General features: G+C 66.4%; 53 protein-coding genes, 1 tRNA gene and 1 riboswitch (1 of these 55 only partly in view). Of the genes, 23 read left to right on the forward strand and 31 right to left on the reverse strand.

Annotated features, from left to right (window positions below; all coding sequences use genetic code 11):
• Positions 1 to 144: 144 nt before the first annotated feature.
• The 8 genes from ychF to EC839_RS10190 form a co-directional block, all read right to left on the reverse strand.
• A complete protein-coding gene (ychF, locus tag EC839_RS10155) occupies positions 145 to 1,245 on the reverse strand; it encodes a redox-regulated ATPase YchF (RefSeq protein WP_007161550.1) in 1,101 nt (366 codons plus the stop codon).
• Positions 1,246 to 1,287: 42 nt separating this feature from the next.
• Positions 1,288 to 1,872, reverse strand: a complete 585-nt coding sequence (pth, locus tag EC839_RS10160) for an aminoacyl-tRNA hydrolase (RefSeq protein WP_007161551.1) — start codon at positions 1,870 to 1,872, stop codon at positions 1,288 to 1,290.
• A gap of 34 nt (positions 1,873 to 1,906) precedes the next feature.
• The gene (locus EC839_RS10165) at positions 1,907 to 2,530 is read right to left on the reverse strand and encodes a 50S ribosomal protein L25/general stress protein Ctc (protein ID WP_007161552.1); all 624 of its coding nucleotides are present in this window, start codon (positions 2,528 to 2,530) and stop codon (positions 1,907 to 1,909) included.
• Positions 2,531 to 2,652: 122 nt separating this feature from the next.
• Complete coding sequence (locus EC839_RS10170; protein WP_007161553.1) at positions 2,653 to 3,594, reverse strand: ribose-phosphate pyrophosphokinase; 942 nt, start codon at positions 3,592 to 3,594, stop codon at positions 2,653 to 2,655.
• 41 nt (positions 3,595 to 3,635) lie between these two features.
• Positions 3,636 to 3,710, reverse strand: a tRNA-Gln gene (locus EC839_RS10175).
• A gap of 25 nt (positions 3,711 to 3,735) precedes the next feature.
• Positions 3,736 to 4,596 carry a 4-(cytidine 5'-diphospho)-2-C-methyl-D-erythritol kinase gene (gene ispE, locus EC839_RS10180; RefSeq protein ID WP_007161554.1) on the reverse strand — a complete coding sequence of 287 codons (861 nt, stop codon included), beginning with the start codon at positions 4,594 to 4,596 and terminating at the stop codon, positions 3,736 to 3,738.
• Positions 4,593 to 5,213: a lipoprotein insertase outer membrane protein LolB gene (lolB, locus tag EC839_RS10185; protein ID WP_007161555.1), complete on the reverse strand. Its 621-nt coding sequence runs from the start codon at positions 5,211 to 5,213 to the stop codon at positions 4,593 to 4,595. Before lolB ends, ispE begins: the two co-directional genes overlap by 4 nt.
• A complete protein-coding gene (locus tag EC839_RS10190; RefSeq protein ID WP_007161556.1) occupies positions 5,210 to 6,934 on the reverse strand; it encodes a tetratricopeptide repeat protein in 1,725 nt (574 codons plus the stop codon). Before EC839_RS10190 ends, lolB begins: the two co-directional genes overlap by 4 nt.
• 245 nt (positions 6,935 to 7,179) lie before the next feature.
• Between EC839_RS10190 and hemA the strand changes: the two genes are divergently transcribed.
• The 6 genes from hemA to EC839_RS10220 all read left to right on the forward strand — a co-directional run bounded on the left by hemA (position 7,180) and on the right by EC839_RS10220 (position 12,571).
• Entirely contained in the window at positions 7,180 to 8,448 is a 1,269-nt protein-coding gene (gene hemA / locus EC839_RS10195; RefSeq protein WP_007161557.1) for a glutamyl-tRNA reductase, read from the forward strand.
• A complete protein-coding gene (gene prfA / locus EC839_RS10200; protein WP_007161558.1) occupies positions 8,445 to 9,527 on the forward strand; it encodes a peptide chain release factor 1 in 1,083 nt (360 codons plus the stop codon). Before hemA ends, prfA begins: the two co-directional genes overlap by 4 nt.
• Before the next feature lie 3 nt (positions 9,528 to 9,530).
• A complete protein-coding gene (gene prmC / locus EC839_RS10205; RefSeq protein WP_007161559.1) occupies positions 9,531 to 10,361 on the forward strand; it encodes a peptide chain release factor N(5)-glutamine methyltransferase in 831 nt (276 codons plus the stop codon).
• Entirely contained in the window at positions 10,355 to 11,110 is a 756-nt protein-coding gene (locus EC839_RS10210) for a molybdopterin-synthase adenylyltransferase MoeB (RefSeq protein ID WP_007161560.1), read from the forward strand. Before prmC ends, EC839_RS10210 begins: the two co-directional genes overlap by 7 nt.
• Positions 11,103 to 11,894, forward strand: a complete 792-nt coding sequence (gene murI / locus EC839_RS10215; protein ID WP_007161561.1) for a glutamate racemase — start codon at positions 11,103 to 11,105, stop codon at positions 11,892 to 11,894. Before EC839_RS10210 ends, murI begins: the two co-directional genes overlap by 8 nt.
• A 152-nt stretch (positions 11,895 to 12,046) precedes the next feature.
• Positions 12,047 to 12,571, forward strand: coding sequence for an acyloxyacyl hydrolase (locus tag EC839_RS10220; protein ID WP_007161562.1), 525 nt, complete (start codon positions 12,047 to 12,049; stop codon positions 12,569 to 12,571).
• A 28-nt stretch (positions 12,572 to 12,599) separates the two neighbouring features.
• Here the strand turns inward: EC839_RS10220 and EC839_RS10225 are convergent, their stop codons facing one another.
• From EC839_RS10225 to EC839_RS10240, 4 genes are all read right to left on the reverse strand, one after another.
• Entirely contained in the window at positions 12,600 to 14,021 is a 1,422-nt protein-coding gene (locus tag EC839_RS10225) for a deoxyribodipyrimidine photo-lyase (protein ID WP_007161563.1), read from the reverse strand.
• Complete coding sequence (locus EC839_RS10230; RefSeq protein WP_007161564.1) at positions 14,018 to 14,941, reverse strand: MerR family transcriptional regulator; 924 nt, start codon at positions 14,939 to 14,941, stop codon at positions 14,018 to 14,020. The genes EC839_RS10225 and EC839_RS10230 overlap by 4 nt, the downstream gene beginning before the upstream one ends.
• A gap of 10 nt (positions 14,942 to 14,951) precedes the next feature.
• Entirely contained in the window at positions 14,952 to 15,923 is a 972-nt protein-coding gene (locus EC839_RS10235) for a DUF523 and DUF1722 domain-containing protein (RefSeq protein ID WP_007161565.1), read from the reverse strand.
• Between the two features lie 125 nt (positions 15,924 to 16,048).
• On the reverse strand, positions 16,049 to 17,146 hold the full coding sequence (locus tag EC839_RS10240) for an NAD(P)/FAD-dependent oxidoreductase (protein ID WP_132832533.1): 1,098 nt from the start codon (positions 17,144 to 17,146) through the stop codon (positions 16,049 to 16,051).
• A gap of 65 nt (positions 17,147 to 17,211) precedes the next feature.
• Between EC839_RS10240 and EC839_RS10245 the strand changes: the two genes are divergently transcribed.
• Both EC839_RS10245 and EC839_RS10250 read left to right on the forward strand, forming a co-directional pair.
• Entirely contained in the window at positions 17,212 to 18,120 is a 909-nt protein-coding gene (locus EC839_RS10245) for a TIGR01777 family oxidoreductase (protein ID WP_007161567.1), read from the forward strand.
• Positions 18,117 to 19,172: a ferrochelatase gene (locus EC839_RS10250; protein WP_007161568.1), complete on the forward strand. Its 1,056-nt coding sequence runs from the start codon at positions 18,117 to 18,119 to the stop codon at positions 19,170 to 19,172. Before EC839_RS10245 ends, EC839_RS10250 begins: the two co-directional genes overlap by 4 nt.
• A 22-nt stretch (positions 19,173 to 19,194) precedes the next feature.
• On the opposite strand, the gene EC839_RS10255 is transcribed toward EC839_RS10250, so the two are convergent.
• Both EC839_RS10255 and upp read right to left on the reverse strand, forming a co-directional pair.
• Entirely contained in the window at positions 19,195 to 20,460 is a 1,266-nt protein-coding gene (locus tag EC839_RS10255) for a uracil-xanthine permease family protein (protein ID WP_007161569.1), read from the reverse strand.
• Between the two features lie 2 nt (positions 20,461 to 20,462).
• On the reverse strand, positions 20,463 to 21,101 hold the full coding sequence (gene upp, locus EC839_RS10260; RefSeq protein WP_007161570.1) for a uracil phosphoribosyltransferase: 639 nt from the start codon (positions 21,099 to 21,101) through the stop codon (positions 20,463 to 20,465).
• A 255-nt stretch (positions 21,102 to 21,356) separates the two neighbouring features.
• On the opposite strand from upp, the gene EC839_RS10265 reads away from it, so the two are divergent.
• The 3 genes from EC839_RS10265 (at position 21,357) to EC839_RS10275 (ending at position 22,783) form a co-directional block, all read left to right on the forward strand.
• Positions 21,357 to 21,911, forward strand: coding sequence for a hypoxanthine-guanine phosphoribosyltransferase (locus EC839_RS10265; protein WP_007161571.1), 555 nt, complete (start codon positions 21,357 to 21,359; stop codon positions 21,909 to 21,911).
• On the forward strand, positions 21,908 to 22,378 hold the full coding sequence (locus tag EC839_RS10270; protein WP_132832534.1) for a WbuC family cupin fold metalloprotein: 471 nt from the start codon (positions 21,908 to 21,910) through the stop codon (positions 22,376 to 22,378). Before EC839_RS10265 ends, EC839_RS10270 begins: the two co-directional genes overlap by 4 nt.
• Before the next feature lie 117 nt (positions 22,379 to 22,495).
• Positions 22,496 to 22,783, forward strand: a complete 288-nt coding sequence (locus EC839_RS10275) for a PA4642 family protein (protein WP_007161573.1) — start codon at positions 22,496 to 22,498, stop codon at positions 22,781 to 22,783.
• An 83-nt stretch (positions 22,784 to 22,866) separates the two neighbouring features.
• On the opposite strand, the gene EC839_RS10280 is transcribed toward EC839_RS10275, so the two are convergent.
• From EC839_RS10280 to ahcY, 3 genes are all read right to left on the reverse strand, one after another.
• Positions 22,867 to 24,759 (reverse strand): DEAD/DEAH box helicase, encoded by a 1,893-nt coding sequence (locus EC839_RS10280; protein ID WP_007161574.1) that lies wholly within the window; start codon positions 24,757 to 24,759, stop codon positions 22,867 to 22,869.
• A gap of 184 nt (positions 24,760 to 24,943) precedes the next feature.
• Positions 24,944 to 25,780: a methylenetetrahydrofolate reductase [NAD(P)H] gene (gene metF / locus EC839_RS10285; RefSeq protein WP_007161575.1), complete on the reverse strand. Its 837-nt coding sequence runs from the start codon at positions 25,778 to 25,780 to the stop codon at positions 24,944 to 24,946.
• A gap of 47 nt (positions 25,781 to 25,827) precedes the next feature.
• Positions 25,828 to 27,234 (reverse strand): adenosylhomocysteinase, encoded by a 1,407-nt coding sequence (ahcY, locus tag EC839_RS10290; RefSeq protein WP_007161576.1) that lies wholly within the window; start codon positions 27,232 to 27,234, stop codon positions 25,828 to 25,830.
• A gap of 22 nt (positions 27,235 to 27,256) precedes the next feature.
• Positions 27,257 to 27,399: riboswitch (S-adenosyl-L-homocysteine riboswitch) on the reverse strand.
• Positions 27,400 to 27,550: 151 nt separating this feature from the next.
• Between ahcY and EC839_RS10295 the strand changes: the two genes are divergently transcribed.
• The gene (locus EC839_RS10295) at positions 27,551 to 27,946 is read left to right on the forward strand and encodes an acyl-CoA thioesterase (RefSeq protein WP_007161577.1); all 396 of its coding nucleotides are present in this window, start codon (positions 27,551 to 27,553) and stop codon (positions 27,944 to 27,946) included.
• On the opposite strand, the gene EC839_RS10300 is transcribed toward EC839_RS10295, so the two are convergent.
• The 12 genes from EC839_RS10300 to EC839_RS10355 all read right to left on the reverse strand — a co-directional run bounded on the left by EC839_RS10300 (position 27,930) and on the right by EC839_RS10355 (position 43,688).
• A complete protein-coding gene (locus EC839_RS10300; protein ID WP_132832535.1) occupies positions 27,930 to 30,704 on the reverse strand; it encodes a hybrid sensor histidine kinase/response regulator in 2,775 nt (924 codons plus the stop codon). The genes EC839_RS10295 and EC839_RS10300 overlap by 17 nt on opposite strands.
• A 94-nt stretch (positions 30,705 to 30,798) precedes the next feature.
• Positions 30,799 to 32,082 carry a phosphoribosylamine--glycine ligase gene (gene purD, locus EC839_RS10305; RefSeq protein ID WP_007161579.1) on the reverse strand — a complete coding sequence of 428 codons (1,284 nt, stop codon included), beginning with the start codon at positions 32,080 to 32,082 and terminating at the stop codon, positions 30,799 to 30,801.
• An 88-nt stretch (positions 32,083 to 32,170) separates the two neighbouring features.
• Complete coding sequence (gene purH, locus EC839_RS10310) at positions 32,171 to 33,763, reverse strand: bifunctional phosphoribosylaminoimidazolecarboxamide formyltransferase/IMP cyclohydrolase (RefSeq protein WP_007161580.1); 1,593 nt, start codon at positions 33,761 to 33,763, stop codon at positions 32,171 to 32,173.
• 66 nt (positions 33,764 to 33,829) lie between these two features.
• Positions 33,830 to 34,147 (reverse strand): DNA-binding transcriptional regulator Fis, encoded by a 318-nt coding sequence (fis, locus tag EC839_RS10315; RefSeq protein WP_026083845.1) that lies wholly within the window; start codon positions 34,145 to 34,147, stop codon positions 33,830 to 33,832.
• Positions 34,144 to 35,136, reverse strand: a complete 993-nt coding sequence (gene dusB / locus EC839_RS10320) for a tRNA dihydrouridine synthase DusB (protein ID WP_027602886.1) — start codon at positions 35,134 to 35,136, stop codon at positions 34,144 to 34,146. The genes fis and dusB overlap by 4 nt, the downstream gene beginning before the upstream one ends.
• A gap of 155 nt (positions 35,137 to 35,291) precedes the next feature.
• Complete coding sequence (locus EC839_RS10325) at positions 35,292 to 36,737, reverse strand: DUF3426 domain-containing protein (RefSeq protein ID WP_007161583.1); 1,446 nt, start codon at positions 36,735 to 36,737, stop codon at positions 35,292 to 35,294.
• Between the two features lie 108 nt (positions 36,738 to 36,845).
• A complete protein-coding gene (gene prmA / locus EC839_RS10330) occupies positions 36,846 to 37,721 on the reverse strand; it encodes a 50S ribosomal protein L11 methyltransferase (protein ID WP_007161584.1) in 876 nt (291 codons plus the stop codon).
• A 94-nt stretch (positions 37,722 to 37,815) separates the two neighbouring features.
• Positions 37,816 to 39,162 carry an acetyl-CoA carboxylase biotin carboxylase subunit gene (gene accC, locus EC839_RS10335; RefSeq protein ID WP_007161585.1) on the reverse strand — a complete coding sequence of 449 codons (1,347 nt, stop codon included), beginning with the start codon at positions 39,160 to 39,162 and terminating at the stop codon, positions 37,816 to 37,818.
• 16 nt (positions 39,163 to 39,178) lie between these two features.
• Positions 39,179 to 39,646 (reverse strand): acetyl-CoA carboxylase biotin carboxyl carrier protein, encoded by a 468-nt coding sequence (gene accB / locus EC839_RS10340; RefSeq protein ID WP_007161586.1) that lies wholly within the window; start codon positions 39,644 to 39,646, stop codon positions 39,179 to 39,181.
• A 53-nt stretch (positions 39,647 to 39,699) separates the two neighbouring features.
• Complete coding sequence (gene aroQ / locus EC839_RS10345; RefSeq protein WP_007161587.1) at positions 39,700 to 40,146, reverse strand: type II 3-dehydroquinate dehydratase; 447 nt, start codon at positions 40,144 to 40,146, stop codon at positions 39,700 to 39,702.
• 116 nt (positions 40,147 to 40,262) lie between these two features.
• Positions 40,263 to 42,017 (reverse strand): protein-disulfide reductase DsbD, encoded by a 1,755-nt coding sequence (gene dsbD, locus EC839_RS10350; protein WP_007161588.1) that lies wholly within the window; start codon positions 42,015 to 42,017, stop codon positions 40,263 to 40,265.
• 51 nt (positions 42,018 to 42,068) lie between these two features.
• Positions 42,069 to 43,688 (reverse strand): PleD family two-component system response regulator, encoded by a 1,620-nt coding sequence (locus EC839_RS10355; RefSeq protein WP_007161589.1) that lies wholly within the window; start codon positions 43,686 to 43,688, stop codon positions 42,069 to 42,071.
• A gap of 268 nt (positions 43,689 to 43,956) precedes the next feature.
• Between EC839_RS10355 and EC839_RS10360 the strand changes: the two genes are divergently transcribed.
• From EC839_RS10360 to EC839_RS10390, 7 genes are all read left to right on the forward strand, one after another.
• On the forward strand, positions 43,957 to 44,973 hold the full coding sequence (locus tag EC839_RS10360) for a DUF2333 family protein (RefSeq protein WP_007161590.1): 1,017 nt from the start codon (positions 43,957 to 43,959) through the stop codon (positions 44,971 to 44,973).
• Positions 44,973 to 45,524 carry an NUDIX hydrolase gene (locus EC839_RS10365; RefSeq protein WP_007161591.1) on the forward strand — a complete coding sequence of 184 codons (552 nt, stop codon included), beginning with the start codon at positions 44,973 to 44,975 and terminating at the stop codon, positions 45,522 to 45,524. Before EC839_RS10360 ends, EC839_RS10365 begins: the two co-directional genes overlap by 1 nt.
• A gap of 143 nt (positions 45,525 to 45,667) precedes the next feature.
• Positions 45,668 to 46,012: a translation initiation factor Sui1 gene (locus EC839_RS10370; RefSeq protein ID WP_007161592.1), complete on the forward strand. Its 345-nt coding sequence runs from the start codon at positions 45,668 to 45,670 to the stop codon at positions 46,010 to 46,012.
• Between the two features lie 86 nt (positions 46,013 to 46,098).
• Positions 46,099 to 48,012, forward strand: a complete 1,914-nt coding sequence (gene speA / locus EC839_RS10375; RefSeq protein WP_007161593.1) for an arginine decarboxylase — start codon at positions 46,099 to 46,101, stop codon at positions 48,010 to 48,012.
• 64 nt (positions 48,013 to 48,076) lie between these two features.
• On the forward strand, positions 48,077 to 48,331 hold the full coding sequence (locus EC839_RS10380) for a hypothetical protein (protein WP_132832536.1): 255 nt from the start codon (positions 48,077 to 48,079) through the stop codon (positions 48,329 to 48,331).
• Entirely contained in the window at positions 48,328 to 48,891 is a 564-nt protein-coding gene (locus EC839_RS10385; RefSeq protein ID WP_007161595.1) for a lipocalin family protein, read from the forward strand. Before EC839_RS10380 ends, EC839_RS10385 begins: the two co-directional genes overlap by 4 nt.
• 16 nt (positions 48,892 to 48,907) lie before the next feature.
• Complete coding sequence (locus EC839_RS10390) at positions 48,908 to 49,402, forward strand: YbhB/YbcL family Raf kinase inhibitor-like protein (protein ID WP_007161596.1); 495 nt, start codon at positions 48,908 to 48,910, stop codon at positions 49,400 to 49,402.
• A 17-nt stretch (positions 49,403 to 49,419) separates the two neighbouring features.
• Here the strand turns inward: EC839_RS10390 and EC839_RS10395 are convergent, their stop codons facing one another.
• Entirely contained in the window at positions 49,420 to 50,223 is an 804-nt protein-coding gene (locus tag EC839_RS10395) for a hypothetical protein (RefSeq protein ID WP_007161597.1), read from the reverse strand.
• A gap of 132 nt (positions 50,224 to 50,355) precedes the next feature.
• On the opposite strand from EC839_RS10395, the gene pip reads away from it, so the two are divergent.
• The 4 genes from pip to mdoH all read left to right on the forward strand — a co-directional run bounded on the left by pip (position 50,356) and on the right by mdoH (position 56,079).
• Positions 50,356 to 51,321 carry a prolyl aminopeptidase gene (pip, locus tag EC839_RS10400; RefSeq protein WP_007161598.1) on the forward strand — a complete coding sequence of 322 codons (966 nt, stop codon included), beginning with the start codon at positions 50,356 to 50,358 and terminating at the stop codon, positions 51,319 to 51,321.
• Positions 51,318 to 51,755: a D-aminoacyl-tRNA deacylase gene (gene dtd, locus EC839_RS10405; protein ID WP_007161599.1), complete on the forward strand. Its 438-nt coding sequence runs from the start codon at positions 51,318 to 51,320 to the stop codon at positions 51,753 to 51,755. Before pip ends, dtd begins: the two co-directional genes overlap by 4 nt.
• Positions 51,756 to 51,968: 213 nt before the next feature.
• Entirely contained in the window at positions 51,969 to 53,489 is a 1,521-nt protein-coding gene (locus EC839_RS10410; RefSeq protein WP_219860166.1) for a glucan biosynthesis protein G, read from the forward strand.
• Positions 53,482 to 56,079, forward strand: coding sequence for a glucans biosynthesis glucosyltransferase MdoH (gene mdoH / locus EC839_RS10415; RefSeq protein ID WP_007161601.1), 2,598 nt, complete (start codon positions 53,482 to 53,484; stop codon positions 56,077 to 56,079). Before EC839_RS10410 ends, mdoH begins: the two co-directional genes overlap by 8 nt.
• Positions 56,080 to 56,150: 71 nt before the next feature.
• Here mdoH and EC839_RS10420 read toward each other — a convergent pair whose 3' ends face one another.
• Positions 56,151 to 56,219: the end of a 16S rRNA (uracil(1498)-N(3))-methyltransferase gene (locus EC839_RS10420; protein ID WP_007161602.1), read on the reverse strand. Its footprint extends 642 nt past the window's final position; only the last 69 of its 711 coding nucleotides appear in the window; its start codon lies off the right edge, out of view; its stop codon occupies positions 56,151 to 56,153.

The following is a 56,219-nucleotide window of genomic DNA, read 5'->3' on the forward strand; positions in this document are numbered from 1 at the left end:
CCTCGCGGGCGGTCGAGCGAGGGTCATTGTGCCAAATCGACGCCCCGCGAGCCGTGCCTTTGCGCGGCGACAGCCAATCGCCGCGCAAAAGAAAACCCCCTCGCCACCTTGCGGTGGGGAGGGGGCTCTGGCCTTCGCCGTCGCTTAGACGTTGAAGCGGAAGTGCATGACATCACCGTCCTTGACGATGTAGTCCTTGCCTTCCAGGCGCCACTTGCCGGCTTCCTTGGCGCCGTTCTCGCCCTTGAAGGCGATGAAGTCGTCATAGGCCACCACTTCGGCGCGGATGAAGCCCTTCTCGAAGTCGGTGTGGATGGCGGCGGCCGACTGGGGCGCGGTGGCGCCGACGCGGACGGTCCAGGCGCGGACTTCCTTCACCCCGGCGGTGAAGTAGGTCTGCAGGTTGAGCAGTTCGTAGCCGGCGCGGATCACCCGGTTCAGGCCCGGCTCTTCCATGCCCATGGACTCGAGGAACATCTGCTTTTCCTCGTCGTCGTCCAGTTCGGCGATCTCCGCCTCGATCTTGTTGCACACCGGCACCACCACGGCGCCTTCTTCTTCGGCGATGGCACGGACCACGTCCAGGTGCGGGTTGTTCTCGAAGCCGTCTTCGGCGACGTTGGCGATGTACATCACCGGCTTGCTGGTCAGCAGGTGGAAGCTGCGCACCAGGCGCTTCTGCTCTTCGTCCAGGCCCTTCATCAGACTACGGGCGGGCTTGCCGGCCTCGAAGTGGGGGATCAGCTGTTCCAGCAGGGCCTTTTGCGCCAGGGCTTCCTTGTCACCGCCCTTGGCGTTGCGGGTCACGCGCTGCAGCTGCTTCTCGCAGCTGTCGAGGTCGGCGAAGATCAGCTCCAGGTCGATCACCTCGATGTCCCGCTTGGGGTCCACCGAGTTGGCCACGTGGATGACGTTCTCGTCTTCGAAGCAGCGCACCACGTGGGCGATGGCATCGGTCTCGCGGATGTTGGCGAGAAACTTGTTGCCCAGGCCTTCACCCTTGGAGGCACCGGCCACCAGGCCGGCGATGTCGACGAACTCCATGGTGGTGGGGATCACCCGCTCGGGTTTGACGATCTCCGCCAGGGCGTTCAGTCGCGCATCGGGCATGGGCACGATGCCGCTGTTGGGCTCGATGGTGCAGAAGGGGAAGTTTTCCGCCGCGATACCGGATTGGGTCAGGGCATTGAACAGGGTGGACTTGCCGACGTTGGGCAGGCCGACGATGCCGCAATTGAATCCCATGGTGTGTGTCCTCGCGGAAGAAAAGGAAGAGGGTAGGGTAGGTCAGGCCTTGCGGCTGTGCAGGCGTTGCATGGCGCGGGTCAGGTCGCCGTCCAGCAGCGTTGGTACCACCTCCAGGGCGGCCTCGATGCTGGTGTCGAGCAGGTCCTGCTCGCTGCGCGGTGCGCGGCCTAGCACGAAGTTGGAAACCAGGCTGGCATGCCCCGGATGGCCGATGCCCAGGCGCAGGCGCTGGAAGCCGTTCTGATTGCCGAGCTGGGCGATGATGTCGCGCAGCCCGTTGTGCCCACCGTGGCCGCCGCCGGTCTTGAGGCGTGCGGTGCCGGGTGGCAGGTCGAGTTCGTCATGGGCCACCAGGATGGCCGCCGGCGGGATGCGGAAAAAGCCGGCGAGCGCCGCCACGGCCTGGCCGCTGCGGTTCATGTAGGTGGTGGGGATGAGCAGACGAACATCGTTGCCCGCGTGGCGAAAGCGCCCCACGAGGCCGTGATACTTGCGGTCGACAGCCAGGCTCGCGCCCTGGGCGGCTGCCAGCCGCTCAACGAAAAGGGCCCCTGCATTGTGCCGGGTCTGGTCGTATTCGGGGCCTGGATTACCCAGGCCGACGATCAGTTGGACGGCAGTCATGTCAGGAGCCCTTCTCTTTCAGGCGTGCGAGAACTTACTCGGCAGCGCCTTCTTCGGCAGCGCCGTCAGCAGCTTCTTCACGGATGCGCGGCATGTGGATGCTGGCAACCGGCAGATCGCTGCCGTGGGCCAGGGACACCAGCTCGACGCCAGCCGGGACGTTCAGGTCGCTCAGGTGAACGATCTGGTCAAGCTCGACCTTGGCCATGTCGACTTCGATGAATTCCGGCAGGTCTTTCGGCAGGCAGGAAACTTCGACTTCGTTGATGGTGTGCAGGATCTCGCCACCCTGTTGCTTCACGCCCACGGAGGTTTCCTGGTTCATGAAGTGCAGGGGCACGTGAGCGGTCAGCTTCTGACCGGCGACGACGCGCAGGAAGTCGGCGTGCATGACGTAGCCCTTGGAGGGGTGACGCTGCAGGGCCTTGACCAGGACGCTTTCGTTGCTGCCATCAACCTTCAGGGTGATGACGCTGGCGTAGGCGGCTTCGCTTTCCAGCATCTTGGTCAGGTCTTTGGCGACCAGGGTGATGGAAGTCGGGGCCTTGTCGCCACCGTAGATCACGGCGGGAACGTTACCGGCATTACGACGCAGGCGGCGGCTCGCACCTTTCCCCAGGTCGGAACGCACTTCGGCATTCAGAGTGAAATCAACCATTGTGAATCTCCAGGATAAGGAATCGGCAGACCGAGACTTGCGACCAGTTCTACGGCCCTACCGACTAAAAAGCCCCGGTAGACCGTCACGGCCTTCCGGGGCGCTTCCAGAGCGGCTGTTCCTTAACGGAACATCGCGCTGATGGATTCTTCGTTGCTGATCCGGCGTACCGCCTCGGCCACCACCGGCGCGATGTCCAGTTGGCGGATACGGCTGCAGGCCTGAGCCGCGGCAGACAGCGGAATGGTGTTGGTCACCACCAGCTCGTCCAGCACGGAGTTGTCGATGTTCTCGATGGCCCGACCCGACAGCACCGGGTGGGTGCAATAGGCCAGGACCTTGGCGGCGCCGTGTTCCTTCAGGGCCTTGGCCGCGTGGCACAGGGTGCCGGCGGTATCGACCATGTCGTCGACCAGCACGCAGGTGCGGTCCTGGATGTCACCGATGATGTGCATCACTTCCGACTGGTTGGCCTTGGGACGACGCTTGTCGATGATCGCCAGGTCCACACCCAGGCTCTTGGCCACGGCACGCGCACGCACCACGCCGCCGATGTCCGGGGAGACGATCATCAGATTTTCGAAACGCTGGTCTTCGATGTCATCCACCAGGGCGGGGGAGCCGTAGATGTTGTCCACGGGAATATCGAAGAAACCCTGGATCTGGTCGGCGTGCAGATCGACGGTGAGCACCCGATTGATGCCCACCACGGTCAGCATGTCGGCCACGACCTTGGCGGTGATGGCGACGCGCGCGGAACGCGGACGGCGATCCTGGCGCGCATAGCCAAAATAGGGGATGACTGCGGTGATACGAGTGGCCGAGGAGCGGCGGAAGGCATCGGCCATCACCACCAGTTCCATCAGGTTGTCGTTGGTCGGCTCGCAGGTGGGCTGGATGATGAAGACATCCTTGCCCCGAACGTTCTCGTTGATTTCGACGCTGATCTCGCCATCGGAGAATTTTCCGACAGAGACGTCACCGAGAGGGATGTGCAGCTGGCGCACGATGCGCCGTGCCAGATCGGGGTTGGCGTTCCCCGTGAAGACCATCATCTTGGACACGCTGCAGTTCCTGCGGCTTGAGGTGGGTCTTGGAAGGAAAATGGCAGGGGCGGCTGGATTCGAACCAACGCATGGCAGGATCAAAACCTGCTGCCTTACCGCTTGGCGACGCCCCTGTATCTTGCAGAGTACTAGCTGTACTCATTCTCTGGTCAGACTTGCTAGCGCCCGGTGCAACATGGAAGTGTTGCTGCCTTTGGCTACGAAGCCTGGAAGTGATGCTGGTAGCTGGCTAGCTACTGTATCAGCTTCGGTCTTATTTGGAAAGCTTCCAAATATGCAACCTCCAGTGCCGGTTAATCTAGCTGAAACAAATTTGTTTAGCAAGATCAAAGCGTTACGAATTTCTGGGTAACGCCTTTCGACCGTACTCTGGCAGTCGTTTCGACCTGACCACTTGAGAACGGCGCAAACTTTAATGGCGGGAGTGTCCCGTGTCAACAGCGGATCTGAAAAAATTTCTGCTGTACTTACAGAGACTTGCGGCACGGCCACGAGATACCAGGGTTCCGGCGGAGCGACCGGGGTGAGCTTTTCACCCACGCCCTCGGCGAAGGCGGCCTGACCGCGGACGAACACCGGCACGTCGGCGCCCAGGCGCAGCCCCAGGGCCGCCAGGTCGTCGAGGCTGGCGCCCAGGCCCCAGAGATGATTCAGGCCGAGCAGGGTGGTGGCGGCATCCGAACTGCCCCCGCCGATGCCGCCGCCCATGGGCAGCCGCTTGGTCAGCCAGAGATCGGCGCCCTGCCGGGTATCGCTTTCCTGCTGCAGCAACCGCGCCGCGCGCAGGATGAGATTCTGCTCGGGAGCGACGCCCGGCAGGCCATCGTGCAGCTGCAATTCGCCGTCGTCGCGGCCGGCAAAGCCCAGGTCGTCGCCCCAGTCGAGAAACTGAAACAGCGTCTGCAGTTCGTGATAGCCGTCCGCGCGGCGCCCGAGGATGTGCAGGAACAGATTGAGCTTGGCCGGCGCCGGCAGGGTGAAGGCGGGCGCCGCGGTCATTTGCCCAGCTCGCGCGGCTGCCAGGTCTTCACCACCAGGATGACTTCCAGGTCCTTGCCGGTGAGCTTGAGGCGCTCGGGCAGGGTGTAGCCGTTCTGCTCGGTGTAGCGGGTGTATTCCACGGTCCAGCCGTCCTGCACCAGGCGCGCCAGGTGGCTGTCGGCGTCCAGGGTCAGCTGGCTGCGGCTGTCCGGGGCCGGCAGGCCACGCACCCACCAGAGCAGGTGCGAGACCGGCAGGCGCCAGCCGAGTTGCTGTTCCAGCAGGGCCTCAGGGGAGTCGGCCTGGTAGCTGCCCTGGCCGGAGACGTCGAGGGTGACGGCGCCCGGACGCCCGGTGAGGCGGGTGGCGCCGCGCCCCAGAGGGCCGGCCAGGCGGATGTCGTAGTAGTCCTGGCGCTGCAGCCAGAACAGGGTGCCGCTGCCGGAATCGCGCGGTGCGCGGATGCCGACCTTGCCGTCGATCTGCCAGCCGTCGAGGGCGGCGATACGTTGCTTGTGGGCCTGCCACTGGGCGGCATTGCCCTGGCCTTCCACGGCCTCCTGACGAGAGGTACTGGCGCAACCGGCCAGCAGGGCGAGCAGGAACAGGGTGAAGAGGGTACGCACGCGGATCATCGGAGGGTTTCGCTTCCAGTCAGGCGTTTGAGGGTACTGCGCAGGATGGCGTCATCGGCGTCGGCGTCGAGGCCCACGCGCCAGACCTTGCGCGCTTCGCTGCGCTTGCCCTGGGCCCAGAGCACCTCGCCCAGGTGGGCCGCCACCTCGGCATCGGGGAAGCGTTCGTAGGCCTGGCGCAGATAGCGTTCGGCGTCGGCCAGCTGGCCCTGGCGATAGCGGATCCAGCCCATGCTGTCGAGGATCGCCGGATCGTCCGGACTCAGCTGGTGCGCCTTGTCGATCAGCTGGCGCGCCTCGGCCAGTCGCGGGGTGCGATCGGCCAGGGTGTAGCCGAGGGCATTGAGCGCCATGGCGTTGTCGGGGTCGTGGGCGATGATGTAGCGCAGATCGGCTTCCAGCTGACCGAGATCGCCACGCTTTTCCGCCAGCATGGAGCGGACGTAGAGCAGATTCAGATCGTTGGGATACTGCTGCAGGGCCTGCTGCACGGTCTGGTCGGAGAGGGCGGTCTGGTCGGCACTGGCCAGGCCTTCGACTTCCAGCAGATAGAGCGGCACGGCGTATTCGCTCTGGCGCTTGCGGGCGTCGGCCAGGCGCTGACGGGCCTCGGCGATGCGGCCGCTGCCCAGCAGGATTTCCGCCTGGCGCTGCTGGGCGGCCAGGTAATCGGTGCCCGGTCCGACCTGGGCGTATTCGGCCAGTGCCTGTTCGGGCTGGTCGAGTTCTTCGTAGCTGCGCCCCAGGTTGAGGTGCGCGGCGTCCACATGGCTACCGCGGTCGAGCAGTTCCTTGAGATAGATCTGGGCTTCACGCCAGGCCTGGGCTTCCAGGCAGACCAGCGCCAGGGAGAATCTCAGGTCGTCGTCGTCGGGGAACTGGGTGACCAGCTCGGCGAATTCGCGCTTGGCCTGGTCCAGGCGATCCAGCTCCACCAGCAGCCGGGCATGTGCCAGGCGCAGGCGGCGGTCTTCCGGGTGCTGGCGGATGCCGGCTTCGAGCAGCGGCAGGGCCTCGGCGCTGCGGTCCTGGCTCTGCAGCAGGCGCGCGCGCAGCAGCAGCGGGGCGACTTCGCGCTTGGCGGCTGGATTGCGCTCCAGCAGTTTCAGCGCCTCGTCGGCGCGGCCGTCCTGCTGCAAGAGCAGCGCCTTGCCGAACAGCAGCTGACCGTTGCGCGGATACTTGGCCAGCAGTCGATCGAAGCTCTTGAGCAGCCCGGCGCGGGTGGTCTCGTCGGTTTCCGCCGCGGACAGGGCGAGAAAATCGAAGTGGGTGTCGCCCTGGCCCTGGAGCACGCGCTCCATATAGGCCATGGATTCGTCATAGCGACCGGCGCGGGCCAGCATGATGGCGGCGGCGCGCTGGGCATCCAGGTTGTCGGGGGCGTTGCGCGCCCAGATCTGCGCGGTTTCCAGCGCCGGGGTGTCGGCGCTCAGGTATTCGGCGATGCGGAAGGCGCGTTCGGCGACCCCAGGGTCCTGGGTCGACTTGGCCTGCTCGACATAGTTGGTCAGGGCGATGTCGAAACGATTGCGCTGACCGGCCAGCTCGCCGACCAGCAGGTCATAGAGGGTGTCTTCGCGAAAGGAGCCGGCCGGTTGCGGCGTACTGGTCTTGGCGGTGGGTGGCGGGATGGCGGCGGCGGGCGTCGGCTGCCGGCCGAGGTTCTGGCAGCCGGCGAGCAGCAGGGCGGTCGTCAGCAGCGCGAGGTATCTGGTCATAGGGTCAGGGCGGCCTTTTTACAGTCGGTCCATCATGCCACAAGAGTCGCCGTGGCCGCGTCGCACATGCGGAGCGGCGGGCCGAGAAGTGCGGTGGTCGAGGCTGTTGACGCCTTTTGCCCGGCAAGATTCATTCGCCCAGGCTATGACGGCGATTGTCCGACGTCTCGTCGCTGCTGGTTGTCGCCACCGCCCGCGCGTAGGACAATGTTCGGCTTTCCCAATCCGTTCGACTGCTTGCGTCCATGGCCTTTCTCGCGCTCGGCATCAATCACAAGACCGCCTCGGTTGAGGTGCGCGAACGCGTGGCTTTCACTCCGGAGCAGACGGTCGAGGCCCTGCGCCAGCTGGAGCAGGCCACCCACAGTCGCGAAGCGGCGATTCTGTCCACCTGCAATCGCAGCGAACTCTACCTGGAGCTGGAGCCCAGTCTGGCGGACGCCGTGCTGGCCTGGCTCGCCCAGTACCACCGGGTGCCCCTGGAAGACCTGCGTGCCAGCATCTATCTGCACCAGGACGAAGCCGCGGTGCGCCACATGATGCGGGTGGCCGCCGGGCTGGACTCCATGGTGCTGGGCGAGCCGCAGATCCTCGGCCAGCTCAAGTCGGCCTATGCCGTGGCCCGCGAGGCCGGCACCGTGGGGCCATTGCTGGGCCGGCTGTTCCAGGCCACCTTCAATACCGCCAAGGCAGTGCGCACCGACACGGCGATCGGCGAGAATCCGGTGTCGGTGGCCTTTGCTGCGGTCAGCCTGGCCAAGCAGATCTTCAGCGACCTCAGCCGCAGCCAGGCGCTGCTGATCGGCGCCGGCGAGACCATCACCCTGGTCGCCCGCCATCTGCATGAACAGGGCGTGCGGCGCATCGTCGTCGCCAACCGCACCCTGGAGCGCGCCAGCCACCTGGCCGAGGAATTCGGCGCCCATACCGTGCTGCTGGCCGACATTCCCGACGAACTGGTCAACAGCGACATCGTCATCAGCTCCACCGCCAGCCAGTTGCCCATCCTCGGCAAGGGTGCGGTGGAGCGGGCGCTCAAGCAGCGTCGGCACAAGCCCATCTTCATGGTCGACATCGCCGTGCCGCGCGACATCGAGCCGGAGGTGAGCGAGCTGGAAGACGTCTATCTCTATACGGTGGACGACCTGCACGAGGTGGTGGCGGAAAATCTCAAGAGTCGTCAGGGCGCGGCCCAGGCCGCCGAGAAGCTGGTGCTGGCCGGGGTCGACGACTTCATGCAGCGGCTGCGCGAGCGCGCCGCGGTGGACGTGGTCCGCGCCTATCGCCAGCAGGGCGAGCAGATCCGCGACGACGAACTGGCTCGCGCCCAACGCCAGCTGGCCAATGGCGCCGATCCCCAGGAAGCCCTGGCCGCCCTGGCGCGCAGCCTCACCAACAAGCTGATGCACGCACCGAGCGTGCAGCTCAAGAAACTATCCGCCGAGGGACGCGTCGATGCGCTGACCCTGGCTCAGGAACTCTTCGCCCTCGACGAGGGTTTGGACAAGACATGAAGACCTCTCTGTTGCACAAGCTCGACGGTCTGCAGGACCGCTTCGAGGAGCTGACCGCGCTGTTGGGCGACGCCGAAGTCATCAGCGACCAGACCCAGTTCCGTGCCTATTCCAAGGAATACGCCGAACTCGAGCCGGTCAGCCAGGCGTTCACCGAATACCGCAAGGTGCAGGCCGACCTGGAGGGCGCTCAGGCGCTGCTCAAGGACAGCGATCCGGATCTGCGCGAGATGGCCGAGGAAGAGGTCGGCACCGCCAAGGCGCGCCTGCAGGAACTGGAAGACGAGTTGCAGCGCATGATGCTGCCGCGCGATCCCAACGACGGCCGCAACGTCTTCCTGGAAATTCGCGCCGGTACCGGTGGCGACGAGGCGGCGATCTTTGCCGGCGATCTGTTCCGCATGTATTCGCGCTATGCCGAACGCCAGGGCTGGCGCCTCGAGGTGCTCTCGGAAAACGAGGGCGAGCACGGCGGCTTCAAGGAGGTCATCGCCCGGGTCGAGGGCGACAACGTCTATGCCAAGCTCAAGTTCGAGTCCGGCGCGCACCGGGTGCAGCGGGTGCCGGAAACCGAATCCCAGGGTCGTATCCACACCTCGGCCTGTACCGTGGCGGTGCTGCCCGAGCCCGACGAGCAGCAGGCCATCGAGATCAATCCGGCCGATCTGCGCGTCGACACCTATCGCTCCTCCGGCGCGGGCGGTCAGCACGTCAACAAGACCGATTCCGCGGTGCGCATCACCCACCTGCCCACCGGCATCGTGGTGGAATGCCAGGAAGAACGCTCCCAGCACAAGAACCGCGCCAAGGCCATGGCCTGGCTGTCGGCCAAGCTCAACGACCAGCAGGACGCGGCGGCGCACAAGGAAATGTCCGACACCCGCCGGCTGCTGGTGGGGTCGGGTGACCGCTCCGAGCGCATCCGCACCTACAACTTCCCCCAGGGGCGGGTGACCGATCACCGCATCAACCTGACCCTCTATTCCCTCGGCGAGGTGGTCAACGGCGACGTCCAGCAGGTCATCGACCCGCTGCTGCAGGAATACCAGGCCGACCAGTTGGCGGCCCTGGGAGACTGAGCCATGGCCACCATCGGCGCCCTGGTGCGCGAAAGCCAGTTGCCGGATTCGCCCAGCGCCCGCCTCGACGTGGAATTGCTGCTGGCGGCCGCCCTGGACAAGCCGCGTAGCTACCTGCGCACCTGGCCGGAAAAGCTGGTGCCGCGCGAGGCCCTGGCACGGTTCCAGGCCGATCTCGAACGTCGCCGGCAGGGCGAGCCAGTGGCCTATATCCTTGGCCAGCAGGGCTTCTGGTCGCTGGATCTGGAGGTCAGCCCCGATACCCTGATCCCGCGTCCCGACACCGAGGTGCTGGTGGAAACCGCCCTGGCGCTGCCCCTGGCCGACGAGGTGCGGGTGCTGGACCTGGGCACCGGTACCGGCGCCATCGCCCTGGCCCTGGCCCATGAACGACCGCGCTGGCAGGTCAGCGGGGTGGATCGCATTCCGGCCGCGGTGGAACTGGCCCGGCGCAACGCTCAGCGCCTGCGGCTGGGCAACGTCGGCTTCCAGCAGAGTCACTGGTTCGCGGCCCTCGCCGGACAGCGCTTCGAGCTGATCGTCAGCAATCCGCCCTATATCGCCGGCAGCGATCGCCATCTCGACGAAGGCGATGTGCGCTTCGAGCCGCGCAGCGCCCTGGTGGCCGGTGCCGATGGTCTGGACGACATCCGCGAGCTGATCGCGGCGGCGCCCGCGCACCTGCAGCCGGGTGGCTGGCTGTGGCTGGAGCACGGCTTCGAGCAGGCCGCCGCGGTACGCGAACTGCTGGTCCGCCAGGGCTTCATCGAGGTCGAGAGTCGCCAGGACCTGGGCGGTCACGCGCGCATCAGCGGAGGCCGCTGGCCATGCTGAGCGACGGCGAACTGCTGCGCTACAGCCGGCAGATCCTGCTGGCCCAGGTGGATATCGCCGGACAATTGCGGCTGAAGAACGCCAGGATGCTCATCGTCGGCCTCGGCGGGCTGGGGTCGCCGGTGGCGCTCTACCTGGCTGCCGCCGGTGTCGGCGAATTGCACCTGGCCGACTTCGACCAGGTGGACCTGAGCAATCTGCAGCGCCAGGTGCTGCATGACGAGAGCCGCATCGGCCAGGGCAAGGTGGATTCCGCTCTGCAGCGGCTGGCGGCGCTCAATCCCGAGGTACGCCTGGTGCCGCTGCGTGAGGCGCTGGACGCCGACAGCCTGGCTGCGCGCATCGCCGCGGTGGACCTGGTGCTGGACTGCTCGGACAACTTCAGCACCCGGGCGGCAGTCAATGCCGCCTGCGTGGCCACCGGGCGGCCGCTGGTGAGTGGCGCGGCCATTCGCCTGGAAGGCCAGCTCAGCGTCTTCGATCCGCGTCGCGCCGACAGTCCCTGCTATCACTGCCTCTATGGCGAGGGCAGCGAAGCCGAGCTCAGTTGCAGCGAAGCCGGGGTGCTTGGTCCGGTGGTGGGCCTGGTGGGCAGTCTGCAGGCACTGGAAGCGCTCAAGCTGCTGGCCGGCTTCGGCGAGCCGCTGGTGGGACGACTGCTGCTGGTGGATGCCGCGAGCAGTCGCTTCCGCGAATTGCGCGTCAGGCGCGATCCGGGTTGCCCGGTGTGCGGCGCCCGCCATGGCTGACGAGGCGCCGGTCGGAGTCTTCGACTCGGGCGTCGGCGGCCTGTCGGTGCTGGCGGAGATCCGCCAGCTGTTGCCGGCGGAAACCCTGCATTACATCGCCGACTGCGGCCATATCCCCTATGGGGAAAAGACCCCCGCCTTTATCCGCGAGCGCTGCCAGCTGATCGCGGCGCGGCTGCACGCCCAGGGTGCCAAGGCCCTGGTGGTGGCCTGCAACACCGCCACGGTTGCGGCGGTGGCCGATCTGCGCGAACGCTATCCCCGCTGGCCCATCGTCGGCATGGAGCCGGCGGTGAAGCCGGCGGCCGCCGCCACCCGCAATGGCCGGGTCGGGGTGCTGGCGACCACGGGCACGCTGCAGAGCGCCAAGTTCGCCGCCTTGCTGGACCGATTCGCCCTGGGCGTCCAGGTCGTGACCCAGCCCTGCCCGGGACTGGTGGAGCAGGTCGAGCGCGGCGATCTGCACGGCCCCGAGACCCGGCGCCTGCTACAGGGCTTTCTCGAGCCGCTGCTGACGGCAGAGTGCGACACCCTGATCTTGGGCTGCACCCACTATCCCTTCCTGCGCCCCCTGCTGGCCGAACTGGTGCCGCCGCAAATCATCCTGGTGGACACCGGCGCCGCGGTGGCCCGGCGCCTGCAGAGTCTGCTGGCGCAGGACCAGCGCCTGGCTCGCGGACCCGCCGGCCCGACGCGGATCTGGACGTCCGGCGATCCCGCCGATTTGGAGGCGGTATTGCCGCAACTCTGGCCGGCAGGCGCCGAGGTAAAGGCGTTCGTCTGACTTTTCTCTAAGGCTTTCGCTCGCCAAATACCCGTCCAGCGACTAGCATCCGACCTTGTAGGTAAAAATGTCCCAGCCTGTGAACACCTTCACGATTTAGGGGTCAATGCTGGCGGTTCGTAAAAACTAGAAACATCCATAAGGGCACTCTCATGAACAAATTGCTTTCCCTCGCAGTAGCCGCCGCGCTTTCGCTGGGTAGCGTGGCATCGGCACAGGCTGTGGAAATCACCGGGGCGGTCGGCGCCACCAGCCAGAGCGGCATGACCTACCGCATCGGTGCCGGCTGGAACTGGGACAAGAGCTGGTGGCAGAGCTCCACCGGCCGTCTGACCGGTTACTGGGATGCAGGCTACACCTACTGGGAAGGTGACAATGGGCGCTCTTCCGACCAGCATTCGCTGTCCTTCGCCCCGGTGTTCGTCTACGAATTCGGCCAGGGCCAGGTGAAGCCCTTCGTCGAGGCCGGTATCGGCGTCTCGGTCTTCTCCAGCACCAAGGTCGGCGAGCAGGACCTGGGTTCGGCCTTCAATTTCGAAGACCGTATCGGCCTGGGCCTGAAGATCGGCGATACCCAGCGCGTCGGCATCCGTGCGACCCACTATTCCAACGCTGGCATCAAGCAGCCCAACGATGGCATCGAGTCCTATGCGCTGTTCTACAGCCATACCCTCTGATCCAGGGCTGATATGAAAAAAGCCGGACCTAGTCCGGCTTTTTCGTCTCCGTCTTGCGCGCCATGCCGCGGTAGGCGGCCAGGGCGCGCTGGCGACTTTCGCCCAGGTCCACCAGCGGCGTGAGATAGCGGCCCCCGGGGGTGTGCACGGCCTTGCCCTTGAGCTCGGCCAGCTCCGGTATCCAGGTCCGCACATAGTCGCCCCGGGCATCGATCTTGAGCGCCTGGGTATGGGGATTGAACACCCGGAAATAGGGCACCGAATCGGTACCGGTGGAGGCGCTCCACTGCCAGCCGCCGTTGTTGGAGGCCAAGTCGCCGTCGATAAGGTGCTGCATAAACCAGCGTTCACCTTCACGCCAGTCGATCAACAGATTCTTGCACAGGAACATGGCGGTCAGCATGCGCATGCGATTGTGCATCCAGCCGGTCTGCAGGAGCTGGCGCATGGCGGCATCGATGATGGGAATCCCGGTGCGTCCCTGTTGCCAGGCGTCAAGGCCTTCGGGATCGTCGCGCCAGGGCAGGGCGGTCAGGTCCCGGTTGAATGGCTGATGCCGTGAAACCCAAGGATAGCCCACCAGTACGTGGCGATAGAATTCGCGCCAGAGCAACTCGGTGATCCAGGTGGCCGCACCCTGGCTGCCGCCGCTGAGCAGGCCGTCGTTGGCCCGGACCGCTGCCTGCAGGCACTGGCGGGGTGTCAGTACCCCGGCGTTGAGGTAGGCGGACAACTGGCTGGTACCGGGTTCCGAGGGAATGTCCCGCGCCTGGTGATAGTCTTCCAGGTCGTCGTGGATAAAGGCCTGCAGACGTTGCAGGGCGGCCTCTTCACCGGCCGGCCACAGCTGTTTCACCTCGGCCGGGATGGCCGCGAAGCCGGCGACCGAGGTGGGCAGGTCATCCGCCTGGACCAGGTTTTTCTTCTGCTTGTTGGGAGCGGGCAGGAGCGTTGGCAGACTGGTTTCGAGGCGCGCCAGGCAGGTCTTCCTGAACTGGCCGAAGACCTTGAAATAGCCACCGCTCTTGGTCAGCACCGTACCCGGCGCGAACAGCGTCTGGTCCAGATAGCGATGGGTCGTCAGCCCCGCCGCTTCGAAGGCTTCAGCCACGGCGTCGTCGCGCGCGGCTTCGTTGACCCCGTATTCGTCATTGAAGTGCAGATGTTCGACGCCCAGCTCCCTGGCCAGTTCGAGCAATACCTGGGGTGCCTGTTCCCAGCGTTCGGCGCTGCGCACCAGCAGGGGGATACCGAGAGAGCCGAGTGTCTTGCCCAGTTCGGCGAGATTGCGCAGCCAGAAATCGACCTTGACCGCCGCCTCGTCATGTTCCTGCCACTGGGCAGGACTCAGCAGGAATACGGCCACCACCGGACCCTGTTCGGTGGCGGCGTGAAGAGCGGGATGGTCAAGGGTGCGCAGGTCGGTACGAAACCAGACGAGCTGACTCATGCATGGCGTTCCTGACGCAGCAATCCGGCACTCTGCAGGCGATCGAAGGCCTCGCCCGGACTGCGCGCCGGTGCGGCGTCGGCGGTCAGGGACTCGCCCAGGGCGCCCAGGGTCAGGCAGGGGCGGGCATGGCGGTTGGCAAAGGTCTGCAGCTGGCGACGCAGCTCTATGTCGGGCCGGCTGTCGCGGCAAAGCACCAACGCCCGAGGTTCCAACTGCTCGACCAGGCGATCCAGATTCCCTGCGGGAACCGACCACTCCACCACTTCGACAGGGCAGTCCGCGGCACTGATCAACCAGGCGCAGAGCCACAGCGACACGTTCATGGGTGTAGGGTCGAGATTGAGCAGTATCAGCGGTGCGCCACGCAGGCTGTGCTGGCTGTGGTAGATCCGCGCACCCAGCTTGCTGCGCAGCCAGGACTGGAAGAACACCTGTTGCAGGCGGCCATCGTCGGTAGCCTGGCTCAGGCGCTCCAGCTCCCGCAGCAGCGGCCAGAGCAACTGGTCCAGCAGCACCCGAGGCGGATAGAGCGAGGCAGCGCGATTGTAGGCCTCGTCCAGGGCCCTCGAAGCCAGCCGGCCGATGGCGTCCATCATCTCCTGGTGGATGCCCTGCCAGGGCGTATCGCTGGGTACCGCGGCGGGCCGCTGCTCATCGAGCAGGCCCTTGACCTGGCTGACCGCCACGCCGCGGGCGATCCAGGCGAGGATCTGCTGCACCCGGACCACGTGGGCCTCGCTGTACAGCCGATGGCCCTTGGGCGTGCGCTTCGGGACCAATAGGCCATAGCGACGTTCCCAGGCTCTCAGGGTCACGGCATTCACGCCCGTGCGCCGGGCGATTTCCCGGATGGGCAGCCAGCCCTCGTGTAGGGCGGACTGATAGTCCTGATCCTCGCCGAGTGGCGGCGATGGCAAGGGAGTGGCGCTAGATGGCATTTCGCAGACTCAGGCGTTCGGGGTGCGGTTGGAGATAGGCCTGCTCGTTCACATAACGATCCGGATGCTGGCGGAAGTGGTGCTTGAGCAGCGTCAGAGGCACCACCAGAGGGACGACGCCCTCGTGGTACTGCTCGATGAGCTGCTGCATTTCCTGCTTCTCGCTGTCGCTCAGGACCCGACGCAGATAACCGAATAAATGATAGAGCACATTGCAGTGAGTACCACGGGTAGCGCACTTTTTCAGTGCAGCCATCAGGCCACTGAAATACTCCTGACCCAGCTCGTCCAGATTGCGCTGGCCGATGCTGCCGACCAACTGGCCAAGCGCCCGGGCCCGGTGGGCATCATGGGCCATGAGCTGGTACTTGTAGCGCGAATGATAGGACAGCAGGGCACGTGCCGTCAGGCCTTGTTGCATGAGCTGCAGCCAATGAGCGTGAGCGAAGACGCGGGTGACGAAGTTTTCCCGCAGCACCGGATCGTTCAGGCGCCCGGCTTCTTCCACCGGCAAGTCCGGTCGTAGACGCATGATGGCGGCGGCGAACAGGCCGCGACCGTCGGTTTCGCTGCCCTGGCCATTGGCGTGATAGACCTTGACCCTTTCCATGCCACAGGAAGGCGATTTCTGCATGAAGATGAAGCCGGACAGGTCGGTGAGCTCTCCTGCCATCTTTTCCCCATAGCGGGTCAGGGCCGCGGTCACGTCCAGGCTGGGATCGAGGGTGCCCACGGCGCGCGGCGCCTGGGAGTCGCCTACCAGGCGGATGGGTTCGCGCGGCGTGCCGAGGCCGATGGCCATTTCCGGGCAGACCCGGACGAAATCGAAGTGCTCGGCGAAGGTCTGGCTGCAGAGCCGGGATTCCTTGTGTCCACCGTTGTAGCGGACTTCGTCACCCAACAGGCACGCACTGATACCCAGGCGCGGGCGGGGCAGGCTGGAAGATGAATTGGCAAGCATGGAGATCCCCTGTCGAGTATTTTCTTGTACAAGGCTTTCCTATTTGTACAAGTTTGGTGCAACTTTCGACAGGGGGCGGCGGCAAAAGATTCGCCACAGGTTACAGACGGCGTGCGCTTCGTCGCTTAATCCAGACTGCCCAGGAGCTGCTGCGCCGCCTCATGACCACTCAGCCAGGCACCTTCCACCCGACCGCTGGAGCACCAATCGCCACAGACGAAGACGCCCATGTCGGGGTCGCCCAGGGCGCCCCACTGGTGAGGTTGCGCAGGGCGCGCATAGAGCCAGCGATGGGCCAGGCTGAAGGTCGGCGCCGGCAGCGGACAGCCGATCAGCTCGGCGAAGGCACCGTGCAGGCGTTCGATCACCTCGTCCTTGGAGGCATCGAGGTGCGCCTTGCTCCAGGCGCTGGTGGCATGCAGGACCCAGGTGTCCAGGGTGGCGTCGCGTTCGGGTTTGCAGCGATTGCGCGCCAGCCAGTCCAGTTCGCTGTCCTGCACGAAGCAGCCTTCCACCGGAGTCTGCAGCGGCGTGGGGAAGGCCAGGGCCACCGACCAGGTCGGCTCCATGCTGACGCCAGCGACGGTAGCCGCCAGCTTGGGCACGCTGGAGAGCAGGGCGGTGGCCTGGGGCGCCGGCATGGCGATGACGACCTGGGCGAAGGGGCCGTGGGTCTCGCCGCTGGCGTCCAGCAGATGCCAGTGCTGGGCGCCGCGAAAGACCTCGGTGATGCGGCAGTCGAAGGTGACCGGCAGATCGGCCAGCAGGTGACGGGTGATGGCGCTCATGCGCGGCACCCCGACCCAGCGCGGCTGCTCGTCCTGGGAGGGACTCAGGCGCCCGTCGCGATACTGGTAGAGCACCGGGTTCCATTCGGCCGCGCAACCGGCGCGCCGCCACTCGTTGAGGGCGTCGATGAAGCGCCGGTCGCGGGCGGTGAAATACTGGGCGCCCAGGTCCAGGGCACCGGCTTCGCTTCTCTTGCTGGCCATGCGGCCGCCGCTGCCGCGGCTCTTGTCGAAGATCTGGACCTGCTGCCCGGCGCGAATCAGCGTCTGGGCCGCGGCAAGTCCGGCTATTCCTGCGCCAACGATGGCGATGGGGGCAGTCATGATGGACCTCGCTTGTCTGACGATTCGCCCTTGTCGAACGTTTACGCGCGCAAGGGCTCTACGGCTACGACTGGCAACCGTTCTGGATCTTTCGACCCACGACCATACCAAACAATCCTCTTCCCTTCGTTCAGATGCATACGGGCGGCAGGGCAATACGAGAAGGAAGTGACGACATGCATATCCTGCTGACAGGTGGCACCGGATTGATCGGCCGCGCGCTGTGCCGCCAATGGGCGGCTGCCGGGCACCAGCTCACCGTGCTCAGCCGCGACCCGGCGCGGGTGGCGCGCGAATGCGGACCCGGCGTGCGCGGCATCGCCCAGCTGGACGCGCTGGGCGACGAACATCTGGACGCGGTGGTCAACCTGGCCGGCGCGCCCATCGCCGACAAGCCCTGGACGCGCAGTCGCAAGGCCGAACTCTGGCAGAGCCGCATCGGCACCACCGAGCGGCTGATCGAGTGGCTGCGCGGGCGCCCGCAGAAACCCGCGGTCCTGCTCTCCGGCTCGGCTACCGGCTTCTATGGCGACAGCGGCGAAAAGCCGGTGAGCGAGGCGGACAGTCTGGCCGGCCCCGACTTCGCTGGCGAGCTGTGTCTGGCCTGGGAGCAGATCGCCAACGAGGCCGAGCAACTGGGCATTCGCGTGGTCAACCTGCGCACCGGCCTGGTACTGGCCGCCGACGACGGCTTCCTGCTGCGCCTGCTGCCGCCCTTCCGCTTCGGCCTGGGCGCGCGCCTGGGCAGCGGACGCCAATGGATGCCCTGGATTCATTTACAGGATCAAATCGGGGCCATCGATTTTCTTCTCAACCGAAGCGACGCCCAGGGTCCCTATAATCTCTGTGCCCCCCAGCCGGTCCGCAACCGCGAGTTCACCGAAGCGCTGGGGCGGGCCTTGCGGCGCCCGGCGCGATTGCTGATTCCCGCCTTCGCCCTGCGCCTGATGGGAGAGCTGTCCATCCTCCTGCTGGGTGGTCAGCGCGCCCGACCCGAGCGCCTGCTCGCGGCCGGGTATGTCTTTCGCTATCCCGAGCTGGACGCCGCCCTGGCCGACCTGCTCGCTGCCAAGGATTCACGATGACTACCAACGCTCTGCTGCTCGCCAACCTGGGTTCGCCCGATTCGCCCCACGTCCCCGACGTGAAGCGCTATCTGAACCAGTTCCTGATGGACCCCTATGTGGTCGATCTGCCCTGGCCGCTGCGCCGTCTGCTGGTGTCCCTGGTGCTGATCAAGCGACCCGCCGCCTCGGCCGAGGCCTATGAGTCGATCTGGTGGGACGACGGCTCGCCGCTGATCGTGCTCAGCCGCCGCCTGCAGGAGGCCGTGCGGCCCCTCTGGCGCCACGGTCCGGTGGAGTTGTGCATGAGATACGGCGAGCCCTCGGTGGAGTCGGTGCTCAAGCGCCTGGCCAGCCAGGGCATCCGCGAGGTGACCTATGCGCCGCTCTATCCGCAGTTCGCCGACAGCACCACCACCACCGCCATCGTCGAGGCACGGCGGGTGATCGAGGCCCACCAGCTGCCGCTGACGTTGAAGATCCTGCCGCCCTTCTACGACCGCCCGGAATACCAGGCGGCACTGGCGGCCAGCGTCGAACCCTATCTCGCGGAGCCCTACGACCACCTGCTGCTGTCCTTCCACGGCCTGCCCGAGCGGCACATCCGCAAGCTGGTCAAGGATCGCAGCCACGACCTGCGCGCGCCGGACAGCAGCAAGGTCACCGCCAAGGCCCTGGCCGTCTGCTATCGCAGCCAGTGCCAGCGCACCGCCGAGCTGGTGGCCCGGCGCTTGGGCATTCCCGATGGCAAGTGGTCGGTGTCCTTCCAGTCACGGCTGGGCAAGGACAAGTGGATCGAGCCCTACACCGAGGCGCGGCTGGACGAGCTGGCCAAGGCCGGCGTGAAGCGCCTGCTGGTGATGTGCCCGGCCTTTGTCGCCGACTGCATCGAGACGCTGGAAGAGATCGGCGATCGCGGGCGCGAGCAGTTCATCGAAGCCGGTGGCCGGGAGCTGGTGCTGATTCCCTGCGTCAACGACAACCCGGCTTGGGCGCAGGCGCTGGTGGCACTGTGCGAAGAGGTGGCGGAGCTGCCGCCGCAGCCGATCGAGCAACCCCGGATGCCGGCCTAGACCGGCATCCTGAGGCCACTCCCTAGAGCAGCGGACGCTCTGGGGGTTCGGCGTCCTTCTTCCAGGCGTTGTGCCCGGGCAGGACCAGGTTGAGGCCGATGGCGATCAGGCCGCAGAGGGAGATGCCCTTGAGGCCGATCTCGCCGTTGCCGAAGACGATGCCACCGATGCCGAACACCAGGGTCACCGAGACGATCACCAGGTTGCGCGCCTCGGACAGATCCACCTGGTGGCGGATCAGGATGTTCAGCCCCACCACCGCGATGGAGCCGAACAGCAGGCAGAGGATGCCGCCCATGACCGGCACCGGGATGGTCTGCAGCGCCGCGCCGAACTTGCCGACGAAGGCCAGCACCATGGCGAAGCCCGCCGCCCACAGCATGACCCGCGGATTGTGGTTCCTGGTCAGCATCACCGCGCCGGTCACCTCGGCGTAGGTGGTGTTGGGCGGTCCGCCGAACAGGCCGGCGGAGGAGGTGGCCAGGCCGTCACCCAGCAGGGTGCGGTGCAGACCGGGTTGCTTGAGGTAATTCTTGCCGGTCACCCCGCCCACCGCGATCACCCCGCCGACATGCTCGATGGCCGGCGCCAGGGCCACCGGGACCATGAACAGGATGGCGCCCCAATGGAATTCCGGTGCGACGAAGGCCGGGATCGCTAGCCACGGCGCAGCGCCGATGCCCTCGGTATGGACGATGCCGAAGACGAAGGCCAGCGCGTAGCCGACAAAGACCCCGGCGAGGATGGGCACCAGGCGGAACATGCCCTTGCCGTAGATGGCCACCAGCAGGGTGGTGACCAGCGCCGGCATGGAAATCATCATCGCCGTGGCATAGGGCACTAGCTGGGCGCTGCCGTCACCGGCCTTGCCCATGGCCATGTTGGCCGCCACCGGCGACAGGCCCAGGCCGATGGAGATGATCACCGGGGCGATCACCACCGGCGGCAGCAGGCGATCGATGAAGCCCACGCCACGCAGCTTCACCGCCAGCCCTAGGAAGGTGTAGACGAAGCCGGCCGCCACCACGCCGCCCAGCACCGCCGGCAGACCGAATTCGGCCTTGGCGGCGATGATCGGGGCGATGAAGGCAAAGCTCGACGCCAGGAACACCGGGACCTGACGGCCGGTTACCAGGTGGAACAGCAGGGTGCCGAAGCCTGCGGTGAAGAGGGCCACGTTGGGGTCCATGCCGGTGATCAGCGGCATCAGCACCAGGGCGCCAAAGGCCACGAAGAGCATCTGGGCGCCGACCAGGATCTCCCGCCAGAGCGGTTCCCGCGCGGTCATGCTCAGGCGTCCTTCTGCTTGGTGCCGAAGATCTTGTCACCGGCATCGCCCAGGCCTGGCAGGATGTAGCCATGCTCGTTGAGGCGCTCGTCGATGGAGGCGGTGTAGAGGCGCACGTCCGGATGGGCCTGCTCGACCGCAGCGATGCCCTCGGGCGCCGCGACCAGCACCAGGGCGCGGATTTCCTTGGCCCCGGCCTTCTTCAGCAGGTCGATGGTGGCGATCATGGAGCCGCCGGTGGCCAGCATGGGATCGATGATCATGGCCAGGCGCTGGTCCAGTTCACCGACCAGTTTTTCCAGGTAGGTGTGGGCCTGCAGGGTGGATTCGTTGCGGGCGAGGCCGACCACGCTGACCCGGGCGCTGGGGATCAGGCTGAGTACGCCGTCGAGCATGCCGATGCCAGCGCGCAGGATGGGCACCACGGTGACCTTCTTGCCGGAGATCTTTTCCACCTTGACGGTGCCGCACCAGCCCTCGATGTCCACCTCTTCCACCGGCAGGTCCTTGGTCGCCTCGTAGGTGAGCAGGGCACCGACTTCCTGGGCCAGTTCGCGGAAGTTCTTGGTACTGATGTCGGCGCGCCGCATCAGGCCGAGCTTGTGACGGATGAGCGGGTGGCGGATTTCGTGGACGGGCATGGGATTCTCCAGAGACGGTAGGGCAGCGGATCGAGGGCGGTTTCGGTACGACCGGCGGCCCGAAGGCCTGCCACAGGAAGGGCAGGCGCACAAAAAAACCGCGGTACATTAAAGCATCCGACTCGAGGTGGGCAGTACCCTGCGACAATAGTAGCCGTCTGGCGGCGCTTGAGATCGGTCTGCGGTGTCTGTACCTTTGCCGCCTTTTATCCGCGCCAACCATCAGTCAGGCGCCCCGTCCCCCGGAGAAGCCCCATGTCCGCCGATCTCGCCCACATCCGCCAGGTCATGCAGGAAGCCGATTGCCTGTATGACGAAGCCCAGGTCGAAGCGGCCATCGACCGGATCGCCGCGGCCATCACCGCCGATCTCGCCGAGCGCAATCCAGTGGTCTTCTGCGTCATGAATGGCGGCCTGATCCTGACCGGCAAGCTGGCCACCCGGCTGCATTTCCCGCTGGAAATGTCCTATCTGCACGCCACCCGCTATCGCAACGAGACCACCGGCGGCGAGCTGTTCTGGAAGGCCAAGCCCGAGGTGTCCTTCATCGATCGCGACGTCCTGATCGTCGACGACATCTTCGACGAGGGCCACACCCTCAAGGCCATCATCGACTTCTGCCGCCATGCCGGCGCCCGCGAAGTCCATACCGCGGTGCTGATCGACAAGACCCACGACCGCAAGGTCAAGGGCCTGCAAGCCACCTATGTCGGCCTGCCCTGCATCGATCGCTACATCTTCGGCTACGGCATGGACTACAAGGGCTACTGGCGCAACGCACCCGGCATCTACGCCGTGAAGGGGCTGTGACCGCGCGGCTGTTCGATCAGGCGCTGTTCGCCGACCTGCTCCGGCAGGCGGCGGCCAGTCCGCGCCGCCGTGCCCATCACAACCTGCACGCCATGGACGAGCCCTGCCACCGGCTGGTGGTGGGCATGTGCGAGGACAGCTACATCCCGCCCCATCGCCACATGGATCCGCGCAAGGCCGAGAGTCTGCTGGTGCTGCAGGGGCGGCTCGGGCTGCTGACCTTCAATGAAGAGGGGCAGGTGCTGCTGCGCCGCGAGTTGTCCCAGAGCGCTGGGTGCCCAGGTGTCGATCTCGCCCCCGGCCACTACCATGCGCTGGTCGCCCTAGAGGGCGATTGCCTATTCTTCGAATGCAAGGCCGGGCCCTTCGTGCCCCTGGGCGAGGGTGAGCGACCCGACTGGGCACCGCTGGAAGGCGCCGCCGATGCCGAGCGCTATTGCCGCTGGATGCGCGCTCAATTCGATTGAACTTTTGACCAAGGTCGCGGTATTGACTTGGCTTTGTCACTGGCGGGCAGGCGAAGGGCGGGGTTAGAATCGGTCCTCCTTTTCTCCAAAGAATCCCCCAGCACAGGTAGCCAAAGGATGCGCAAGGATAAAAAGCAGGTCATCGGTGAAGAGATCAGCGACGAGCAGATCAAGCTGTTCCTCGCTGTCGAGCCGGCGGACGATACCCCCGCGTCTCTGCACAAGCTGGTCAAGGCCTATCGTGGTCTGCGTCCGGACGATTTCGAGCGCTTCGTCGGCTTCTTCGTCGAGGCCGGCTACGATCTGGATGCCCGTAACGATCAGGGTGAAGACTTCATCGAGCTAATCCGCAGCCATCGTCAGGCCGAGCCCTATATCGACGCCCTGCGCGCCGCGCATGCCTGATCTGCCACGGGCAAAAAGAAACCCCGCCAAGGCGGGGTTTCTTTTTGCCTGGAGTTCGGGCCGCCTGAGCGGCCCGCACTTCATCAGGCTTCGCGGTTGCGGGTCAGCAGCGCGGGCTTCTCGCTGCGCGGCCGGCTCGGCAGGTCTTCCAACTGCTCCAGGGTCGGCAGGCGGTCGGCACGCGACGGCTTGTGCACGATCTTCGGTTGCGGCTTGCTCGATGCCCGCTCTTCCTGGGCATAGGCACGCGGCTCGCTGGGTGCGGCCTCGTAGGGGCGAGCGGCGCGGGGCTGGCCATTCTGGCCACGGCGCTTGCCGGGCTGCTGCTGTTGCTGGCCACGCTGGGCACGGGCAGCGCCCTGGCCCTGGCCTTGACCCTGACGGGGCTGCTGACCGTTGCTGCTCGCGGCCGCCGGACGGGCACCGTTGCCGCCGTTGCCACGGCGCTGGCCGTTGCGACCCTTGCCCTGGTAAGGGCTGACGTAGTCGACGCTGTTGCCGAAGTTGTCGTAATCGTCGTCCAGGAATTCTTCCGGATCGCGATTGCGCGGCTGCTGGGCCGCGGCCTGGCCGGGTTGCGCAGTGGCCTGACCGGCGTCGTCGCGATCACGGCGGTCGCGACGATTGCGGGTACGGCCCTTGCGCTCGCCCTGGGGCTGGGCACCGGACTGCTCGCCACTGGCGGCCTTGCCCTGGTTCTGGCCCTGGCCCTGATTCTGGCCTTTGCCTTCGCTGCGCGCCGGCTTATCGGCCTTCTTCTGGCGATTCTGCTGCGGCTTGCCACGCGGCTCGCGCGGGGCGCGCACTTCCGGCTGCTCCGGCGGTACGGACTGCGGATCGAAACCCTGCATGTCGCCGTCGGGGATGCTCTGCTTGGTCAGGCGCTCGATGGCCTTGAGCAGCTTCTCTTCGTCGGGCGAAACCAGGGAGATGGCTTCGCCGCTACGCCCGGCCCGACCGGTACGGCCGATGCGGTGCACATAGTCTTCCTCGACATTGGGCAGCTCGAAGTTGACCACGTGGGGCAACTGGTCGATGTCCAGGCCGCGGGCGGCGATGTCGGTGGCGACGAGAACGCGGACCTCGTTGCTCTTGAAGTCGGCCAGGGCCTTGGTGCGGGCGTTCTGGCTCTTGTTGCCATGGATCGGCGCGGCCGGCAGGCCGTGCTTGTTCAGGTACTCGGCCAGGCGGTTGGCGCCGTGCTTGGTGCGGGTGAACACCAGCACCTGTTCCCAGGCACCCAGGGTGATCAGGTGGGCGAGCAGGGCGCGCTTCTGATTGGCGGGGATGCGGAACAGCCGCTGCTCGATGCGCTCGACGGTGGTGTTCGGCGGGGTGACCTCGATCCGCTCGGGATCCTGCAGCAACTTGCCGGCGAGGTCGGTGATGTCCTTGGAGAAGGTGGCCGAGAACAGCAGGTTCTGGCGGCGGGCTGGCAGGCGGGCCAGGACCTTCTTGACGTCGTGAATGAAGCCCATGTCGAGCATGCGGTCGGCTTCGTCCAGCACCAGGATCTCGACGGCGGACAGATCGACGCTCTGCTGACCGGCGAGGTCCAGCAGACGACCCGGACAGGCGACGAGTACATCGACGCCCTTGGCCAGGGCGGTGACCTGCGGCTTGAGGCCGACGCCGCCGAAGACGCAGGCGCTGCGCATGGGCAGGTCACGGGCATAGACCTTGAAGCTGTCGTGGACCTGGGCCGCCAGTTCGCGGGTCGGCGTCAGGACCAGTACGCGCGGCTGCTTGGCCACATGCTGGCGGCCATCGGGATGACCATTGGGAAACAGGCGCTCGAGCACCGGCAGCGCGAAGCCACCGGTCTTGCCGGTGCCGGTCTGGGCAGCCACCATCAGATCGCGACCCTGCAGGACGGCCGGAATGGCGCGTTGCTGAACAGGGGTGGGATTCGTGTAGCCAGCGTCTTCCACGGCGCGGGCAAGGGCCTCGGAGAGACCGAGGGAAATGAAGGACATGCGGGGTTCCTGTCTCTGTCGGCGTCCCGCCGACGTGGGGGCGCGGTTGCGCTTCCGGTTGACGTCCGAAAGGTTTCGAACGTCTCGCCCGCCCTCGTCATCCTGCGCTGGATGAAGAGTCGGGCGATGACCGGTAGCGGTAATCACGATTGGGTGAAGTCGCCGCCAGTTCGCGTGGCCGACTTCAAAAACCGAGGTTTCGCCAGATGGCGATACACGGCTCCGCTTGGTTCAGGGTGTAGAAGTGCACACCGGGTGCCCCGCCTTCGAGCAGTCGCTCGCAGAGGGCGGTCATGACTTCTTCGCCAAAGGCCTGGATGCTCTGGGTGTCGTCACCGTAGGCTTCCAGTTGCTTCCGCAGCCAGCGTGGCAGTTCAGCGCCACAGGCATCGGAGAAGCGCGCCAACTTGCTGTAGTTGGTGATCGGCATGATGCCAGGGATCACTGGGGCTTCGACTCCCAGTTTGCGGACACGTTCCACAAAATGGAAGTAGCAGTCGGCGTTGAAGAAGTACTGGGTGACCGCGCGGTCAGCACCGGCCTGCATCTTGTACACGAAATTGCGCACGTCGTCCGTAAAGCTGCGCGCCTGCGGATGGGTTTCCGGATAGGCGGCGACCTCGATATGGAAGTGATCGCCGGTTTCTTCGCGGATGAAGGCGACCAGATCGCTGGCATAACGCAGTTCGCCACCACCGGACAGGCCCATGCCGGACGGCAGGTCGCCGCGCAGGGCGACGATGCGGTTGATGCCGGCTTCCCGGTACTGCTGCAGCAGTTCGCGCAGCTTGGCCTTGCTGTCGCCGACGCAGGACAGGTGCGGCGCGGTCGGTACCCCGACCTCGTCGTTGAGCTGGCGCACGGTGCGATAGGTGCCATCGCGGGTGGAGCCGCCGGCGCCATAGGTGCAGGAAAAGAACTCCGGCCCATGACTCGCCAGCTGCCGCGCGGTGGCGATCAGCTTCTCGTGGCCCGCTTCGGTCTTGCAGGGAAAGAATTCGAAACTCAGACTGGGTTTCACGGCGTCTCTCTCGTGAGCGGCCCCGCCCTGGCGGGCGGGGCTGGCCATCAGTAGCGGTAGCTGTCGGGCTTGAAGGGGCCTTCCTGGGTCACGCCGATGTACTTGGCCTGCGCCTCGGTCAGGCGGGTCACCACGCCACCGAAGCCCTTCACCATTTCCAGCGCCACTTCTTCGTCGAGCTTCTTGGGCAGGACCATGACGGTGACGTTGGCGGTCTTCTCGGCGACCGGCAGATCGGCGAACTTCTCCTGGTACAGGTGGATCTGTGCCAGCACCTGGTTGGCGAAGGAGCCGTCCATGATGCGGCTGGGGTGGCCGGTGGCGTTGCCCAGGTTCACCAGGCGGCCTTCGGCCAGCAGGATCAGGTAGTCGTCGTTGGCCGGATCGACGGTCAGGCCGGTGCGGTGGATCTTGTGCACCTGCGGCTTAACTTCTTCCCAGCCCCAGTGCTGGCGCATGAAGGCGGTGTCGATCTCGTTGTCGAAGTGACCGATGTTGCACACCAGGGCGCGTTTCTTCAGGGCCTTGAGCATGTTGGCGTCACAGACGTTGACGTTGCCGGTGGTGGTGACGATCAGGTCGATCTTGCCCAGCAGAGCGCGATCCACGGAGGCTTCGGTGCCGTCGTTCAGGCCGTCGACATAGGGCGAGACCAGCTCGTAGCCGTCCATGCAGGCCTGCATGGCGCAGATCGGGTCGACTTCCGAGACCTTGACGATCATGCCTTCCTGGCGTAGCGAGGCGGCCGAGCCCTTGCCCACGTCGCCGTAGCCGATCACCAGCGCCTGCTTGCCGGAGAGCAGGTGGTCGGTGGCGCGCTTGATGGCGTCGTTGAGGCTGTGGCGGCAGCCGTACTTGTTGTCGTTCTTGCTCTTGGTGACCGAGTCGTTGACGTTGATCGCCGGGACCTTGAGGGTGCCGTCCTTGAGCATGTCCAGCAGACGATGCACGCCGGTGGTGGTCTCTTCGGTGATGCCGTGCACGCGCTCCAGCACCTGCGGATACTTGTCGTGCAGGATCTGGGTCAGGTCACCGCCGTCGTCCAGCACCATGTTGGCGTCCCAGGGCTGGCCATCCTTGAGGATGGTCTGCTCGATGCACCACTCGTATTCGGCTTCGGTCTCGCCCTTCCAGGCGAACACCGGGATGCCGGCGGCGGCGATGGCGGCTGCGGCCTGGTCCTGGGTGGAGAAGATGTTGCAGCTCGACCAGCGCACTTCGGCGCCCAGGGCCACCAGGGTCTCGATGAGCACGGCGGTCTGGATGGTCATGTGGATGCAGCCGAGGATCTTGGCGCCAGCCAGGGGTTGCTCGCCGGCGTACTTGCGTCTCAGGCCCATGAGGGCGGGCATTTCCGATTCGGCGATGATGACTTCGCGACGACCCCAGTCGGCCAGGGAGATGTCGGCGACCTTGAAATCGTTGAAAGCGGCAGGCGTGAGGACAGCGCTCATTGAAGAGTCTCCATTCGTTAGGTGCGAATGGGCGCCGTTGATGCGTTCTGATAACGCTCCGCTCGAGCCTGACAACGTCTGGCGTCATGCCCGCCGAGGGTCCCGCGCCAGCGGCGGGTCGGCTAGGATGGGATAACGCAGCGTGCTGCAGCGCCCCTCGAACGGAAGGCGGGGCGGCCTGGTGGCCGCGATGCGCGGGCAGTATAACGAGGATCGCGATAAACCCAAAGGGTGGCGCTCTGCCTCATGTCGACCGGAATCTACCGCGCGCACCCTGATCTGATGCCTTAAGACCCTGGAAATTCAAGGAGCCCTGATGAACTTCCATACCCGCAAGTGGGTGAAACCCGAAGACCTCAACGCCAATGGCACCCTATTCGGCGGCAGCCTGCTCAAGTGGATCGACGAGGAGGCGGCGATCTACGCCATCGTGCAGCTGGAAAATCCCAAGGTGGTGACCAAGTACATCTCCGAGATCAACTTCATCAGCGCCTCGCGCCAAGGCGACATCATCGAACTGGGCATCACCGCCACCGAGTTCGGGCGTACCTCCATCACCCTCAGATGCGAGGTGCGCAACAAGATCACCCGCAAGAGCATCCTCACCATCGACAAGATCGTCTTCGTCAATCTCGACGAGGAAGGCAATCCGGTCCCTCACGGCAAGACCGAGATCACCTACGTCAAGGACAGGTTCAAGGAGTCGCCTTGAGGCCCGCGCGGGTCACGTCGAGCCGCCGTCGCTCGGCCCAGTAGAGCAGCAGCTCGCGCAACTGCGAGAGTTCGATCGGCTTGCCCATGTGGCCGTCCATGCCGGCCTCCTGGGCGCGGTCCTTGTGCTCGGCGAGGATATGAGCGGTAAGGGCCACCACCGGGGTGCGCGAACGATGATTCTGCTGTTCCCAGGCGCGTAACCGGCGGGTGGCACCGAAGCCGTCCAGCAGGGGCATCTCGCAATCCATCAGGATCAGGTCGTAGGTGTTCTGCTGGAGCTTTTCGAAGGCTTCCAGGCCGTTGCTCACGGTGTCGGGTTCGACGCCGAGCTTTTTCAGCATGCCGCGGATCACCTTGACCGAGATGCTGTTGTCCTCGGCCACCAGCACGCGGAAATCGCTGGGAATGCCGCTGGGCTGTTCCTCGGGCTCGGGTTCGCTGACCCGCTGGCCGCGGCGCGATAGCTCGTCGGCCAGGGTTGCCCTGAGGGTATAGCCGGCCACCGGCTTGGCCAGCACCCGCTTGATGCCGGCGTTGCGGGCGATGACCTTGCTCGGCGCATTGCTCAGGCCGGTGAGCATGATCAGCAAGAGGTCGTGGTTGAGATTCTCGTCTTCGTTGATGCGCGCGGCCAGCTGCATGCCGGTCATGCCCGGCATCTGCTGGTCGAGCAGCACCACGTCGAAGTATTCCCGCAGGTGCGACTGGGTGCGCAGCAGGGCCAGGGCTTCGCGTCCGGACGCGGCGGTGACCGCCTGCATGCCCCAGGCGCTGCACTGCTGCTGCAGGACCTTGCGGCAGAGTTCGTTGTCGTCGACCACCAGCACCCGCACGTCCTGCAGCGGATAGTCGCTGTCGCCGCGCGACAGCACCAGCGCCTGGGCCGGGATGGGCAGGCTGATCCAGAAGCTGGAACCGCCCTCGGCGTTGTTCTGGATGCCGAAGTCGCCCTGCATCAGCAGCACCAGCTGGCGGGCGATGATCAGGCCGAAATCCAGGCTGTCGGTGTCGCTGGCGAGGAAGTCGCGGCGGTCGAGGTGGGTGGACAGCAACTGGCGACTCAGGGCCGCGTCCAGCGGGGTGCCGCTGTCCTGCACCGAGATGCGCAGGCGCGGCGGCTGGCCGGTGGCCTCTTCCAGGGAGATCACCAGGAGGATCTCGCCTTCCTCGGTGCGCTGGAAGGCGTTTTCCAGAAGGTTCAGCAGGATCTGGCGCAGGCGGGTCGGATCGCCGATGAAGCGGCGAGGCACCTGGGGCTGGATGAAGCTGAGCAGCTCGACCCGGTGCTCCTCGGCGCGCGGCCGGAAGATGTCCAGGCAGTCGTCGAGCAGGGCATTGAGGTCGAAGGTGACCTCTTCCAGTTCGATCTGGCCACTCTCCAGGCGGGTGATGTCGATGATCTCGTTGATCAGGTTGAGCAGCTCGGCACCGGCGCTGTGGATGGTCTGCACATAGTCGCGCTGCTTGGCCGACAGGGCCGTGCCCTGCAGCAGCTCGGTCATGCCCAGCACGCCGTTCATGGGGGTGCGGATCTCGTGGCTGATGCGCGAGAGGAATTCGGCCTTGCCCTTGAGCTCCGCATGGTTGGCGGCTCTGTCGCGGGTGCGGGTGAAGTGCTCCTCGCGCAGATAGCGACGGCGCTCCTCCAGGGCCAGGGTGAGCAGGATGCCGCTGAGCATGCAGCTGGCGATCAGGCCACGCCCCATCCACACCGGCGGATTGGCATAGCCGGCCAGGATCGGCAGGGCGATCAGCCCGGCCAGGGTCAGCAGGACGCAGCTCCCCACCAGCAGTCGCGCATAGCGCGCCCCCTGGTGCCAGCGCTCCAGGGCGATGGTCAGACAGGCGAACAGCGCCAGGCCATTGACCACCATCAGCCAGTCGCCGACGTAGATATCCCCCGCGGCGAGGCGGCCTACCGCGGCCAGACCGACCAGGGCCAACAGGCCTCTGATCAGCTGGCGCGTCCAGGCCGGTAGCCGCCGCCAGCCAAAGAAGGCGCCGATCAGGTTCAAGCCAGCGGCGCTACAGGCGAGCACCGACAGATCGGTCAGCAACGGCGCCTGGCCCTTGAAGCTGCCCAGGAAGAACTTGCTCAGCCCAAAGATGTTCAGGGCCACGCAGACCAGCATCACCAGCAGAAAGGTCAGGGCGCTGGTGGCGCGACTGCGGTGGTAGAGCAGCTGGACGCCGTTGTACAGCGCCAGCATGGCCAGGCAGCCGAGCAGCACGCCGAACATAACCAAGCGGTGGGTCACCTCGACCTCGGCACTGCCGCTCAAGGTCAGGGCGATCCGCATCGGCTGGGGCGATTCGAATCTCAGGAAGAGGTCGAGCGGCTGGTCGCTCTGCGGAATCTGGAAGACGAAGTCGCGACTGAGCTGCTGCGGATTGAGCAACGGCCGCGCCAGGCCATCGCGGATCTCGCTGAGCAACTGCTCGTCACGATAGGCGAAGAAGTCCAGATAGCCGACATTGGGTGCGATGATGCGCAGCAGGCGCTGCTGGGTATCGGGCTGGATGCGAGTGTGCAGCCAGAGCGCCCCAGGACCGGCGGGGCGGTGGGTCTTGGCGGCAGTCAGCGGCTTGAAGGCGGAAAGGCGATCGCGGACGTCGTCGAGCGAGAATTCGCCGGTGACGTCCTCGTATTGCGCCCAGCCCGCATCCGGCGAATTCTCGGCCTGCACGGAATTGGCCACCAGCAGCAACAGCAGCCAGCTGACCACAAAGCCTATGGCGATCCAGAGCCGGTGCACGAGAGTTCCCTTCGCAAATGCGGACGTCGATTATAGATCAGCCCGTCACGTCTGTTGACGTAACAGTGTAACAGGCCGATCCCTTAGGCGAGCTTCACTGTCGCTCGCGGGCGATGGCGCGGTAGCCGATGTCGCTGCGGTAGAAGCAGCCCTTCCAGGAGATTTCCTGGGCCAGCGCATAGGCGTTCTGCTGGGCGGCGGAGACCGTTTCGCCCAGGGCCGTGGCGCACAGCACCCGACCGCCGGCCGTGACGACCTGACCATCGCGCAGGCTGGTGCCGGCGTGGAACACCTTGCCCGGCAGCGCCGCGGCGGCATCGAGACCGGCGATGGCATCACCCTTGGCGTAGTCGCCCGGGTAGCCACCGGCGGCCAGGACGATGCCCAGGCTCGGGCGCGGATCCCAGCAGGCTTCGATCTTGTCGAGCGCCTCGGCCAGGGCGGCTTCCACCAGCAGCACCAGGCTGGACTGCAGGCGCAGCATCACCGGCTGGGTCTCGGGATCGCCGAATCGGCAGTTGAATTCGATGACCTTGGGCGCACCACTCTGGTCGATCATCAGACCGGCATAGAGGAAGCCGGTGTAGACATTGCCTTCGCTGGCCATGCCGGCCACGGTGGGCTCGATGATCTCGCGCATGACCCGGTCGTGGACCTCGGGGGTCACCACCGGCGCCGGGGAATAGGCGCCCATGCCGCCGGTGTTGGGACCGCTGTCGCCGTCGCCGACGCGCTTGTGATCCTGGCTGGTGGCCATGGGCAGGACGTTCTTGCCATCGACCATGACGATGAAGCTGGCTTCTTCGCCGTCGAGGAATTCCTCGATCACCACCCGCGCCCCGGCATCGCCGAAGGCATTGCCGGAGAGCATGTCACGCACGGCGTCCTCGGCTTCGGCCAGGGTCATGGCGACGATCACGCCCTTGCCGGCGGCCAGGCCGTCGGCCTTGATCACGATGGGCGCACCCTGCTCGCGCAGATAGGCCAGGGCCGGCTCCACCTCGGTGAAGTTGGCGTAGGCGGCGGTGGGGATCTGGTGGCGCGCCAGGAAATCCTTGGTGAAGGCCTTGGAGCCTTCCAGCTGGGCCGCACCGGCGGTGGGGCCGAAGCAGGGCAGGCCGCGGCTGCGGAACAGGTCGACCACGCCGGCCACCAGCGGCGCCTCGGGGCCGACGATGGTCAGCTCGACGTTGGCGGCGGCGAAGTCGGCCAGTTGTTCCAGGGCCAGGACGTCGAGGGCGACGTTCTCGCACTTGGCTTCGGTGGCGGTGCCGGCGTTGCCCGGGGCCACATAGACCTTGGTGACCCGGGTGTCCTGGGCGACCTTCCAGGCCAGGGCGTGTTCGCGACCGCCGCTGCCGATGATGAGTACGTTCATGCAGTGTTCCTCTGGCGGCCGCCGGATGGCGTCCGCACTTTGAATTGGAGCGACGGCGAGGCGCGTGCGGCCTCGCCGTGACGGGCCCTTAGTGGCGGAAGTGACGCATGCCGGTAAAGACCATGGCGATGCCGGCTTCGTCGGCGGCGGCGATGACCTCGGCGTCGCGCATGGAACCGCCCGGCTGGATCACCGCGGTGATGCCGTTGGCCGCGGCGTTGTCGATGCCGTCACGGAAGGGGAAGAAGGCGTCCGAGGCCATGACCGCGCCGGCCACGGCCAGACCGGCGTGCTCGGCCTTGATGGCGGCGATGCGCGCCGAATTGACGCGACTCATCTGGCCGGCACCGATGCCCACGGTCTGTTGGCCCTTGGCGTAGACGATGGCGTTGGACTTGACGAACTTGGCCACCTTCCAGGCGAAGATCAGGTCCTGCAGTTCCTGCTCGCTGGGCGCGCGCTGGGTCACCACCTTGAGGTCGGCAGCGGTGATCATGGCGATGTCGCGGCTCTGCACCAGCAGACCGCCGTTGACGCGCTTGAGGTCCAGGCCGGGCTTGCGCTCGGCGGGCCACTCGCCGCACTCCAGCAGGCGGACGTTGGCCTTGGCCGCCACGACCTCGCGGGCCTCGGCGCTGACGCGCGGGGCGATGATCACCTCGACGAACTGGCGCTCGACGATGGCGCGGGCGGTCTCGGCGTCCAGTTCGCGGTTGAAGGCGATGATGCCGCCAAAGGCCGACTCGCTGTCGGTGGCATAGGCCAGTTCATAGGCCTGGCGGATATCGCCGGCCACGGCCACGCCGCAGGGGTTGGCGTGCTTGACGATGACGCAGGCCGGCTCCTCGTAGCTCTTGACGGTTTCCAGGGCGGCGTCGGTGTCGGCGACGTTGTTGAAGGACAGTTCCTTGCCCTGCAGCTGGGTGGCGGTGGCCACGCAGGCCTCGCTGGCGTGCTCGACATAGAAGGCCGCCTGCTGGTGCGGATTCTCGCCGTATCTCATGTCCTGCGCCTTGATGAACTGGGCGCTGAAGGTACGCGGGAAGGCGGCGCGGCCTTCGGTGGACAGGGTCTCGGCCTGCTGGTCGATGCTGCCCAGGTAGTTGGCGATCATGCCGTCGTAGGCGGCGGTGTGCTCGAAGGCCTTGAGCGCCAGGTCGAAGCGCTGGGCGTAGGTCAGGCCGCCGGCCTTGAGGTCGTCGAGGATGGCCGCGTAGTCGCTGGCATTGACCACGATGGCGACGTCCTTGTGGTTCTTGGCCGCGCTGCGGACCATGGTCGGACCGCCGATGTCGATGTTCTCGATGGCGTCGGCCAGGCTGCAACCGGGCTTGGCCACGGTGGCGGCGAAGGGGTAGAGATTGACCGCGACCAGGTCGATCGGGCGGATGCCGTGCTCGCTCATGACCTCGTGGTCGATGCCGCGACGGCCGAGGATGCCACCGTGGATCTTCGGATGCAGGGTCTTGACGCGGCCGTCCATCATTTCCGGGAAGCCGGTGTAGTCGGCGACTTCCACCGCGGGGATGCCTTCGTCGCGCAGCAGCTTGTAGGTCCCGCCGGTGGACAGGATTTCCACGCCGATGGCCGCGAGTTCACGGGCGAAGTCGACGACGCCCGTCTTGTCGGACACGCTGATCAGCGCACGGCGGACGGGGAGGCGAGAGGTCTGGTCGGTCATGGTCATGTCCATCAGGAGGAGAGAGACCGCCGGTCAAGCCCCCTGGGCCGCCGGCGATGAGGCGGATCAGAGCAGGTCGTACTGCTTGAGCTTCTTGCGCAGGGTGCCGCGATTGAGCCCGAGCATCTCCGATGCCTTGGTCTGGTTGCCCTTGACGTAATTCATCACGCTTTCGAGCAGGGGTGCTTCCACTTCGCAGAGCACCATGTTGTAGACGTCGGTCACCGGCTGCCCATCGAGGTGGGCGAAATAGTTGCGCAGCGCCTTTTCCACGCTGTCGCGCAGCGTCTGGCCCTCCTGCAGGGGAGCGGTCAGGTGCTGCTTGAGGTCGCCGTTGTCACTCACGGGCGCTGTTCCAGTCAAAGTCTCGGTCATCGAATTCATGCCACCTGCTTCCCGATCGGGGGCTGCGCGAAGAACGCGCGAATGCTGGCGTGCTGGGCTTGGGTGTCTTGCAGTCGGTTGAACTGGGCGCGCGATTCCGCGGCGCCCGGCCGGTCGGCCAGGTACCAGCCGACGTGCTTGCGGGCGATGCGCACGCCCATTTCCGGGCCATAGAAGGCGTGCAGGGCGTCGAGGTGCTCCAGCAGGATGGCCTCCACCTCGGCATCGCTCGGCGCCGCCAGGTGCTCGCCGGTCGCCAGGTAGTGGGCGATCTCCCGGAAGATCCAGGGGCGGCCCTGGGCGGCGCGGCCGATCAGCAGGCCGTCGCAGCCGGTGTGCTCGAGCACGCGCCGGGCCTTTTCCGGGCTGTCGATGTCGCCATTGGCGAACACCGGGATGCCGACCGCCTGCTTGATGGCGGCGATGGTGTCGTACTCGGCGGCGCCCAGGAACCTGTCGTCACGGGTGCGGCCATGCACGGCCAGCGCCTGGATGCCGGCGGCTTCGGCCAGCTGCGCGATGCGCAGGCCGTTGCGATTCTCCGGATTCCAGCCGGTGCGGATCTTCAGGGTCACCGGAACGTCCACCGCGGCCACCACGGCGGCGAGGATCTCGGCCACCAGGGCCTCGTCCTTCATCAGCGCGGAGCCGGCGGCCTTGTTGCAGACCTTTTTCGCCGGGCAGCCCATGTTGATATCGATGATCTGGGCACCCAGTTCGACATTGCGCTGGGCCGCTTCGGCCAGCATCGCCGGATCGCCGCCGGCGATCTGCACCGAGCGCGGTTCCTGCTCGCTGGCGTGGATCAGGCGCAGCCGCGACTTGCGGCTGTCATAGAGCCGCACGTCACTGGTCACCATTTCCGACACGGCCATGCCGGCGCCGAGTGCCAGGCACAGGCGCCGGAAGGGCAGGTCGGTGACCCCGGCCATGGGCGCGAGAATCAGCGGATTGGGCAAGGTATAAGGGCCGATGCGTACCATCGACATATCTTTTTCCCTGGCGAATAGGCGCCTGTTCCGCCTGCGCCGGAAACCGGCCGCGGACAGGGGCTGCTGTGCTTGAAAAGGGTTGGGAATGATACCCGCTCGCCGCCTCCGGATAAAGCGCGAGTTGGCTAGTTTATGAGCAATTCGCCCTGGCACTACTCCGGCGAGAAGAAGCTCAGGCTGTAGTTCACCGCGCGCGGACCGGGGTCGAGAATGTCCAGGGCGATGTGGATCGGCGTCTGCGGCGGCATCTCGTCCTGGCCCTTGAGCTCGCCGTTCAGGTACTCGCCGGGCTTGAAACGGCGGCTGGCGAGCAACTGGCCGTTGAGGTCGGCGAAGCGCAATTCCAGCAGCGGAAAGGGCTGCGAGAAGGGCGCCCGGTTGTAGAGGATGGCATCGACGCGCAGGGCTCCGGAAAATTGCGGATGGCTGCGCACCACCAGGTTGCTGCTACGGATCTGCTGGACATCGACCTTGGACGGCACCTTGCAGCCCAGGCTGGCGCAGGCCTGGACGAACAGCGGGCGATAGCTGTCCTGCCGCGCCAGTTCGTCGAAGTGGTAATAGACGTACTGGCCGGCCAGGCCGAGCAGCGCCAGCAGGCAGAGCAGGATCCATAGCAGGCGGCGACCCCAGTGCGGGCGCCGTGGCTGGCTGTCCAGCTGCAGCGGATCGTCGTGCAGGTCCAGCAGGGGATCGTCCTGCCATTCCGGTTCGCTGCGCAGGGCGGTCGTGGCCTTGGCTGGCAGCGGCTCGTCGTCGTCGCCGTCGCGTGCGGCGCTGAGGGGTTCGGCAACGGGCTCCTGCCAGTCGTCGAGCCGGCCCAGGCCGGGTTCGGCGCGTTCGTCGTCGTCGGCTTCGACCCGCCCGAGTGCCGGCTCCTGGCGTTCACGCGGGGGCGCGGTGGTGAGGGGCGCGGGCGGCGTGGCCGGGGCGGGCTTGAGCGGGGTGCGGGTGGCCGCGAGCGGTGCCACCGGTGCGGCCGTCGGCACGGGGGCGATGGCCGGCTCCGGCCGGGCCTCCACGGCGGGCTCGGGCTCCGGTTCCGGCTCGGCGGCGGGAAGCGGCAAGGGGGCGGGCTGCGGTTCGAACTCGACCTCGGGTTCGGCCTGCAGGCGCAGGGGTTCCGGCTCGGGTTCGCGCTCGGCGGAGGCGGCGCCGAGCGACGGCAGTTCGAAGGGGTCTTCGTCGTCCTGGGGGCGATGGGCCGCCAGGCCCTGGACCGGTGCCGGTTCTTCCCGCGGTGCGGCCACGGCAGGCGGCGTTGCCTGCGCGGGCGGGGCTGCCGGCGCGGCCGGCGCGCGGCGCTGTTCTTCCAGCGCGCCCAGGCGGGCGACCTCGGCGTCCAGCTCCAGGTGGCTCAGGTCCAGTTCGTCATGGGGCCAGGCCGCTTCGCTGGGCGTCGGCGCCGGTTCGGCCACGGGCGCGGGTGGCGCGGGCATGGGCTGCGGCGCCGTCAGGGGTGCGGCCTGGTTGCTGGCGTTGAACACTTCCAGGCAGACGCCACAGCGTACGTCGCCGTCCGCGGCAGCCAGGTGTTCCTGGGTGACGCGGAAGCGGGTATGGCAATGCGGACACTGGGCGACGAGGGATTCGGTCATGGCGAGGCGACAGCCAGGGAGTGAAGCGCGCTAGTGTACCCGAAGGCCCTGGCGAAAGAAGGGCCTCCACCGGGCCGCCGGGTGAGCGGACCGGTGGCGGTGCGCAGGTCAGCGACGACGGGTGCCGCTGATGCGCACCCAGCCGTCCAGGGTGGCGGTGGGTTCCAGGTCGAAGCAGCCGGCATAGGCGGCGCGCACGTCCTCGGCCTGCTCGGCGAGGATGCCGGAAAGGGCCAGGCGCCCGCCGATGCGGGTCAGGCGGGTGATCTGCTCGGCCAGGCCGACCAGCGGACCGGCGAGGATGTTGGCCACCACCACGTCGGCCGGCTCGCCTGGCAGATCGGCGGGCAGGTACAGCGGAAAACGTGCCGGGTCGATGCCGTTGCGGTTGGCATTCTCCCGCGAGGCTTCCAGGGCCTGGACGTCGATGTCGGTGCCCACGGCGCGCGCGGCGCCCAGCAGCAGGGCAGCGATGGCGAGGATGCCCGAGCCGCAGCCGAAATCCAGCACCTGCAGGCCCTGGACCGGTTCGCCGTCCAGCCACTGCAGGCACAGCGAGGTGGTGGGGTGGGTGCCGGTGCCAAAGGCCAGGCCCGGATCCAGCAGCAGATTGACCGCCTCGGGTTCCGGGGCCTCGTGCCAGCTGGGCACGATCCACAGTCGCTGGCCGAAACGCATGGGCTGGAAGTTGTCCATCCAGCTACGCTCCCATTCCTGGTCTTCCAGGCGCTCCACCTCGTAGACGAGGCCGTTGGCCAGGAGTTGCACGCGCTGCTCCAGGGCGGCGGCGTCGGTATCGCCTTCGAACAGCGCCAGCAGGTGGGTCTGGGACCACAGCGGGGTGGTGCCGAGATCCGGCTCGAAGATCGGCTGGTCCTCGGCGTCCATGAAGGTCACCGAGACGGCGCCCAGTTCGAGCATGAGGTCTTCGTAGGTTTCCGCCTGGGCGGGGGTGAGGGCGAGGCGGACTTGCAGCCAGGACATGGTGGGCTACCTGAATCGGGTCAAAGCGGGGAGGGTAAATGAAAACGGGCTGCCCGAGGGCAGCCCGTTCGCTGAATCAACGCTCGTCATGCACTCAGTGGCGCAGGCCGAGCTTCTTCTCCAGGTAGTGGATGTTCACGCCGCCCTGGCCGAAGGCCTGGTCGCGGGTCAGCATCCGGTGCAGATCGGCATTGGTCTTGATGCCGTCGACGATCAGCTCGTCCAGGGCGTTGCGCATCCGGGCCATGGCCTCTTCGCGGGTCTTGCCCCAGGTGATCAGCTTGGCGATCAGCGAATCGTAGTTCGGCGGAACCTTGTAGCCGCTGTACAGGTGCGAATCCACCCGCACGCCGTTACCGCCCGGTGCATGGTAGTGCTTGACCAGGCCCGGGGAAGGCATGAAGGTCTTGGGATCTTCGGCGTTGATCCGGCACTCGATGGCGTGACCGGTGATCTTGATGTCTTCCTGCTTGATCGACAGCGGGTTGCCCGCGGCGATGCTGAGCATCTCCTTGACGATGTCGACGCCGGTGATCATCTCGGTCACCGGATGCTCCACCTGCACGCGGGTGTTCATCTCGATGAAGTAGAAGCGACCGTCTTCGTAGAGGAACTCGAAGGTGCCGGCGCCACGGTAGCCGATGTCGATGCAGGCCTTGACGCAGCGTGCCAGGACTTCTTCGCGGGCCTTCTCGTCGATCTGGGGCGCAGGCGCCTCCTCGATGACCTTCTGGTGACGGCGCTGCAGCGAGCAGTCGCGGTCATAGAGGTGCACGGCGTTGCCCTGGCCATCGGAGAGCACCTGGACTTCCACGTGACGCGGATTGCCGAGGAATTTCTCCATGTAGACCATGGAGTTGCCAAAGGCGGCGCCGGCTTCGGTCTGGGTCAGCTTGATCGATTTGATCAGCTCGGCCTCGTCCTCGACCACGCGCATGCCGCGACCACCACCGCCACCGGCGGCCTTGATGATCACCGGATAGCCGACTTCGCGGCCGATGCGCAGGCACTCGGCCTCGTCATCCGGCAGGGCGCCGTCGGAGCCCGGCACGGTGGGGACACCGGCCTGCTTCATGGCGTTCTTGGCGGACACCTTGTCGCCCATCAGGCGAATCACGTCGGCGGTGGGGCCGACGAAGGCGAATCCGGACTGCTCCACCTGCTCGGCGAAGTCGGCGTTCTCGGCGAGAAAGCCGTAGCCGGGGTGGATGGCGGTGGCGCCGGTGACTTCCGCGGCACTGATGATGGCCGGGATGTTCAGGTAGGACTGGGGCGAGGGGGCCGGGCCGATGCACACCGATTCGTCGGCGAGGGACAGATGCATCAGTTCGCGGTCGGCGGTGGAATGAACCGCCACCGTCTTGATGCCCAGCTCCTTGCAGGCACGCACCACGCGCAGGGCGATTTCCCCGCGGTTGGCGATCAGGACTTTTTCCAGCATCGTGGGCTCCACGGGCTTAGACAATGGTGAACAGCGGCTGGTCGAATTCGACGGGCTGACCGTTCTCGACCAGCACCTGGCCGATGGTGCCGCTGGCTTCGGCTTCGATGTGGTTCATCATCTTCATGGCTTCGACGATGCACAGGATGTCGCCTTTCTTCACCTGCTGGCCGACTTCGACGAAGGCCGGGGTGGTGGGCGAGGAGGCGCGGTAGAAGGTGCCGACCATGGGCGAACGAGCCACGTTACCGGTCAGTTGCGGCGCGGCGGCTTCGCTGGCGGGTGCAGCGGCAGCGGCCGGCGCGGCAGCCGGGGCCGGGGCGGCGACCGGAGCGGGGGCAGCGGCGTAGACGGTCTGCATGCCCTGGCCGCGGCCGGTGTTGCGGCTGATGCGGACGGATTCTTCGCCTTCGCGGATTTCCAGCTCGTCGATACCGGACTCTTCCAGCAGCTCGATCAGTTTCTTGACTTTACGGATGTCCATTGGCGTTGGCTCTCCCCTCGGGTTCTGGTGATGTTCTGGATATTGAGTCGCGCTCAGCCGCGGGCGGCGAGCTGTTCGCAGGCGGCTTCCAGGGCCAGGCGATAGCCACTGGCACCGAGCCCGCAGATGACACCGACCGCCACGTCGGAAAAATAGGAGTGGTGGCGGAAGGCCTCGCGCTTGTGCACGTTCGACAGGTGCACTTCGATGAATGGGATGCTCACCGCGAGCAAGGCGTCACGTAGGGCGACGCTGGTATGGGTGAAGGCGGCCGGATTGATGAGGATGAAATCCACCCCTTCGTCACGCGCGGCATGGATGCGTTCGATCAGCAGGTGCTCGGCGTTGCTTTGCAGGTATTGCAGGCGATGCCCCGCCGCAGTGGCGCGGGCTTCGAGATCAGCGTTGATCTGGGCCAGGGTGGTGGCCCCGTAGACGCCCGGCTCGCGGGTGCCCAGGAGATTCAGGTTGGGCCCGTGCAGTACCAGCAGATGCGCCATAGCCACTTGCCTCGCGATTTCGCAACCAGATTGGCCGCGGACTATGCCGCAACCGGAGGTGACTGTCCAGTCGCTAGACGTTTGCCGGAAATGCCCGCACGTTGGGCGAAATTCTTTTAATCGCTGGCGATAAGCCTTTTTGCTTCACCGAGTCGGGCGAGAAAACCCGCGGCGTCGATTTCGCCGACGATGCGCGCCTGGGCCCGCTCCTGGCCATTGCCGGCATAGAACAGGATCGCTGGCGGACCGAACAGTCCCTGCCGTTCCAGCCAGTGCCGCTGTTCCCGGGTGCTTTGCGTCATATCGAAGCGGATCAGCGTGAAGTCGCGCAAGTGCGCCTGGACCTCGGGATTGCCGAACACCTCGCGCTCGATCAGCTTGCAGCTGATGCACCAGTCGGCATAGACGTCCACCAGTACCGGTCGCCCCTGGCCGAGACGGCTGGCCAGGGCCGCCGGATCGCTGAGGCTGTGCATGACGTCCGCGCGGCCGGCCACGGCGGGCGCCGCGGCGTCGCCCAGCGGTCGCAGGGGATCGCTGGCCCCGCGCAGGGCGCCGATGCCGGCGGCCGCGCCATAGACCACCAGGGTCAGGCCGGCCAGTTGCAGCAGCCGCTGACGGGGTGGCTTGGGTACGAATTCCAGAGCGCCGAGAAACAGCCCGACGCCGGCCGCCAGCAGGCCCCAGGCGGCCAGCGCCAGCGGCCCCGGCAGCAGCCGTTCGAGCAGCCACAGGGCTACCGCCAGCAGCAGGACGCCGAAGGCATTGCGCATGCCCACCAGCCAGGCGCCGCTGCGTGGCAGCAGGGCGCCGCCTCCGGCGGCGATGAGGATCAGCGGGGTACCCATGCCCAGGCCCAGGGCGAACAGCGCCAGTCCGCCACCGAGCCAGTCGGCGGTGCTGCTGATATAGAGCAGCAGGCCCGCCAGGGGCGCCGAGACGCAGGGCGAGACGATCAGGCTGGAGAGCACGCCGAGGGTGGCCGCGCCGCCCAGGGAACCGCCGCGGGTGCCGCTGGCCAGCTGTTCCAGGCGCTCGCGCAGGACCGCCGGCAGGCGCAGTTCGAAGAGACCGAACATGGCCAGGGCGAACAGCGCGAACAGCGCGGCGAAGGGAATCAGCACCCAGGCCGACTGCAATTGCGCCTGCAGATTGAGACTGGCGCCAAAGACGCCCATGAGTGCGCCCAGGGCGGCGAAGCTCAGGGCCATGGGCACCACATAGGCCAGCGCCAGCAGCAGGCCACGTCCGGGGCGCGCCTTGCCGGCCAGGACCACCGCCGAGACGATGGGCAGCATCGGCAGGACGCAGGGCGTGAAGGTCAGCCCGAGTCCGGCGAGAAAGGCCAGCAGGATCCTGTGCCAGTCGAGCTGAGCGGGGACGGGCGCGGTGGCCGCCGGGGTCGCAAGCGCAGGGCCGGCGATGTCCAGGGTGCGGGTTTCCGGCGGATAGCAGAGGCCGCGACCGGCGCAGCCCTGGTAGGTCACCCTGACCTGGCCGCCGCGGTCGGGTGCCAGGGGCAGGGGGATGTCGACGCCGGCGTGATAGACCTGGACGTCGCCGAACCATTCATCGTGCTTGGGCTCGCCGGGCGGCAGGGCCACCGGCGCGGTGAGCAGACCGGGGGCGGCGTCGAAGGCGAAGCGTTGCCGATAGAGGTAGTAGCCCTCGGCGATGGTGAAGCGCAGCTGGGGTCGGCCCTCGGCGTCGCGGCGCTGCTCCAGGCGAAAGGCCTGATCCACCGGCAGGAATTGCTGACTGGGGCGCTGACCGTCCAGGCCCAGCGCGGCGCTCGGGCGCGGCGCATCGAACAGGCCGGCGGTGGCGGGCAGGGTCAGCAGCAGGGTGAGCAGGAACAGCAGGACACGCATGGGCTTCTCGGCGATCGGCAGCGGCCGATCATAGCAGAGGCATCTGGCTGGTCAGTCCTGGCCGTACTGGCGCACGCAATTGCGCCCGGCATGCTTGGCGGCATAGAGGGCTTCGTCCGCCTGTTTGGCCAGCGCGGGCATCTCCTGGCCGGGCTGCAGCTGCGCCACGCCGGCGCTGAAGGTGCAGCTGAGTTCCTTAGGCGGCGCCGGATAGTGGATCTCGGCGAAGCGCTGGCGGATCTCGTCGATCAGGCGGGTGGCGGTGGCCAGGTCGGTGTCGGGCAGCACGATGGCGAATTCCTCACCGCCATAACGGCCGATGTGGTCGGACTTGCGCAGGCGCTGCTTGAGGAACAGCGCCAGGCTCTTGATCACCCGATCGCCCATGGGATGGCCGTAGTGGTCGTTGACCTGCTTGAAGTGGTCGATGTCCAGCATGGCGAAGGTGATCGGCCGCTGGCTGCGCCGGGCGCGGAAGCAGGCGTCTTCCAGCAGCTGCAGGGTGTGGGTGTGGTTGTACAGGCCGGTGAGGCTGTCCTGGACGATGCGCGCCTGCAGGCTGCGCGCCCGGGCCGCGCGGGTACGCACCGTGGCGATCAGGTGGCGCGGCTTGATCGGCTTGGTGAGGAAGTCGTCGCCGCCCTCGCTCATGGCGTCCAGCTGCTTGTCGAGGTCGTCCTCGGCCGACAGGTAGATGATGGGCACGCTGACATAGCGCTCGTGCTGGCGGATGACCTTGGCCAGCTCGGTGCCGGTGCACTCGGGCATGTACATGTCGAGGATGATCAGATCGGGCACGAATTCGGCCAGGTGCGCCATCACCGCGCCGGGTTGCATCAGGGTGCGGGTGACGATGCCGGCGCTGTTGAGCGCCATTTCCGTGGCCATGGCCTGGGCGCGGGAGTCGTCCACCACCAGGGCACGGATCGGATCGTAGTAGACGGTGCGGGTGAGGGTCTCGATCTTTTCCAGCAGCCGCGCCGAATCCAGGGTGCCGGTGTAGAACTCCTGGCCGCCGGCGCGCACCGCGGCCAGGCGAAAGGGGGTGTCGGCTTCCTGGTGGCTGTAGAACAGCACCGGCAGCTTGCGCTCCAGACCGGTCTGGGCCTCCAGCGCCAGCTGGATGCCGGCACCCGCGCCGCCGAAGTCCACGTCCATGACGATGACCGCCGGGTGCCGGCTGTCCATCATCGCGCGGAAGTCGTCGGCGCCGTGGATGATCTGGATGGTGACGCCGAAGTATTCCATCTGCTGCGCCAGGCGCTCGGCGCGCTCGGTGTCGAGCAGGGCGATGTAGATCGGCTTGCGCAGCGGCGGCAGGCTGGTGGTTTCCAGCTGGTCACCCTGGCGCAGTCCGGTGCGCGACAGGCTCTGCATGGCCAGGCTGAGTTCGGTGATGGCCTGGCTGTTGAGGCGACCGCGATTGGCGGCGACCTGGGCCAGGGAGGCGCCGATGGCCTCGGCGAGCTCGGCATGGCCCTGCTGCTCGAAGCGCCTGGCGTATTGCAGCAGGCGTGCGTTGGCGTCGGTCAGCTCGACCAGGCTGCCGGCCGTCCACTCGTCTCGTTGCAGCCGTTGCCAGATCTCCAGCACCTGGCGCGACTGGTGGATGACCCGTTGCGCGAAGTGCAGCTTGAGGCGGTCCCGGCTCGGATCATCTGGTTCGCTCACGAATTGTTCCGTCATTCTTGAGGTGGTGGCCCTATGCTACCAATTGCTGGCGGGCAGGGGAGAGGCGGTACCCTGGTTAGCGGCGGCTATGCCGCTCGCATGGACACTGTCGGTCGCTTCTGGAGTAGCGTCCGTCGCCTGTTACCCTAGTCTCGGAAGCGGCTGCCCGGGTGCCTGGCGCCCGCGTCGGCCGCCAAGGCTGCGCAACCGGCGCCGCGGGCAGGGGTCCAAGCGCCAACACCTTTGAAAACATTGCAAGGAATTGCCCATGCGGGAGTGGAACTTGAGGTCGGGATGGCTCCGGCTGGTGGCAGTGCTGGTCGCGCTCTACCTGCTGGTCACCCTGGCGATAGGCTGGTACTGGAGTCGCGAACCGGATTTCTTCCCGGTGCAGCAGCATGCCCAGGAGGCGGCCGCTGCCAGCGGGCGCAAGCTGGTGCTTGGCTACACCACGGTCGAGACCCTCAAGCAGGTGGCCGGTACCCTACTGGACAAGCCGGGTGGCTATCTCTCCAACGACATCTTCCCGCCGGGCCTCTGGCTCGACGACATGCCGTCCTGGGAATACGGCGTGCTGGTGCAGACCCGCGACCTGGCGCGCGCCCTGCGCAAGGACTTCGCCCGTTCCCAGTCGCAGTCCACCGAGGACGTCGACCTGGCCCAGGCCGAGCCGCGCTTCAATTTCGACAACCACAGCTGGGCCATGCCCTCGTCGGAATCGGAATACCGCGCCGGCATCGCCTCCCTGGACCGCTACCTGGCGCGCCTGGGTGGCCAGAATGCCCAGGGCCAGCCCACCGCCTACTTCTATTCGCGTTCGGACAACCTGCGCAACTGGCTGGGTGACGTCGAGACCCGCCTGGGTTCGCTGTCCCAGCGGCTGTCCGCCAGCGTCGGTCGGGTTCGCCTGGACGCCGAGGTGCGGCCGAACCAGGACATCCCCGCCGGCCAGGTGCCGGAGGTGCATGAGCAGCGCGTCGAGACGCCCTGGCTGCAGATCGACAATGTCTTTTACGAGGCCCGCGGTCAGGCCTGGGCGCTGTCGCACATCCTGCGCGCCATCGAGGTCGACTTCGCCGACACCCTGGCCAAGAAGAACGCCACGGTGAACGTGCGCGAGATCATCCGCGAACTGGAAGCGGCGCAGCAGCCGGTCTGGAGTCCGATGATCCTCAACGGCAGCGGCTTCGGCATTCTGGCCAACCACTCGCTGGTGATCGCCAACTACATCTCCCGCGCCAACGCCGCCATCATCGACCTGCGCCAGTTGCTGGAACAGGGCTGATGACGCCGGACGCTCGCGAAGCGGCGCATCGCGCCGCCTCCGACCGGGAAGGGGTGGTCTGGGTAGATCGCGACGACCGCATCCAGGGTGAATTGCCGCGGGCGGAACTGCGTGCCCGCGGCCTGATCGGTCGCTGCACCTTCATCCTCCTGTTCAATGACGCCGGCGAACTCTGCGTGCACCGGCGCACCCTGAGCAAGGCGCTCTACCCAGGCTACTGGGACGTCGCCGCCGGCGGCATGGTGGCACCGGGCGAGAGCTATGCGGTGTCCGCCGCTCGCGAGCTGGCCGAGGAACTGGGCGTCAGCGGCGTGCCCCTGCGCGCCCATGGCACCTTCTATTTCGAGGAGCCGGGCAATCGCCTCTGGGGCGGCGTGTTCAGCGCGCGCTGGAACGGTCCGTTGCGGCTGCAACCGGAAGAGGTGCTGGAGGCGCGCTTCCTGGCCCCGGCGGCCATCCTCGATGACGCGCGTCAGCGACCCTATTGCCCGGATTCGCTGGAAGCCCTGCAGCTGGCGCTCAGCCGCGCGGATGTCGCATCCCTGCCTTAATTTCTCGCATTCGCGCCTTAGCATCCGCGGACGATGCTGCTACATTGCGCGGCCCCGGACCAGCGCGGCCCGTGCCGGCCGGCGCTGCGTCCAAGGCTTCCTCCAGGCGCCCGGCGCCTGAACCCGACTGGGAGGACCGTCCCTTGAGCAAGAAAACCTCGTCGCTGTCGGATCTCAGCCGGCTGGTGTACTCCACCGACGTCGGCCGCATTCGCCCGGAAGAACCCCAGGCCGCGGCTCCGGCGGGCGACGGCATCGCCCGGGTGCGCCGCGAGACCAAGGGTCGTGGCGGCAAGACGGTGACCACGGTCAGCGGCGTGCCCTTGGGCGAGGAAGCGCTCAAGGACCTGGCCAGCGCGCTCAAGCGCCGCTGCGGCACCGGCGGGGCGCTCAAGGATGGCGTCATCGAGATCCAGGGCGACCATGTCGACCTGTTGCTCGGCGAACTCGAAAAACGCGGCTTCAAGACCAAGAGATCGGGCGGCTAGGCCAGGCCTTCCAGCCCCCGCGTACAACTTACCGCCCCTGGCGGCGGTCCATCCAAAGCAAGATTCCCTACAGGAGATTCCCGCGAATGTCCCCACGACGCACGCGCAAAGATGACGGCAGCCAGTGGACCGTGGCGGACAGCCGCAGCGTCTATGGTATTCGCCACTGGGGTGCCGGCTACTTCGCCATCAGCGACGCCGGCAACGTCGAAGTCCGCCCCCACGGCCCGGACGGCCAGCCGATCGACCTCCATGTGCTGGTCGGCCAGCTGCGCGAAGCGGGGCTGTCGCTGCCGCTGCTGGTGCGTTTCCCCGACATCCTCCAGGGCCAGGTGCGCCACCTGACCGGTGCCTTCGATCGCAACATCGAGCGCCTCGACTATCAGGGCCGCTACACCGCCCTCTATCCGATCAAGGTCAACCAGCAGGAAGCGGTGGTGGAAAACATCATCGCCACCCGTGACGTCTCCATCGGCCTGGAAGCCGGCTCCAAGCCGGAGCTGATGGCGGTGCTGGCGCTGGCGCCCAAGGGCGGCACCATCGTCTGCAACGGCTACAAGGACCGCGAATTCATCCGCCTGGCGCTGATGGGCCAGAAGCTGGGCCACAGCGTCTTCATCGTCATCGAGAAGGAATCCGAGGTCCCGCTGGTGATCGAGGAGGCGGCCGAGCTCAAGGTCACGCCCCAGGTCGGCCTGCGCGTGCGACTGTCGTCCCTGGCGTCGAGCAAATGGGCCGACACCGGTGGCGAGAAGTCCAAGTTCGGTCTCTCCGCCGCCCAGCTGCTGTCGGTGATCGAGCGCTTCCGCGCCGCCGGCCTGGAGCAGGGCGTGCGCCTGCTGCACTTCCACATGGGCTCGCAGATCGCCAACCTGGCCGACTACCGCCAGGGCTTCCGTGAGGCCATCCGCTACTACGCCGAACTGCGCGCCCTGGGCCTGCCGCTGGACCACATCGACGTCGGTGGCGGTCTGGGCGTGGACTACGACGGCACCCATTCGCGCAACGCCAGCTCGATCAACTACGACATGGACGACTACGCCGGTACCGTGGTCGGCATGCTCAAGGAATTCTGCGACCAGCAGGAATTGCCGCATCCGAACATCTTCTCGGAAAGCGGCCGCGCCATGACCGCCCACCACGCCATGCTGGTGATGCAGGTCACCGACGTCGAACGCCACAACGACAGCGTGCCGGCCAGCGAGCGCTTCGAAGGCAAGGCCGAGGTGGTGCAGTGGCTGGCCGAGCTGCTCGGCGACACCGATCCGGAGATGGTCACCGAGACCTACTGGCGCGCCACCCAGTACGTCAGCGAAGCCGCCGCCCAGTACGCCGCCGGCACCCTGAGCCTGAGCGACAAGGCGCTGGCCGAGCAGTGCTACTTCGCCATCTGCCGCCGCCTCTACAACCAGCTCAAGGCCCGCCAGCGCTCCCACCGCCAGGTGCTCGACGAACTCAACGACAAGCTGGCCGACAAGTACATCTGCAACTTCTCGGTGTTCCAGAGCCTGCCCGACACCTGGGCCATCGACCAGATCCTGCCCATCGTACCCCTGACCCGCCTGGACGAGGAGCCGGTGCGCCGCGCCGTGCTGCAGGACCTGACCTGCGACTCCGACGGCAAGATCAAGCAGTACGTCGACGAGCAGAGCATCGAGACCAGCCTGCCGGTGCACGAGGTGCGCGAGGGCGAGGACTATCTGCTGGCGGTGTTCCTGGTGGGCGCCTACCAGGAGATCCTCGGCGACATGCACAACCTGTTCGGCGACACCGATTCGGTCAACGTCTACCAGGACGCCGACGGCAGCGTGCGCCACGGTGGCATCGAGACCCACGACACCATCGAGGACATGCTCAGGTACGTGCACCTCTCGCCCGAGGAGCTGATGACCTACTACCGCGACAAGGTCGCCAGTGCGCGCCTCACCGCGCGCGAGCGCACCCAGTTCCTCGACGCCATGCGCCTTGGCCTGACCCGTTCCTCCTATCTCGCCGGCTGACGAAGCGAACCCTGGCGGCCGGGCGGGCTCTATAGCCTTGCCGTCAGGATGGAGGAGCAGAGGTATGAAAGGGCGCTTGGCGCTGTTGCTGGTGGGCAGTCTGATGCTGGCCGGCTGCGGCAAGGTCAATCAGGAAAACTATTCCCGGCTCAAGGCCGGCCAGACCAAGGCCGAGGTGGGGCAGATCCTGGGTGCACCCACGGAATGCGCGGGTGCCCTGGGCGTCACCACCTGTACCTGGGGCGATCGCGGCTCCTTCATCAGCGTGCAGTATCTCAACGATAAGGTGGCGATGTTCGCCGGGCAGGGTCTGCGATGAAAACCTCTACCAAACTGCTACTGCTGGCGGGTGCCGCCGGACTGCTCGCGGCCTGCGCCAGCGGCCCGCGCGAAGTCCCGCCGCTCACCGCGGGCAATGTCGACCTGCAGCGCTACCAGGGACACTGGTACGAGGTGGCGCGGCTGCCGATGTTCTTCCAGCGCAAGTGCGCCCAGTCCGAAGCCAACTATCACGTCATGGCCGACGGCTCGGTCGCCGTGTTCAACCGCTGCCGTACCTTGGACGGCAAGGTGGAGGAAGCCACCGGCACCGCCACCCCGATCAAGCCGGGCGTGACCGATCGCCTGGAAGTGCGCTTCGACACCTGGTTCAGCGGTGTCCTGCCCAACGTCGCCAAGGGACCCTACTGGATCCTCTATGTCGACGACGACTACAAGACCGCCCTGGTCGGCAGTCCGGATCGCAAGTACCTCTGGTTGCTGGCGCGCAAGCCCGACATTTCCGCGGCGCAGAGCGAAAAGCTGCTGCGCATCGCTCGCGAGAAGGGCTACAACCTCAATCGTCTGGTCTGGCGCGAGACCGACGCCCACATGCCCTAGGCCACAGGAGCTCTCCGTGAAACTCTGGACCGATGCCTTTTCCGACAACGCCTTCATGCCCAAGCGCCACGAATTCGACGTGGCCGACTTCGGTGCCCACGGCGACAACATCTCGCCCGCGCTGCAGTGGTCCGATCTGCCGGCCGATACCAAGAGCCTGGCGCTGACCGTCTACGATCCGGACGCCCCCACCGGCAGCGGGTTCTGGCACTGGGTGGTGGTCAACATCCCGGTCGGTACCCAGGGCCTGGCGGAAGACGCCGGCCGTGCCGACGGCTCGGGTCTGCCGGCGGGCGCCCTGCAGCTGATCAACGACTATGGCACCCGCGGCTTCGGCGGCGCGGCACCGCCCAAGGGTGACAAGCCGCACCGCTACATCTTCCAGCTGCATGCGCTCAAGGTCGATCAGTTGCCGGTGCCGGCGGACGCGACCAATGCGGTCGGTCGCTTCATGATCCACCTCAACCAGCTGGCTTCGGTGACCTACACCGGTCTCTACGAGATCAAATAGGGCCGCTGACGGACGGGTTAGAGCACGTCCGTCGAGGTCGCCAGGCGGATGCCGGCGGCGCGCATCTTGGCGAGGAAGGCGTCGCCCTGGGCTTCGAAGCCCGGCACCGAATGACTGCAGTCGGTCAGCAGCACCAGGTCCTGGCGCCTCTCCCGCGGCCAGAATTCCAGCAGATCGCGAACGGTGCTGGCCACGCAGTGCGAAAGCGCTTCGCCGGCGATCAACAGGGTATCGGCCGCCTGGAGGCGGGCGATCAGGCCAGCGTCCACCGCGGTGCCCGGGTCCGCCGGATCCGGGACCTCGGCGCGCAGTGCCGAATAATGTTCGGTATGGGGATTGCCGCCCTTGGCGATGAAATCCACCAGGCGTCCCTGCTGCCGGCCCCAGGCATTGAGCGCCTGATGGACATCCTGCTGCACCCCATGGCCCCAGCCGCCCACCAGGCAGTGCTCCGGCCAGATCACCAGGCGATAGCGACCCCCGGCTTCCAGCGCCTGCACATAGGCCAGCGCCCGGGCACGTTCGGCTGGATCACGGGTCTGCCAGCGACCGCTGGCCACCTCGTCCGCACCGATCTGGGTAAAGGGCGCCGGTGGCTGGCCCTGGGCATCCTGCCAGCCGTGCGGATGGGCGATGTGCAGCGGTTGATGGGAGTCCAGGGTCACCTGCACCCCGCTGAGGCGGGCACCCAGGCGCTCGATCAGGGCCGCGACGCGCTGCAGTCCGGCCACCGCACCGGGCACCGGCAGGGCCGCACCCGGCAGGTCGCAGAAATCGTTTTGCGGATCGATCAGCAGCAACTGCAGCTTGGCATGGGACATGGCGATCTCCTCTGGCGACTGGCCGTCGATGGTGCGGGTGCCACTGGACGCGAAGCAAGCCCGGGTAGCGTGGAAACCCGGTAAGGTGCAGGTCTATGATGAAGGGGCCGACCCTGCCCCGCGGAGCGCGACATGCTGAATCTGTATCCGGAAATCAAGCCTTACGCCCGCCACGAGCTGGCCGTCGAAGCGCCCCATGTGCTCTATGTCGATGAGAGCGGCTCGCCGGATGGTCTGCCGGTGCTGTTCATCCATGGCGGACCCGGCTCCGGATGCGATCGCCTGAGCCGGCGCTTCTTCGATCCCAATCTCTACCGCATCGTCACCTTCGATCAGCGCGGCTGCGGTCGCTCCACGCCCTATGCCAGCCTGGAGAACAACACCACCTGGCACCTGGTCGAGGACATCGAGCGCCTGCGCGAACACCTGGGCATCGAGCAATGGGTGCTGTTCGGTGGCTCCTGGGGGTCGACCCTGGCGCTGGCCTATGCCCAGCGCCATCCCGAGCGGGTCAAGGCCATGGTCCTGCGCGGCATCTTTCTCTGCCGCCCGGTGGATCTGCAGTGGTTCTACCAGGAAGGCGCGAGCCGGCTGTTTCCCGATTTCTGGCAGGACTATCTGCACCCCATCGCCGAGGAAGAGCGCGGCAACCTCATCCAGGCCTACTATCGCCGCCTGACCGGTCCGGACGAACTGGCACAGATGTCCGCCGCGCGCGCCTGGTCCTGCTGGGAGGGGCGTACGGTGACCCTGAGGCCCAATCCCGACGTGCTGGAGAAATTCAGCGAGCACGCCCTGGCCATCGCCCGCATCGAGTGCCACTACTTCATCAACAATGCCTTCCTCGAGCCCGACCAGCTCCTGCGCGACATGCCCCGGATCGCCCATATCCCGGCGGTGATCGTGCACGGCCGCTACGACATGGTCTGCCCGCTGGACAATGCCTGGGCCCTGCACCACGCCTGGCCGGGCAGCGAATTGCAGATCATCCGCGACGCCGGTCATGCGGCCAGCGAGCCCGGTATCGGCGACGCCCTGGTGCGGGCGACCGATCAGATCGCCCGCCAGCTGCTCGATCTGCCGCAGGAGGCCGAGTGAAGGCGCTGCTGCAAAGGGTCAGCCGCGCCAGCGTCGAGGTTGAGGGCCATACGGTCGGCGCCATAGGCGCGGGCCTGCTGGTCCTGGTCGGTATCGAGCCGGCGGATGACGAGGCCGCCTGCAGTCGCATGCTCAAGCGACTGCTGGAGTACCGGGTGTTCGCCGACGGCGAGCAGCGCATGAATCTGTCCCTGCAGGACGTCGGCGGCGGCTTGCTGCTGGTCTCCCAGTTCACCCTGGCTGCCGATACCCGCAGCGGCCGCCGGCCGAGCTTTTCCAGCGCCGCGCAGGCGGCCCAGGGCGAGAGGCTGTTCAACCATCTGGTAGGCCTCGCCCGCGACCTTCATCCCGAGGTCCAGACCGGTCGTTTCGGCGCCGACATGCAGGTTTCCCTGGTCAACGACGGACCAGTGACATTTTTATTGTCGATTTAGTGAGGGCGCCCCTTACAGCGCCCTGCCAAGTGTCTATGATTGCGCAGTTCGAGTTTGAACGGTCGTCCAACTGGGGAATCATTGACCCCTGCGGGAGTCGGACCTCTGCCTATCCGTTTCGCGACCACCCGTCGCCAAACGTATTCGTACGCTGATTTAGGAGGCTGCGTGTTATCTCATTCCAAAGTTAAGCCGGGCAAGCAGGGCTTCGCCCTGATCGGGCTCTCCGTCGCTCTGGGTCTGTTCAGTGCCCAGGCCCTGGCCTTCAGCCTGGACGACGTGGCCGCCAAGGCCAAAGAACTCTCCGGCCAGAAATTCGTCGCGCCCAAGAGCAACCTGCCCGCATCCTTCAGCGGCATGAAGTATGCCGACTATCAGCAGATCACCTTCAATCAGGACAAGGCCTATTGGAAGAATGCCAAGACGCCCTTCCGCCTGAATTTCTATCACGAGGGCATGCACTACAGCGTGCCGGTGAAGATCAACGAGGTCACCGCCAACAATGTCGAAGAGATCAAATACGATCCCTCGATGTTCAACTTCGGCAACCTGCAGGTCGACCAGGCCCAGCTCAAGGATCTCGGCTTCGCCGGATTCAAGGTGCTCTATCCGCTGAACAAGGCGGACAAGCATGACGAGCTGATGACCATGCTCGGCGCCAGCTATTTCCGCGTGATCGGCAAGAACCAGGTCTATGGCCTGTCCGCCCGTGGCCTGGCCATCGACACCGCGCTGCCGTCCGGCGAGGAATTCCCGCGCTTCACCGAATTCTGGGTCGAACAGCCCCAGTCGGATCGCCGCAACCTGGTGATCTATGCGCTGCTCGATTCGCCGCGCGCCACCGGTGCCTATCGCTTCGTGCTGACTCCCGGCAAGGACAGCACCGTCGACGTCGAAGCCAAGGTGTTCCTGCGCGACAACGTCAACAAGCTGGGTATCGCGCCGTTGACCAGCATGTACCTGTTCGGCCCCAACCAGCCGAGCGCCCAGGTCAACTATCGTCCGGCACTGCACGACTCCAACGGTCTGGCCATCCATGCCGGCAACGGCGAGTGGCTGTGGCGTCCGCTGAACAACCCGCGCCGCCTGTCGGTCAGCACCTACACCATCGAGAATCCGCGCGGTTTCGGTCTGCTGCAGCGTGGCCACGAGTTCTACAAGTACCAGGACCTGGACGAGCGCTACGACAAGCGTCCCAGCGGCTGGGTAGAGCCCAAGGGCGACTGGGGCAAGGGTCACGTCGAGCTGGTGGAAATCCCCACCCCGGACGAGACCAACGACAACATCGTAGCCTTCTGGACGCCGGACACCCTGCCGGAGAAGGGCCAGCCGATCGATGTCAGCTATCGCCTGCACTTCACCACCGACGAACCCAACCTGCACACCAAGGACCTGGCCTGGGTCTCCCAGACCCGTCTGTCCACCGGTGACGTGCGCCAGTCCAACCTGGTGCGCCAGACCGATGGCAGCCTGGCCTACATCATCGACTTCGAAGGTCCGAACCTCGATGACCTGCCCGAGGATTCGCAGGTCGGCTCCCAGGTCAGCCTGGATGCCAACGGTGAACTGGTCGAGAACTCTGTGCGCTACAACCCGGTTACCAAGGGCTATCGCCTGACCTTGAGACTCAAGGTCAAGGATCAGACCAAGCCGGTGGAAATGCGCGCCAACCTCGCCCAGGGTGACAAACCGCTCAGCGAAACCTGGACTTACCAGCTACCTGCCAATGAATAACACCACCCGCGATACCTCGGTCGCCGCTGCTGGCGACTACCTCGAACACCTGCCGTTGCCCGCCGGGCAACGGCAGGTGCTGGACCAGACGGCGGACGTCGAGTCGCTGCACCGGCACCTGGCCGGTGCCCGCGGCGAAGGCGCCCAGGGTGCCGAGGCGGTGATCGCCTCCACCGAAGCGCGTCTGGCCGCCGGTTGGGACGATACCCTGGAGGATGGCGAGCTGCTGGGCAGCGATGCCCAGGGTCGCGTCTTCATCAAGGCCACCCCGCCCATGACCCGCTCCATGATGGTGCCTGATCCCTGGCGCACCAATCCCGTGGCGCGGAGCTGGAAGCGGCTGCTCGGCCGCAAGGATCACAGCCGTTGGCAACCCGATCCCGAAGCCGATGCCCATGCGCACTGGCGCAAGGTCGGTTCCTTCCGGCGCTTCATCCTGCTGATCCTGATGCTGGTGCAGACCGGCATCGCCACCTGGTACATGAAGGCCGTGCTGCCCTATCAGGGCTGGGCGCTGGTCGATCTCGGCGAGGTCTACCGTCAGGGCTGGGGCGAGTCCATCCGCCAGGTACTGCCCTATGTGGTGCAGACCAGCATCCTGCTGCTCTTCGCCCTGCTGTTCTGCTGGGTGTCCGCCGGTTTCTGGACCGCCCTGATGGGCTTCTGGCAACTGCTCAGCGGCCGCGACAAGTACAGCATCTCGGCCAGTTCCACCGGCACCGAGCCGATCGATCCCCAGTCGCGTACCGCCCTGGTGATGCCCATCGCCAACGAAGACGTGCCACGGGTCTTCGCCGGTCTGCGCGCCACCTACGAGTCGGTCCGCGCCAGCGGCGAGCTGGAGCACTTCGACTTCTTCATCCTTAGCGACAGCAACGATCCGGACAAATGCGTAGCCGAAGAAAAGGCCTGGCTGGAGCTGTGCCGCGAGGTTGGTGGCTTCGGCCACATCTTCTATCGCCGTCGTCGTCGTCGGGTGAAGCGCAAGAGCGGCAACATCGACGACTTCTGCCGTCGCTGGGGCAGCCAGTACAAGTACATGGTGGTGCTCGACGCCGACAGCGTCATGAGCGGCGAATGCCTGGCCAGCCTGGTCCGGCTGATGGAAGCCAATCCGCGTGCCGGCATCATCCAGACCGCGCCCAAGGCGTCCGGCATGGACACCCTGTATGCACGCCTGCAGCAGTTCGCCACCCGCGTGTACGGACCGCTGTTCACCGCCGGCCTGCACTTCTGGCAGCTGGGTGAATCCCACTACTGGGGCCACAACGCCATCATCCGAGTCAAGCCGTTCATCGACCACTGCGCCCTGGCACCGCTGCCGGGCACGGGTTCGTTCGCCGGTGCGATTCTCTCTCACGACTTCGTCGAAGCGGCGCTGATGCGGCGTTCCGGCTGGGGCGTGTGGATCGCCTACGACCTGCCGGGCAGCTACGAAGAACTGCCGCCCAACCTGCTGGACGAACTCAAGCGTGACCGTCGCTGGTGCCATGGCAACCTGATGAACTTCCGGCTGTTCCTAGTCAAGGGCATGCACCCGGTACACCGCGCGGTGTTCCTCACCGGGGTGATGTCCTACCTGTCGGCGCCGCTGTGGTTCCTCTTCCTGGTGCTGTCCACGGCGCTCTTGGCGATCCACAAGCTGCTGGAGCCCCAGTACTTCTTCCAGCCCCGCCAGCTGTTCCCGGTCTGGCCCCAGTGGCATCCGGAGCAGGCCATCGCGCTGTTCTCCACCACCCTGATCCTGCTGTTCCTGCCCAAGCTGCTCAGCGTGGTGCTGATCATCGCCAAGGGCGCGAAGGAATTCGGTGGCGGCCTGCGGCTGTTCCTTTCCATGATGCTGGAGATGCTCTTTTCGGTGCTGCTGGCACCGGTGCGGATGCTGTTCCACACGGTGTTCGTGACCGCCGCCTTCCTGGGCTGGTCGGTGCAGTGGAATTCGCCCCAGCGGGACGACAACGATACGCCCTGGAGCGAAGCCTTCCGCCGCCATGGTTCGCAGATGCTGCTCGGTCTGATCTGGACCGCCGGCGTGGCCTGGCTGGATCCGCGCTTCCTCTGGTGGCTGTCGCCCATCGTGGTGTCGCTGATCCTGTCGGCACCGGTGTCGGTGATTTCCAGCCGGACCAACCTGGGTCTGGGCAGTCGCCGCCATCACCTGTTCCTGATCCCGGAAGAGTACGCACCGCCGCGCGAGCTGGTGGCGACCGACGAGTACCTGCACCTGAACAACCGCAACGCCCTGACCAAGGGCTTCCTGCGCGCCACCGTCGATCCGGTGCTCAATGCCCTGGCCATCGGCATGGCCCGCGGTCGCCACGGCAAGGTGGTGGAGCCGGCACGCCGGCTGCGCGAAGAGCGGGTGGCCCGGGTCCTGGCCGCCGGTCCCGAGAAGACCAAGGGCGACGACCAGTGGCGTCTGCTCAGCGACCCGGACGGCATGGCGCAACTGCACCTGCAGGTCTGGAAGGCCGAAGAGCACCGCAACTGGCGGGAAGCCTACGCCACCCTGCGGCCGCGCTCCCACAGCGATTCGGCCGCGGATGCCGCAGCCAGTCCGGCCAGCCTGACCCCGCGGCCCGCCTCCTGAGGAGGCGCTCCGCGCATTGAAAAAGCCCCGGTGTCGCGAGACGCCGGGGCTTTTTCTTGTCCGTAATCGGGCTAGAACAGGCGGGCGAGGAGGGCGGGTACGGCGTTCTCGACGCGCAGGATGCGCTCACCGAGCTGTAC

The organism is Pseudomonas sp. JUb52 (assembly GCF_004341115.1).
Taxonomy (GTDB): Bacteria; Pseudomonadota; Gammaproteobacteria; order Pseudomonadales; family Pseudomonadaceae; genus Chryseomonas; species Chryseomonas oryzihabitans.

Excerpts from the sequence above, each read along its gene's own strand:
- ychF (WP_007161550.1), bottom strand. The coding sequence starts at position 1,245 with ATGGGATTCAATTGCGGCATCGTCGGCCTGCCCAACGTCGGCAAGTCC.
- pth (WP_007161551.1), bottom strand. The coding sequence starts at position 1,872 with ATGACTGCCGTCCAACTGATCGTCGGCCTGGGTAATCCAGGCCCCGAA.
- EC839_RS10165 (WP_007161552.1), bottom strand. The coding sequence starts at position 2,530 with ATGGTTGATTTCACTCTGAATGCCGAAGTGCGTTCCGACCTGGGGAAA.
- ispE (WP_007161554.1), bottom strand. The coding sequence starts at position 4,596 with ATGACCGCGGCGCCCGCCTTCACCCTGCCGGCGCCGGCCAAGCTCAAT.
- lolB (WP_007161555.1), bottom strand. The coding sequence starts at position 5,213 with ATGATCCGCGTGCGTACCCTCTTCACCCTGTTCCTGCTCGCCCTGCTG.
- EC839_RS10190 (WP_007161556.1), bottom strand. The coding sequence starts at position 6,934 with ATGACCAGATACCTCGCGCTGCTGACGACCGCCCTGCTGCTCGCCGGC.
- hemA (WP_007161557.1), top strand. The coding sequence starts at position 7,180 with ATGGCCTTTCTCGCGCTCGGCATCAATCACAAGACCGCCTCGGTTGAG.
- prfA (WP_007161558.1), top strand. The coding sequence starts at position 8,445 with ATGAAGACCTCTCTGTTGCACAAGCTCGACGGTCTGCAGGACCGCTTC.
- prmC (WP_007161559.1), top strand. The coding sequence starts at position 9,531 with ATGGCCACCATCGGCGCCCTGGTGCGCGAAAGCCAGTTGCCGGATTCG.
- EC839_RS10210 (WP_007161560.1), top strand. The coding sequence starts at position 10,355 with ATGCTGAGCGACGGCGAACTGCTGCGCTACAGCCGGCAGATCCTGCTG.
- murI (WP_007161561.1), top strand. The coding sequence starts at position 11,103 with ATGGCTGACGAGGCGCCGGTCGGAGTCTTCGACTCGGGCGTCGGCGGC.
- EC839_RS10220 (WP_007161562.1), top strand. The coding sequence starts at position 12,047 with ATGAACAAATTGCTTTCCCTCGCAGTAGCCGCCGCGCTTTCGCTGGGT.
- EC839_RS10225 (WP_007161563.1), bottom strand. The coding sequence starts at position 14,021 with ATGAGTCAGCTCGTCTGGTTTCGTACCGACCTGCGCACCCTTGACCAT.
- EC839_RS10235 (WP_007161565.1), bottom strand. The coding sequence starts at position 15,923 with ATGCTTGCCAATTCATCTTCCAGCCTGCCCCGCCCGCGCCTGGGTATC.
- EC839_RS10245 (WP_007161567.1), top strand. The coding sequence starts at position 17,212 with ATGCATATCCTGCTGACAGGTGGCACCGGATTGATCGGCCGCGCGCTG.
- EC839_RS10250 (WP_007161568.1), top strand. The coding sequence starts at position 18,117 with ATGACTACCAACGCTCTGCTGCTCGCCAACCTGGGTTCGCCCGATTCG.
- EC839_RS10255 (WP_007161569.1), bottom strand. The coding sequence starts at position 20,460 with ATGACCGCGCGGGAACCGCTCTGGCGGGAGATCCTGGTCGGCGCCCAG.
- upp (WP_007161570.1), bottom strand. The coding sequence starts at position 21,101 with ATGCCCGTCCACGAAATCCGCCACCCGCTCATCCGTCACAAGCTCGGC.
- EC839_RS10265 (WP_007161571.1), top strand. The coding sequence starts at position 21,357 with ATGTCCGCCGATCTCGCCCACATCCGCCAGGTCATGCAGGAAGCCGAT.
- EC839_RS10275 (WP_007161573.1), top strand. The coding sequence starts at position 22,496 with ATGCGCAAGGATAAAAAGCAGGTCATCGGTGAAGAGATCAGCGACGAG.
- EC839_RS10280 (WP_007161574.1), bottom strand. The coding sequence starts at position 24,759 with ATGTCCTTCATTTCCCTCGGTCTCTCCGAGGCCCTTGCCCGCGCCGTG.
- ahcY (WP_007161576.1), bottom strand. The coding sequence starts at position 27,234 with ATGAGCGCTGTCCTCACGCCTGCCGCTTTCAACGATTTCAAGGTCGCC.
- EC839_RS10295 (WP_007161577.1), top strand. The coding sequence starts at position 27,551 with ATGAACTTCCATACCCGCAAGTGGGTGAAACCCGAAGACCTCAACGCC.
- purD (WP_007161579.1), bottom strand. The coding sequence starts at position 32,082 with ATGAACGTACTCATCATCGGCAGCGGCGGTCGCGAACACGCCCTGGCC.
- purH (WP_007161580.1), bottom strand. The coding sequence starts at position 33,763 with ATGACCGACCAGACCTCTCGCCTCCCCGTCCGCCGTGCGCTGATCAGC.
- fis (WP_026083845.1), bottom strand. The coding sequence starts at position 34,147 with ATGAATTCGATGACCGAGACTTTGACTGGAACAGCGCCCGTGAGTGAC.
- dusB (WP_027602886.1), bottom strand. The coding sequence starts at position 35,136 with ATGTCGATGGTACGCATCGGCCCTTATACCTTGCCCAATCCGCTGATT.
- EC839_RS10325 (WP_007161583.1), bottom strand. The coding sequence starts at position 36,737 with ATGACCGAATCCCTCGTCGCCCAGTGTCCGCATTGCCATACCCGCTTC.
- prmA (WP_007161584.1), bottom strand. The coding sequence starts at position 37,721 with ATGTCCTGGCTGCAAGTCCGCCTCGCCCTCACCCCCGCCCAGGCGGAA.
- accC (WP_007161585.1), bottom strand. The coding sequence starts at position 39,162 with ATGCTGGAAAAAGTCCTGATCGCCAACCGCGGGGAAATCGCCCTGCGC.
- accB (WP_007161586.1), bottom strand. The coding sequence starts at position 39,646 with ATGGACATCCGTAAAGTCAAGAAACTGATCGAGCTGCTGGAAGAGTCC.
- aroQ (WP_007161587.1), bottom strand. The coding sequence starts at position 40,146 with ATGGCGCATCTGCTGGTACTGCACGGGCCCAACCTGAATCTCCTGGGC.
- dsbD (WP_007161588.1), bottom strand. The coding sequence starts at position 42,017 with ATGCGTGTCCTGCTGTTCCTGCTCACCCTGCTGCTGACCCTGCCCGCC.
- EC839_RS10360 (WP_007161590.1), top strand. The coding sequence starts at position 43,957 with ATGCGGGAGTGGAACTTGAGGTCGGGATGGCTCCGGCTGGTGGCAGTG.
- EC839_RS10365 (WP_007161591.1), top strand. The coding sequence starts at position 44,973 with ATGACGCCGGACGCTCGCGAAGCGGCGCATCGCGCCGCCTCCGACCGG.
- speA (WP_007161593.1), top strand. The coding sequence starts at position 46,099 with ATGTCCCCACGACGCACGCGCAAAGATGACGGCAGCCAGTGGACCGTG.
- EC839_RS10380 (WP_132832536.1), top strand. The coding sequence starts at position 48,077 with ATGAAAGGGCGCTTGGCGCTGTTGCTGGTGGGCAGTCTGATGCTGGCC.
- EC839_RS10385 (WP_007161595.1), top strand. The coding sequence starts at position 48,328 with ATGAAAACCTCTACCAAACTGCTACTGCTGGCGGGTGCCGCCGGACTG.
- EC839_RS10395 (WP_007161597.1), bottom strand. The coding sequence starts at position 50,223 with ATGTCCCATGCCAAGCTGCAGTTGCTGCTGATCGATCCGCAAAACGAT.
- pip (WP_007161598.1), top strand. The coding sequence starts at position 50,356 with ATGCTGAATCTGTATCCGGAAATCAAGCCTTACGCCCGCCACGAGCTG.
- mdoH (WP_007161601.1), top strand. The coding sequence starts at position 53,482 with ATGAATAACACCACCCGCGATACCTCGGTCGCCGCTGCTGGCGACTAC.